The following is a 43,247-nucleotide window of genomic DNA, read 5'->3' as shown; positions in this document are numbered from 1 at the left end:
CGCCCGGTTACATTCCGAACCCGGAAGCTAAGCCTTTCAGCGCCGATGGTACTGCAGGGGGGACCCTGTGGGAGAGTAGGACGCCGCCGAACAATTTTTAGCCTCAACCCCTGGACCATGTCCGGGGGTTGAGGCATTTTTGCGTTCACGAGCGGCCGGTCGACCCCTGTGCATCCGGCTGTCGTGGCTGAGGGTAAGGTCAGGGGGCATCATTGGCACGTTCCCACAGGAGGCCCCCGGGTGGAGGTCCAGGAGACTCGCGTTCAGACGGACCGGGTCCTCACCATCCCCAACATCCTGAGCATGGCTCGCCTCGTGGGTGTGCCGCTCTTCCTGTGGCTGATTCTCCGCCCTGTCTTCGGCGGTCCCAACAGCGATGGCTGGGCTCTGCTCGTGCTGATGCTCAGTGGCGTCAGCGACTATCTCGACGGTAAGCTCGCGCGGCGCTGGAACCAGATCAGCAGCCTCGGCCGGCTGCTCGACCCGGCTGCTGACCGGCTCTACATCGTCTCCACCCTCATCGGGCTGACCTGGCGCGAGATCCTGCCGCTCTGGCTGACCGCCGCCCTTTTCGCCCGCGAGCTGATGTTGCTGGTCATGGTGGGAATCCTCCGCCGGCACGGGTATCCGCCGCCGCAGGTGAACTTCCTGGGTAAAGCTGCGACTTTCAACTTGATGTACGCGTTCCCCTTGCTGCTGCTCAGTGACGGAACGGGCTGGCTTTCGTCACTCGCCGAAGTTTTCGGGTGGGCCTTCGCCGGATGGGGTACAACTCTGTATTGGTGGGCAGGGATCCTCTACGTGGTCCAGGTCCGTCGACTCGTGAAGGCGGATACCGCGGCCGATTGAGCCCGTCAGTCCTGTGCCGTGCAGCGTCGCCGGCACGAACGAGGACGTCCGAGGCCCACTGAGCGGACACAGGTGAAGTCGGCAGGACCGTCGTCTCTTCAAGGAGGACGCTTCCGACATGAAGGCCGTCGTGATGGCCGGTGGCGAAGGAACTCGACTTCGCCCCATGACCTCGAGCATGCCCAAGCCTCTCCTGCCGGTGGCGAACCGGCCGATCATGGAGCATGTCCTTCGACTGCTCAAGAGGCACGGTCTCACCGAGACCGTCGTGACCGTACAGTTTCTCGCGTCGCTGGTCAGGAACTACTTCGGTGACGGCGAAGAGCTCGGAATGGAGCTCACGTATGCCAATGAGGAGAAACCACTCGGCACCGCCGGGAGTGTGAAGAACGCCGAGGAGGCGCTGAAGGACGACGCCTTCGTCGTCATCTCGGGGGACGCGCTCACCGACTTCGACCTCACCGATCTGATCGCCTTCCACAAGGAGAAGGGCGCCCTGGTCACCGTCTGTCTGACCCGTGTGCCGAATCCGCTGGAATTCGGCATCACGATCGTGGACGAGGAGGGCAAGGTCGAGCGGTTCCTGGAGAAGCCGACCTGGGGACAGGTCTTCTCGGACACGGTGAACACGGGCATCTACGTCATGGAGCCCGAGGTTTTCGACTACGTCCAGGCCGACGTCTCGGTGGACTGGTCGGGTGATGTCTTCCCCCAGCTCATGAAGGAGGGCAAGCCCATCTACGGCTATGTCGCCGAGGGCTACTGGGAGGACGTCGGCACCCACGAGAGCTACGTCAAGGCGCAGGCCGACGTGCTCGAAGGCAAGGTCCAGGTCGAGCTCGACGGATTCGAGATCTCACCCGGTGTGTGGGTCGCGGAAGGCGCCGAGGTGCACCCCGACGCCGTGTTGCGCGGGCCGCTGTACATCGGTGACTACGCCAAGGTCGAGGCCGGCGCGGAGGTGCGTGAGCACACCGTCATCGGGTCGAACGTCGTCGTCAAAAGTGGCGCGTTCCTGCACAAGGCCGTCATCCACGACAACGTCTACATCGGGCAGCAGAGCAATCTCCGCGGCTGTGTCATCGGGAAGAACACCGATGTCATGCGGGCGGCCCGGATCGAGGACGGGGCCGTCATCGGGGACGAGTGCCTGATCGGTGAGGAATCGATTGTTCAGGGCAACGTCCGGGTCTACCCGTTCAAGACCATCGAGGCCGGTGCCTTCGTCAACACCTCCGTCATCTGGGAGTCGCGCGGTCAGGCCCATCTCTTCGGGGCGCGCGGTGTCTCCGGGATCCTCAATGTGGAGATCACGCCCGAGCTGGCCGTGCGGCTCGCGGGCGCGTACGCAACGACGCTGAAGAAGGGTGCGACGGTCACCACCGCGCGTGACCACTCCAGGGGCGCGCGTGCCCTGAAACGGGCCGTGATCTCGGCGCTGCAGGCCAGTGCCATCGACGTACGCGACCTGGAGAACGTACCGCTGCCGGTCGCGCGCCAGCAGACCGCTCGGGGAAGCGCGGGCGGGATCATGCTGCGGACCTCGCCCGGTGTGCCGGACTCCGTGGACATCATGTTCTTCGACGAGCGGGGAGCGGATCTCTCGCAGGCCGGGCAGCGCAAGCTGGACCGGGTCTTCGCACGTCAGGAGTACCGGCGGGCCTTCCCGGGCGAGATCGGCGACCTTTCCTTCCCGGCGAGCGTCTTCGACTCGTACACGGGCTCCCTGCTGCGGAACGTCGACACCTCGGGGATCGCCGAGGCCGGGCTCAAGGTGGTCGTGGACGCGTCCAACGGCAGTGCGGGGCTCGTTCTGCCGAGCCTCCTCGGCCGGCTCCAGGTGGACTCGTTGGTGATCAACCCGGGACTCGACGAGTCGCGGCCGACGGAGTCGGCGGAGACCCGGCGGGCCGGGCTCGTACGGCTCGGGGAGATCGTCGCATCGGCGCGCGCCGCGTTCGGGGTGCGGTTCGACCCGGTGGGCGAGCGGCTCTCGCTCGTCGACGAGCGGGGCCGGATCATCGAGGACGACCGCTCGCTCCTGGTCATGCTCGACCTGGTGGCCGCCGAGCGGCGCTCCGGGCGGGTGGCGCTGCCGGTGACGACCACACGGATCGCCGAGCAGGTCGCCGCGTACCACGGCACGCAGGTGGAGTGGACGACGACCTCGCCGGACGATCTGACCAGGGTCGGTCGTGAGGAGTCGACGATCTTCGGCGGCGACGGCCGGGGCGGGTTCATCATTCCGGAGTTCAGCAGCGTCTTCGACGGTGCCGCCGCGTTCGTACGGCTCATCGGTCTGGTGGCGCGGACACAGCTCACGCTGAGCCAGATCGATGCCCGTATCCCACGGGCGCACGTCCTGAAGCGGGACGTCGCGACGCCGTGGGCCGTGAAGGGGCTCGTGATGCGACGGGTGGTGGAGGCGGCCGGCGAGCGGTCCGTGGACACCACCGACGGCGTGCGGGTCGTCGAGGCCGATGGGCGGTGGGTGATGGTGCTGCCCGACCCGGCCGAGGCCGTCACTCATCTGTGGGCCGAAGGTCCCGACGACACCTCCGCACAGGCCCTGCTCGACGAATGGTCGAACGTGGTCGACAGCGCAGGTCACTGAACCGGTGGGACGGTTGAGCCGGGTGGTGTCCTTCGGACGCCGCCCGGCTCATCGGTGGGGCCATTCGGCGGTAGCACCGCCGACGTGCGACGATGTGCGGCATGTCGCAGCAGCACCCCGTTCGGAGCACCGGAACACCACCACCGCGTCCGGACGCGTCCATGTCGCTGCTGAACAACGTGATGGACCACGCGCTCGACGACGGCTATGCCGAGGCCTCGGCCCGGCGCGCCGCCGAGGGCGGCGGACTTCCCCGTACGCTCCGGGCCAAGCTGGGCCTCGCGGCGGGTCTCGTCCTGGCCGCCGCAGTGGTGACCGTGGGCGCGGCGGAGGCGCGGATCTCCGCCCCTGTCGTCGCCAAGGAGCGGCAGGAGCTCATCGACCGGATCGAGGCGGACACCACCGCGGCCGACAGGCTGGAGGAGGACGTCGAGAAGATCCGGGTCGAGGTCGGGGAGCGGCAGCGCAAGGCGCTCGAACAGCACGGCGGTGACCAGGCCGAGCTGGTGGCGTTGCTCTCGGGCGCGACGCCCGTGCACGGTCCCGGTGTGAAGCTCGTGATCGACGACGCCAAGGGCGCCGAGACCGGCGGTGGAGGGCCTCGCGAGAGCGGCGGGTTCTCGGAGGACACCGGGCGGGTCCGCGACCGTGACATGCAGCGGGTCGTCAACGGACTGTGGGAGTCGGGTGCCGAGGCGGTCTCGATCAACGGCCAGCGGCTGACGTCGCTGTCCGCGATCCGGGCGGCGGGCGACGCCATACTGGTCGACAACAAGCCGCTGGTGCCGCCGTACACGGTGCTCGCGGTGGGGGACGGGCAGCGGTTGAGCACCGCGTTCCAGGACAGCGCCGACGGGCAGTATCTGCACGCGCTGCAGGAGAACTTCGGGATCCGCACCAGCATCTCGGCCGAGACCGATGTGCGTCTGCCGGCCGCGCCGAGCCTGATCGTACGTACAGCAGAGCCGAGGGGAGCCGGGGCGGCCAAGGCCACCGGGCAGGCCACGGCCGACACAGGGAAGGGCACATCTTGATCGCCGTACTGGGCCTGATCGTGGGAGTCGTGGTCGGACTGTTGGTCCGTCCCGAGGTTCCGGCGGTGGTCGAGCCCTATCTTCCGATCGCCGTGGTCGCCGCCCTGGACGCGGTCTTCGGCGGTCTGCGGGCCATGCTCGACGGGATCTTCGTCGACAAGGTCTTCGTGGTCTCCTTCCTGTCGAACGTCGTGGTGGCCGCGCTGATCGTCTTCCTCGGTGACAAGCTGGGCGTCGGCGCGCAGCTGTCGACGGGTGTGGTCGTCGTGCTCGGCATCCGTATCTTCTCCAACGCCGCCGCCATCCGGCGGCACGTCTTCCGGGCGTGACACCGATGAGCAACGATGTGACGCCGGCCGGTACCCCGGAGAACCCTGACGACGACCGGCCCACGCCCGAGGCCTCCTCGGCCGCCGCCGCTCCTGAGAAGGAGCTGACCGGGCGGCAGCGGCTTGCCGCCGGCCTGTGGCCGCCGCGCGTGAGCCGGGCCCAACTCATCGTCGCCCTGCTGCTGTTCGTCCTCGGTCTGGGTCTCGCCATCCAGGTCCGCTCCACCAGCGACAACAGCGCGCTGCGTGGGGCACGCCAGGAGGACCTGGTCCGCATCCTCGACGAGCTCGACGACCGCACGCAGCGCCTGGAGGACGAGAAGGCGCGCCTGGAGACGCAGCGCTCGGAGCTCGAGTCCAGCTCGGACCAGGCCGAGGAGGCGCGCAAGCAGACCCAGGAGAAGGAGCGCCAGCTCGGCATCCTGGCCGGAACTGTCGCTGCGGAGGGCCCGGGGATCACGCTCACCATCCGTGGGGCCGCGGCGGCCGTCGAGTCCGACATGCTGCTGGACGCGATCCAGGAGCTGCGCGCCGCCGGCGCCGAGGCGATCCAGATCAACGATGTACGGGTTGTCACGGACACCTACTTCTCGGGAACCGGCGACGACATAGAGATCGATGGAACGAAGGTGACCGCTCCGTACGTCTTCAAGGTCATCGGCAAGCCCGAGGATCTCGAGCCCGCGCTCAACATCCCCGGTGGAGTCGTGCAGACGCTGGAGAAGGAGCAGGCCACCGCGACCGTGGCCCGGTCCCAGAAGATCGTCGTGGATGCCTTGCGACCCGCGAAGCGGCCTGACTACGCTCAGTCGTCCTCCCAGTGAGGCGGGGGGCCATGGCAGCCGCGCGACATGGGGATGGCGTTGCGGGGGGTCGCCGCACCACAAGCGTGGTGCGTGGTGGAAACTGTCGGGTGGATACGGACGTTGTGAGGATGTCCGGGTCGGCAGGTGTGTTCATTCAGGGTTCGTCCTGCCCCACGGGCGGGTCTGTTTCGGTCAAGGGGAATCGCCCGTGAGTTTTTTTGCGAAGTTGTTCGGCAAGAGCGCACGCGAGGACGGCGGCAACGCCAAGCACCGCGCGCCGCGCCACGCCCAGAGCGAGGATGAGCAGGGTGGCGAGCGCCCGCTCTTCCGTGACGAGGTCGGCGGCCAGGGCGCGTCGTCTGTTGACCCTGCCGGTGCCGGGCGCATAGGTTTCGGAGAACCATCAACCTCAAGTACGGGTGGAGGGTTCACCCCCGACCCGTACGCGACCCAGACCTCTGCGGGTCAGCCGCGGCGGGAGGACGCGTCCATGCCGGTGTGTACGAGGTGCGGTCACCGCAATGCCGCGGACAGCCGTTTCTGCTCCCACTGCGGCACGCCGCTGCGGGGCGGGGCGAACGTGGAGCGCCCGTCCGAGACGACGTCGACGATCTCGATCTCCGGCCTCGAGGCGTACGACGCCGAGGTCACGGGTCAGACGCAGCTGCCGAACCTGTCGCCCGAGGCGCTGGCGGCCGTCGAGGCGCTGCCTGCCGGATCGGCGCTCCTCGTGGTGCGCCGGGGACCGAACTCGGGCAGCCGCTTCCTGCTGGACGGCGAGCTGACCACGGCCGGCCGTCACCCGCAGAGCGACATCTTCCTCGACGACGTCACCGTCTCGCGGCGCCACGTTGAGTTCCGCCGGGCGCAGGACGGCAGCTTCACCGTCGCCGATGTCGGCAGCCTCAACGGCACGTACGTCAACCGTGAGCCGATCGACTCGGTCGTTCTGTCCAACGGCGACGAGGTGCAGATCGGCAAGTACCGGCTGGTCTTCTACTCGAGCCAGCGAGGTATGTGACGCCTCGGGGAACTCTTCAGGGAAGGTCCATGCTGAGAACACCGACGGGCGGTGCCGGTCACGGCACCGCCACCGCGGGCGACCGGCTGGTCAGCATCGGGACGGTGCTGAACCAGCTGCGCGACGAGTTTCCCGAAGTGACCATCTCGAAGATCCGGTTCCTGGAGGCCGAGGGGCTTGTCGAGCCCCGGCGGACGGCCTCCGGGTATCGGAAGTTCAGCCCGCAGGACGTGGAGCGGCTCGCTCAGATCCTGCGGATGCAGCGTGACCACTATCTTCCGCTGAAGGTCATCCGGGAGCATCTCGACGCCCTCGCCCGGGGTGAGCAGGTCATGCTTCCCGCTCCCAGCCCCCAGCGGGATCTCCTGGACGGCGCGTGGGACGCGGACGGTGACCGTCCGACCGCCGCGCGTGTGGGGCGGGCCGAGCTGCTCGCGGCCGCCGAGGTCACGGAGGAGGAGCTCGTGGAGTGGGAGTCGTACGGACTCATCGCTCCGGGGCCCGACGGCGGGTACGACTCCGAGGCCGTCACCGTCGCCAGACTTGTCGCGGATCTGGGGAGATTCGGTCTGGAGCCGCGACATCTCCGGGCGGTCAAAGCGGCCGCCGATCGGGAGGCGGGGCTCGTCGAGCAGATGGTGGCGCCGCTGCGCCGGCACCGTAACCCGCAGACCAGGGCCCATGCGGAGGCCACTGCGAAGGAGCTCGCCGGGCTCTCCGTACGGCTGCACGCGGCACTGGTCCAGACCGCGCTCGGGCTCCGGCTGCAGTGATCTTGTGGGGGCCCGACTACCCAAACCGGTCGGGCACGTCCTAGGGTTGCTGTGTGAACGAGCTCGACGTTGTGGGTGTCCGGGTCGAAATGCCCTCGAACCAACCGATCGTGCTCCTGCGTGAAGTGGGAGGCGATCGGTACCTCCCCATCTGGATCGGACCGGGGGAGGCGACCGCGATCGCCTTCGCCCAGCAGGGCATGGCCCCTGCCAGGCCGCTGACGCACGACCTTTTCAAGGACGTCCTTGAAGCGGTGGGCCAGGAGCTCACCGAGGTCCGCATCACCGATCTCCGTGAAGGTGTCTTCTACGCGGAGCTGGTCTTCGCCAGCGGCGTCGAGGTGAGCGCCAGGCCGTCCGACGCGATAGCGCTGGCCCTGCGCACCGGGACGCCGATCTTCGGCAGTGACGGCGTGCTGGACGACGCCGGTATCGCGATTCCGGACGAGCAGGAGGACGAGGTGGAGAAGTTCCGCGAGTTCCTCGACCAGATCTCGCCGGAGGACTTCGGGTCCAGTAGTCAGTGAGCTGCCGGCCGGCTTGGTGCTGGTGCTGGTGAGGTGCCTGGTTAATTGCGGCCCGGCCTGGTGAGGGTGTTGCCGGCGGGCGCGCCAGGGCTGGGTTTCGGCCGTCTTGCGCGGGGCGGCATCAGCGCATTCGGATAGCCTTTCCCCGGAGAGGGACACGGGAAACCACTCTCAGGGTGATTATCACTCGGCGTGCCGAGTGTGGCGATCGTTGACGCACCCCGAGTGACTGCCTACCTTCGTGTGGGCAGGTCAAGGACGGAGGGTCGGCGTGATGAGCAGCGGCGACGGTACGGCAGGGGGCTCCCTCGGGCGCGCGCCCGGGGAAAGCGGTCCGTATCCGCTTCACGGCAGTGTGGGCGACTTCGGGACCGACGCGAGTGCGGGCATGGGTGTCGCAGGTACGCCGGGTTCCGCGGCGGGTGCCGCGACCGGTACGGACACGGTGGGGTACCGGGGGCCGACCGCGTGCGCGGCGGCGGGGATCACCTACCGCCAATTGGACTACTGGGCGCGTACGGGGCTCGTCGAGCCGAGTGTGCGGCCCGCGTACGGGTCGGGGACGCAGCGGCTCTACAGCTTCCGCGACGTCGTCGTTCTCAAGATCGTCAAGCGCTTCCTGGACACCGGAGTCGCGCTGCAGAACATCCGGGCCGCCGTCCAGCACCTGCGGGCCCGTGGCTTCCGCGATCTGGAGCGGATGACGCTGATGAGCGACGGCGCGACGGTGTACGAGTGCTCCTCGCCGGACGAGGTCGTGGACCTGCTTCAGGGAGGCCAGGGCGTCTTCGGCATCGCCGTGGGCGTGGTCTGGCGGGACGTGGAGGCGGCGCTGTCGCAGCTGCACGGGGAGCGGATCGACACCGGCGAGACGCTCATCGGGCACAACCCGGGCGACGAGCTCGCTCGGCGGCGGCGCGACCGGGCGGTTTGAGCGTTCATTCGTCTGCCGGTGGTGGGGCGGGGCTTGTGGCTGTTCCGGCCGGCGGGGTGCGGCGGGGCTTGTGTTGGCCTCTGTGGCGCGTCCGTACGTGAGTGCGGGTCGATTGTCAGTGGCGTAGGGCAGCATCGGAGATGTGAGAGCCGCGCCGACGATTCTGCATCTCGACATGGATGCCTTCTTCGCCGCCGCCGAGCAGGCGGCGAAGCCCAGTCTGCGCGGAAAACCGGTGGTCGTCGGGGGGCTCGGGCCGCGCGGGGTCGTGGCCACGGCGTCGTACGAGGCACGGCGTTTCGGCGTGCACTCCGCGATGCCGATGGGGCAGGCGCGGCGGCTCGCGCCCAACGCCGCCTATCTTGTGCCGCGCTTCGGCTTCTACCGGGCGATCAGCGAGCAGGTCATGGAGCTGCTCGGGCGCCTCTCGCCGCTCGTGGAGCCGCTGAGCCTGGACGAGGCCTTCGTGGACCTGGAGGCCGGGGGTGTGGCGGACGACAGCGGGACCGCACGGGAGGCCGGTGAGCGGCTGCGCAGGGACATTCTCGCCACCACGGGGCTGACGGGGTCGGTGGGGCTCGCGGGGTCCAAGATGCTCGCCAAGATCGCCTCCGAGGAGGCGAAGCCGGATGGCCTGGTGCTCATAGAGCCGGGGACCGAGCGGGAGCTGCTGGGGCCGAAGTCCGTGCGGATCCTGCCGGGGGTCGGGCCGGCCACCGGGGAGCATCTGCGGCGGGCCGGGATGACGACGGTGTCGGACCTCGCGGAAGCGGGCGAGGACGAGCTTGTACGGCTGCTGGGGCGGGCGCACGGTGCCTCCCTGTACCGGATGGCCCAGGGGTACGACGATCGGCCCGTGGTGGCCGAGAGGGACGCGAAGTCGGTGTCGGTCGAGGACACGTTCGACGTGGACCTGCACGACCGGGTGCGGATCCGGATCGAGGTGGAGCGGCTCGCCGAGCGGTGCGTGGGGCGGCTGCGGGCTTCGGGGCACTCGGGGCGGACGATCGTGCTGAAGGTGCGGCGCTTCGACTTCTCGACGCTGACGCGCTCGGAGACGTTGCGGGGGCCCACGGACGATCCGCTGGTGGTGCGGGAGGCGGCGGGGCGGCTGCTGGAGGGGGTGGACACGACGGGTGGGGTGCGGTTGCTGGGCGTGGGGGTGAGTGGGCTGGCGGACTACACGCAGGAGGACCTGTTCGCGCAGGCGGCGGAGGAGTCGCGGGGGGCGGGTGGGGAGGATGAGGATGAGGTGCCTGTGGGTGAGGGCGGCGTTGCGGAGGGGGAGGAGCCGGCGGCTGCGGCTGCGGCCGCTGCTGCTGCTGTCGCTGAGCGGAGATGGGCGCCTGGGCACGACGTACGGCACGTCGTGTACGGCGCCGGGTGGGTGCAGGGGAGCGGGGTGGGGCGGGTCACCGTGCGCTTCGAGCAGCCGGGGTCGGCGCCGGGGCGGGTGCGGACGTTTCTCGTCGACGATCCGGAGCTCGAGGCGGGGGAGGCGCTGCCGCTGGTGGGGGGCGGGGAGGGTACGGCGGCGGTCGCCTAGCCGGTCGTGCGCCCGGCCTCCGGCCGGGCTGGAGTCCCCACCCGCACCACCCGTGCGGGTGGGAGGGCAGAGGTGCGGGTCTGCCTGTGGGGGATGCACGCCGTTGGCGGCTGTGGCGGTGCGGGGGTGGGGGCGCTCGTTTCCGGCGCGGCCGATGGTGCGGGTGGGGCAGAGGGCCGGGGCCTGCGGGTGGGCGCCGGCGGCGGCCGTTGCGGCGTGCTGAGGGGCGTGTGCGGTCGCGCCGCCGCGGCAGACGGTGCCAGGGGGCAGGGGGCGGGCGTCGGGGGCGTCCCGGGCGGTGTGTGGCTGGGGCGGTGGTCTCCCGTGTGTCACATGGTGTGACTGGGAGAGCACAGGTGCGGGCCCTGCCCGGGGAAGCGTCGGTGACGGCTCGGGCGGTGTGCGGCTGGGGTGGGTGGTCTCCGGTGCGACTGGGAGGGCGCCGGTGTTGGCCCGGCGGCGGAAGCCGTTCCGGTGGGCGGATGGCTTCGAGCGGTCTCCGGTGCGGCCGGCGGCGCTAGGCGGCCTGCCTTGGGGTCGGTGTCGGCGGGTGCCGTGGGTGGGAGGGCAGGGGTGTGTGGCTGCGGGTGGGGTGGGTCAGGTGTCGTCCTGGCCTGCCAGGCGGCCGAAGTCGTGGTCCGGCGGCGGGGACGGGGGGAGGGACAGGCTGTAGTGGCGGTAGAGCTGGAGTTCTTGTTCCGGGGAGAGGTGGCGGCCCACGCCGAAGTCCGGGGCGTCCTTGATCAGGGCGCGTTCGTACGGGATGTGGAGGCCGTCCTCGACCAGTTCGCTCGGCTCAAGGGGGACGAACGCGTCCCGGCCGAAGAGGCCCGTGCGGACCGCCGCCCACTCGGGGACTCCCGTCGCGTCGTCCAGGTACACCTCGTCCACGGTGCCGATCTTGTGTCCGTTGCGGTCGAACGCCTTGCGGCCGATCAGGCTGCGCGGATCGATGTCGGTCTGCACGGTCCCTCCAACAGGTCGCAACTGCTCTACAAAGACTACGAAAGTGCACATCTGGGATGTCGGCCACTTGAGCGATGGGAGTCGGAACCGCGCTGGTAGGCTGGCTGTGGCTGTCGACCCCGTGCGGGAGAGTCCTCCGGAGAAACCTTTCGGAGGCGCCGAAGGAGCAAATCCTCCCCGGAATCTCTCAGGCACCCGTACCGCATGGACGAGGTCACTCTGGAAAGCAGAGCGGAGGTCCGACGGCGTCCGCTCTCACCGACGGTGAAAACCGGCGTGCCTTTGGCGTGCCGGTGAAACTCTCAGGTTGAGATGACAGAGGGGGAGGCCGTCCGGGCACCCGCGCCGTGGTGCCCCTCGCAGGTCGTGACGACCAGGAGGCCTCCGTACATGACCGCCCACCGCATTTCGCTCTCCGAACTCGAACAGGGCATCCCGTTCGAGCAGCGGCACATCGGGCCCGACGCCGAAGCCCGGGCCAAGATGCTCGCGCAGGTCGGCTACGGCTCCCTCGACGAGCTCACGGCCGCCGCCGTGCCGGACGTGATCAAGAACGCCGAGGCCCTCGGTCTGCCCGCGGCCCGTACCGAGGCCGAGGTCCTCGCCGAGCTGCGTGAGCTCGCCGACCGCAATCAGGTTCTCGCGCCGATGATCGGCCTGGGGTACTACGGGACCTTCACTCCGCCTGTGATCCTGCGGAACGTCATGGAGAACCCGGCCTGGTACACCGCCTACACGCCGTACCAGCCCGAGATCTCGCAGGGGCGCCTCGAGGCGCTGCTCAACTTCCAGACCATGGTCGCCGACCTCACCGGTCTGCCGACCTCCGGCGCCTCCCTCCTCGACGAGGGCACCGCGGCCGCCGAGGCCATGGCGCTCGCCCGCCGTGTCGGCAAGGTCAAGAACGGTGTCTTCCTCGTCGACGCCGACGTCCTGCCGCAGACCGTCGCCGTCATCGAGACCCGAGCCGAGCCGACCGGTGTCGAGGTCGTCGTCGCCGACCTCTCGGCCGGCATTCCGGCCGAGGTCGCCGAGCGCGGTGTCTTCGGTGTGCTGATCCAGTACCCCGGCGCCTCCGGTGCCGTGCGGGACATCAAGCCGCTGATCGACGCTGCCCACGAGCTGGGCGCGATCGTCACGGTCGCTGCGGATCTGCTTGCGCTCACCCTGCTCACCTCGCCCGGCTCCCTCGGGGCCGACATCGCTGTGGGGACCACGCAGCGGTTCGGTGTGCCCATGGGCTTCGGCGGACCGCACGCCGGCTACATGGCCGTCCAGGACAAGCACGCCCGCTCGCTGCCCGGCCGCCTCGTCGGTGTCTCCGTCGACGCCGACGGCAACCGGGCGTACCGCCTGGCCCTGCAGACCCGCGAGCAGCACATCCGCCGCGAGAAGGCCACCAGCAACATCTGCACCGCGCAGGTGCTGCTCGCCGTCATGGCCGGCATGTACGCCGTCTACCACGGGCCGGACGGGCTGAAGCAGATCGCCCAGCGTGTCCACCGGTACGCCTCGCTCCTTGCCGCCGGTCTCACCGCCGGTGGCGTCGAGGTCGTCCACGGCTCCTTCTTCGACACCGTCACCGTCCGCGTGCCCGGCAAGGCCGCCGAGGCCGTCGCCGCCGCCCGCGAGGCCGGCGTCAACCTGTACCTCGTCGACGCCGACCACGTGTCGGCCTCCTGCGACGAGACCACCGGGCGCGCGCAGATCGCCGCCGTCTGGGCCGCCTTCGGTGTCACCGACGCCGACATCGAGGCCTTGGACGTGGCCACCGAGGAGGCGCTGCCCGCCGGGCTGCTGCGCTCCGACGCGTACCTCACGCACCCGGTCTTCCACGCGCACCGTTCCGAGACGTCGATGCTGCGCTACCTGCGCAAGCTCGCCGACCGCGACTACGCGCTCGACCGCGGCATGATCCCGCTCGGCTCCTGCACCATGAAGCTGAACGCGACCACCGAGATGGAGCCGGTGACCTGGCCCGAGTTCGGTCAGATCCACCCCTTCGCCCCGGTCGAGCAGGCGCAGGGCTACCTCACGCTCATCACCGAGCTGGAGGAGCGCCTCGCCGAGGTCACCGGCTACGACAAGGTGTCGATCCAGCCCAACGCCGGTTCGCAGGGCGAGCTGGCCGGTCTGCTGGCGGTCCGCGCCTACCACCGTGCCAACGGTGACGAGCAGCGCACCGTCTGTCTGATCCCGTCCTCGGCGCACGGCACCAACGCCGCCTCCGCCGTGATGGCCGGCATGAAGGTCGTCGTCGTCAAGACCGCCGACGACGGCGAGGTCGACATCGCGGACCTGCGCGCCAAGATCGAGCAGTACCGCGACGAGCTGTCCGTGCTGATGATCACCTACCCGTCCACGCACGGTGTGTTCGAGGAGCACGTCGCCGACATCTGCGGCGAGGTCCACGACGCCGGCGGCCAGGTGTACGTCGACGGCGCCAACCTCAACGCGCTGGTCGGGCTCGCCAAGCCGGGCAAGTTCGGTGGCGATGTCTCGCATCTGAATCTGCACAAGACCTTCTGCATTCCGCACGGTGGTGGCGGTCCTGGTGTCGGGCCTGTCGGTGTGCGCGCGCACCTCGCCCCGTACCTGCCGAACCACCCGCTCCAGCCGACCGCCGGTCCGGAGACGGGCGTCGGCCCGATCTCGGCCGCCCCGTGGGGCTCGGCCGGCATCCTGCCGATCTCGTGGTCGTACGTGCGGCTGATGGGTGGCGAGGGCCTCAAGCGCGCCACGCAGGTGGCCGTGCTCGCGGCGAACTACATCGCCAAGCGCCTGGAGCCGCACTACCCGGTGCTCTACACCGGTCCGGCCGGGCTCGTCGCCCACGAGTGCATCGTCGACCTGCGCCCGCTGTCCAAGGCGACCGGCGTCAGCGTCGACGACATCGCCAAGCGCCTGATCGACTACGGCTTCCACGCGCCGACGATGTCGTTCCCGGTGGCCGGCACGCTGATGATCGAGCCGACCGAGTCCGAGGACCTCACCGAGCTCGACCGCTTCTGCGACACGATGATCGCCATCCGCGGCGAGATCGAGAAGGTCGCGTCGGGCGAGTGGCCGGCCGGGGACAACCCGCTGGCCAACGCCCCGCACACGGCCGCCGCGCTCGGCGGCGAGTGGAACCACCCGTACACCCGTGACGAGGCGGTCTTCCCGGCCGGTGTCTCGGCCGCGGACAAGTACTGGCCGCCGGTCCGCCGGATCGACGGCGCGTTCGGCGACCGCAACCTCGTCTGCTCCTGCCCGCCGCTGGACGAGTACGACAACTAGCGCGACGACGCGGACATGAGTCAGGGCCGGTTCGGAGAGTTGCTCTCCGGGCCGGCCCTTGCGTGTCCCTCGTACGGTGTCGTGCCCGACGTACCGCCCTGTCGCTTCAGGCGCTCAGGCGGCGGTCGTCACCCGGCCCGCCGTCAGCGGGCGGTGCGGGGCGATGATCTGGCCGTCCGGCAGCAGTTCACCGGTGTCCTCGAAGAGCAGGACCCCGTTGCACAGCAGGCTCCAGCCCTGCTCCGGGTGGTGCGCCGTCATGCGGGCCGCCTCCCGGTCTGCGGATTCGGCGGTGGGACAGGCGGGCTGGTGCTGGCACATGGATGGGTTCTTTCGCTGCGTCGTGGTGAGTGTGTGTGTCGTCCTGCGGCTCGGTTCGGTGCTCATGGCCGCCCCCCGTTGTCGGTTCGGTTGGTCCAGTCTTCCCCTACGGACGGCGATCCGCAGGTATTTCGCGGCAGCTCTTCCTACTGCATGAAGACGTATCACCCGCGCGGGCGGTTCAGCTCAACTGGGCGGTCCCTTCGGGTGGTTCGGGGTAGCCCTGGTGGGCTAGTCCGTACGGGGAGGGGTGTTCGAGGAGCCCGTTCGGCATCGGTCCGCGCTCCCGGGGCGCGCTCGGACGGCAGTGCGCCCCGCGGCCTGGGTGGCCGCGGGGCGTGACGGGCGCTCGCCGTGGAGTGGTTCAGGCGGGCGCCGGGGTGCCGAACAGCGGCGGGGGCGCCAGCCGCAGGGTGAGGACGGGCAGCAGGTCGGCGACCAGGTGCGGCCGGTGCGCCGCGATGCCGGGCGGTGCCGGGGCGAGCGGGATCAGCAGGTCGGCCGGGTCGGGCGAGGACGACGCGCCGTCGGACTCCGTGTCGCCGTGCAGCCAGAGCGTCAGCATGTACAACTCGGGTACGGACAGCAGCCTCGGCTGGTACGTCGTGGGCAGCGCCTCGGCCTGGAGCAGGGCGCGTTCGGTGGCGGTGAGGTAGGGGCCTTCGAAGAAGTGCGAGAAGGACCAGCCGTCGGGGGTGATCATGGTGTCGGCGGCGGCGACCGCCCGGTCGGTGCCCCGGATCAGGAAGCGCCAGCCGACCAGCCGCGTACGCGGGGCCTGTCCGGACGGGGTGACCTGGTCCCGTACGTCGACGACCTGGTCCCGTACGTCGAGGACGTGGACGGGCAGGGGAAGCTCGGGGCTCAGCGGCCCCTGGGCCGCCCGCAGGGCGGGAGTTCGCGCCTCGTTGACCGCGGTGGGGGAACCGAGGGCCGCGAGGACACTGCGCAGGGCCGGCGCGGGGGCCGGGGAGGGTCGGAGCATGATGGGTCGCCTCTCACTCAGGAGACACGGTGGCGCGTGGGCAGGTACGACGGCGCTGTGGGCTGCCGGGCCGAAGGGGCCATGAAGCCATGGCCGGGTGCCAACACTCTGCCTCGTTCGCGGAGTTTATACGAGACGTGTTCACACGGAGTTTCCGCTAGCGGTCGCCGATATTGCGGGCAAGGCCTCATCAGGCCTCGTTCCGAGGGCGATTCATCGTATGTGCGGCGGGCGCCGGTCGTCTGCCTGCGAGGACTTCACCGGAGCGGACGGCCGGATATCGACCCCACGCATTCGTTGAATATGGTCGCGGAATATGTCCATTGCCGGATGCCTGCGGGGCGTGCCGGGCGATTGCTCGTTCCAGCCTATCGTTCAACGAGGGCGGTTCGCAGGCGTTATGGATCAATCGGATGGGCATCATCGTCCGTGACGCGCGCGGCCGTCGCCGTGGCCGCCCGATCGGAAGGGACGCTTCCATGGGGGAGAAGGTCGTGGCGGACGGGTTCGACCTGTCCGATCGGCAGCGATACCGCAGGAAGCTCCAGCAGTGCCTGGCGGGGCTCGCGAGGCTCCTGGCGGAGAAGCGGTTCGACCGGCCGAGGAATCTGATGGGCCTGGAGATCGAACTCAATCTCGCTGGCGCCGACGGCATGCCCAGGATGGTGAATGGTGCCGTCCTTGAACGGATCGCGAGCCCGGATTTCCAGACGGAACTGGGAATGTTCAACCTTGAGGTGAACATCGCCCCCCACCGGCTCGGCGGCCGCGTTTTCGACCGACTCGCCGAGGAACTCAGGACCGGTCTGGGATATGCCGACCGCAAGGCCCGCGAACTCGACGCGGGCGTCCTCATGATCGGAATTCTGCCGACGCTGGCACAGGATGATCTCGTCTCCGAGAACCTGTCGGCCGTCGACCGGTACACCCTCCTCAACGACCAGATCGTCGCCGCCAGGGGAGAGGATTTCACCCTCGACATCCACGGCGTGGAGCAGCTGACCTGCACGGCCACGTCGATCGTGCCCGAGGCGGCCTGTACGTCCGTGCAGCTGCACCTCCAGGTCACGCCCGCCCGGTTCGCCGCGGTGTGGAACGCGGCGCAGGCCGTGGCGGCGGTCCAGATCGCCGTCGGCGCCAACTCGCCGTTCCTCTTCGGCCGCGAGCTGTGGCGCGAGTCCAGGCCGCCGCTCTTCACCCAGGCCACGGACACCCGGCCGCCCGAGCTCCAGGCGCAGGGGGTGCGGCCGCGGACCTGGTTCGGGGAGCGGTGGGTGGACTCCGCGTACGACCTCTTCGAGGAGAACCTCCGGTACTTCCCCGCCCTGCTGCCCATCTGCGACGAGGAGGACCCGCTCCGCGTCCTGGACCAGGGCGGTGTGCCGCGGCTGCAGGAGCTGGTCCTGCACAACGGGACCGTGTACCGCTGGAACCGGCCGGTCTACGGCTGGGTCGACGGAGTCCCGCACCTGCGGGTGGAGAACCGGGTACTGCCGGCCGGGCCGACCGTCACCGACGTCGTCGCCAACGCGGCCTTCTACTACGGCCTGGTGCGAGCCCTTGCCGAGGACACCCGGCCGGTCTGGAAGCGGCTGCCCTTCGAGGACGCCGCCGCGAACTTCGACACCGCGTGTCGCCACGGCATCGACGCGGAGCTGCGCTGGCCGCGTCCCGGGCGTTCGGGCGGGGTGGCCGCCGTACCGGCGGTACGGCTCGTCCTCGACGAACTGCTGCCGCTGGCGGCGGCCGGGCTCGACGCCTGGCACGTCGAGCCCGCGGACCGGGACTTCTACCTCGGGGTCATCGAGGAACGGTGCCGGGGGCGGGTCAACGGCGCGTCCTGGCAGGCCGACACCTTCCACAAGGCGCTGGAGTCCGGCCTCGACCGCGAGACGGCGCTCGCGGCCACGACCCGCCGGTACGCCGAGCTGATGCGGGGCGGCGAGCCGGTGCACCGCTGGCCGGTGGGGATCGGGTAGCCCTTCGGAATGGCGCGCGGCAGGGGCCGTCACGCATGATCTCCGTACCCGGAAAGCGATGGGGAAGTGGAGACAGGTGTGGTGTCGGATCAACGAGTGGTGCCTGATGCCCTGCCGCCCGGCGGCCTTCCGCGCGGGATCCTGCGGTCCGAGACCCTGATCGTCCTGGCGCTGTCGCTCGGCGCGAGCGCCCTGTCGTCCCTCATCAGCTTCGTCGGTTCGCTGACGAAGCCCGGCGGTCTGAAGGAACAGGCGGCGACGCTCAACAGCTCGTACGCGCCCGGGCGGCCGTGGCTCGATCTGGCCTGGCAGCTCTTCGGCATCGCCACGGCGCTCGTTCCGGTCGTGCTCGTCGCGCATCTGCTGCTGCGGGAGGGCGCGGGGATGCGGTCGATCGGCTTCGACCGGACCCGCCCCTGGCCCGACCTCGGGAGGGGCGCGCTGGTCGCGGCCGGGATCGGCAGCGCGGGGCTCGCGTTCTACCTCGCGGCGCGGGGCGCCGGCTTCAATCTGACCGTGGTGCCCGAGTCGCTGCCGGACGTGTGGTGGAAGTACCCGGTGCTGATCCTGTCGGCGGTGCAGAACTCCGTACTGGAGGAGGTCATCGTCGTCGGCTATCTGCTGCGCCGGCTCGGGCAGTTGGGGTGGTCGCCGATGGCCGCGCTCGTGGCGAGTTCGGTGCTGCGCGGCTCGTACCACCTGTACCAGGGCATCGGTGGCTTCGTCGGCAACGTCGTGATGGGCGTCGTCTTCGTCTACCTCTACCGCCGCTGGGGGCGGGTGGGTCCGCTGGTGGTGGCGCACGCGCTTCTCGACATCGTGGCCTTCGTCGGGTACGGGCTGCTGGCCGGGCGGGTGGACTGGCTGCCCACCGTGTAGCGAGCCAGGGAAGGGGGCGTACGGATCTTCCCGTACGCCCCCTTTCCGGCTTCCGGGGGCCGGGCCGTCAGGCGTGCAGCTCGCCTTCGATGACCGTGACCGCGTCGCCGGTCAGCAGGGTGCGGTCGCCGCGCAGGCGGGTGCGGACGATGCCGGTACGGGCGCCGCCCTGGAACCCCGTGAGGTCGTCGCGGCCGAAGCGGGCGGACCAGAACGGGGCGAGCGCGGTGTGGGCGCTGCCGGTGACCGGGTCCTCGTCGATGCCGAGGCGCGGGAAGAAGGCCCGGGAGACGAAGTCGTAGCCGCGCTCGGGCTGTTCGGCTGCGGCGGTGACGACGACACCGCGCTCCGAGAAGGCGGCCAGAGCGGCCAGGTCGGGCGTCAGGGCGCGTACGGCGGCCTCGTCGCGCAGCTCGACGACGAGGTCGCCGATGTGGGCCGCGGTGTCGTGGACCGAGACGATCTCGGCACCGAGGGCCTTCTCCAGATCGGCCGAGGCCTCGACGGGGGTCAGCGACGAGGTCGGGAAGTCCATGGTGATGGAGCCGTCCGGCGCCGCGGTCGCGCCGAGGACGCCGCAGCGGGCGGAGAACCGGACGGTCCCGGTCGCGGCGCCCGTGGTGTGCAGGACGTGCGCGGTGGCGAGGGTGGCGTGGCCGCACATGTCGACCTCGGCGGCCGGCGTGAACCAGCGCAGCGCCCAGTCGGCGTCGCCGCCGGGGGGAAGGGGATGGGCGAAGGCCGTCTCGGAGAGGTTGACCTCGGCGGCGACCTTCTGGAGCCAGTGGTCGTCGGGGAAGGAGTCGAGGAGGAGGACCCCTGCCGGATTGCCGGAGAAGGGGCGGTCGGTGAAGGCGTCGACGATTCGGATCCGCATGGACCGGACCGTACCGTGACGGGAAAGCGGCAGGCCAAGGCCAATCCGGGAGTACTGGCCCCGATCGGAGCCGGGTGGGTGGCGGGAGGTCGGTACGGCTCGCGCACGCCGGCCGGGCCCGGGGGTGCGGGCGCGGCGGGCGTGCGCGAGCGAGCCCCTTGGGCTTCTACCGTCAGGCGTTCCTGGCGGCCCTGTCGTCCGCCTCCCGGGCTGCCTGTTCCAGGCGGCCTCGGTACCCCTCCCACCACGCCGTGTCACCCGGCGGAATGCTGGTGTTCGCCTCGTTCATCCCCACGGCGCCGTCCAGGAGTTCGCGGATGATGTCGGCGTGCCCGGCGTGCCGGTGCGTATCGGCGATGACGCGTACGACGGCGTGGTGCAGCGTCACGTCGTCCCTGCCCTCCGGCCACCAGGGCACCGTGCCGACCGTCTCCAGGGCCAGCGCGTCGATCGTCGCGTCCGCGTGGGCCCAGGCCCGGCGGTAGAGGCCCACGATCTGCTCGCGTGACTCCTCGGCGGTGGCCCACATGTCCGCGTTGGGCTCGGCGCCGTCCCCGAGCCAGGGCAGTGACTCGGTGGACGGGCGCCCGAAGGTGTCCCCGAGGTAGCCCAGCTCCACGCTCGCCGCGTGTTTCACCATGCCCAGGAGGTTGGTGCCGGTCGGCGTCATCGGGCGGCGGATGTCGTACTCGGAGAGTCCGTCGAGCTTCCACAGCAGGGCGTCGCGGGCGGACTGGAGGTAGAAGTGGAGGTCGGCCTTGGGATCCGTAGCGGTCATGGGGCCTCAGTCTGCCGCTCGCGCCCGCCCCGGACTTGGCATTTTTCCTCCGCCTTCGTTCTGAACGGACCGCGCCCGGCCCCGGACCGAGCTGGGGCCGGGCGCGGCTCTCCCGGTCAGCCGATCGTGACGACCTGCTCGGCCTGCGGCCCCTTGGGCCCCTGGGTGACGCTGTACTCGACCTTGGCGCCCTCGGCCAGTTCCTTGAAGCCGGTGGTCTGGATCGCGGAGAAGTGGACGAACACGTCCGGGCCCCCGTCGTCCTGCTGGATGAACCCGAACCCCTTGTCCGCGTTGAACCACTTCACGGTGCCTGTCGCCATGCCGCTTCTCCTCGGAGGTAGCCGGAGGGGAGCATCCCTTCCAGGGCGTAGCCAACCAGATACCCAGCGTGCACACGAGTGATCGACTCACATTCGGCCCAGGCGTGGCGAGGCGGCGCGGAGCGCGGCTCGGCGAGCGGGTTGGCAAACGAACTGTTCCGATATATCGTTGAGGCATCGCGATCGTTCAATGATGTAACCCGATGGAAGGAGCGTTGCGATGCGTTCACATGGACACGAACACGGACATGGAGACTGCGGACCCGGCCCTCGTGGTTGGGGCGGCTTCCGCGGTGATGACGAGCGGCGGCGTGCCGCCTTCGGCCCGTTCGGGCCGGGGTTCGGCGGTGGGCCGTTCCGGGGAGGGCCGTTCCCCGGTGGGCGCGGTCATGGAGGTGGCCGGGGGCGGGCGCGGCGCGGTGACGTGCGTGCTTCGATCCTCGCGCTGCTGAAGGACCGGCCGATGCACGGCTACGAGATGATCCAGGAGATCGGCGAGCGCAGCGGCGGGGCGTGGAAGCCCAGCCCCGGCTCGGTCTACCCGACCCTGCAGCTCCTCGAGGACGAGGGCCTGATCACCAGCGAGAGCGAGGGCGGCAAGAAGCTGTTCACGCTCACCGAGACCGGCCGGACCGAGGCCGAGTCGGGGCCGGAGGCCCCCTGGGAGGAGGCCGGGCGCGGTGTCGACTGGGAAGCCGTCAACGAGATCCGGCAGGCCGGCTTCGGTCTGATGGAGGCGTTCGGCCAGGTCTGGAAGACCGGCAGCGCCGAGCAGCGGCAGAAGGCCGTCGATGTCATCAACGAATCCCGTAAGAAGCTGTATCTGATTCTGGCCGACGAGGACTGAGCCCTCGGATGTTCGGTTGCCGGCGTTGCGAAGGGCCCCTGCGGCGATTGCCGCGGGGGCCCTTCGCGCGTGTCCGGGGCCGTCGGCTCAGACCACCAGGCCGGTCAGTTTGCGGAGCGACTCGTTCAGGGCCGCGGTCGCCGAGTCCTTCAGCTTGCCCGCCATCAGGGACACGGCGGCACCCGTGAACTCGCCGTCGATCCGTACCGTCGTGGCGTCCCCGTCCGCCGCCAGCGAGTAGCGCGTGCCCACGACGACCCCCATCGGGCCCTTGCCCCGGATGGCCAGCACCCGCGCGGTCTCCAGCTCCTCCACCGTCCAGGTCACCTCGGCGGGGAAGCCCATCAGCTTCATGTTCTCCGCGAAGGTGGCGCCCGCCTCCAGCGTGGTCGGGCCGCCGTTCGGGAAGTTGGTGTGGGTGGCGTTCCACTCGCCGTACGAGGAGAAGTCCGTCAGCTGCGCCCAGACCTTCTCGGCCGGCGCCTCGATCCGTGCCTCAGCGCTGACTTCGGCCATACGACCACCCCTTCGCGGGTTCCGTCCGACTCTGGTGTCGCGGAACGTAGCCGGGCGGCCGCGAACATTCAATACTGATGAACCGTCAGTTCCTCGACATCGCCGATCCACCAGATCTGCGCCGCGTCGAACCAGTCGGAGGCGCGCGGACCGCCGCCCTCGTCATGGCAGTGGAACGCGGCCCAGAAGAGATCGGCCGGCAGTGCGTCCCGCGGCGCGTACACGCGGTAGACGTACTGCCGCCCGTCGAGTGCGAGCAGGGCGACCATCCAGAACATATCCAGGAGACGAAACGGGAGGGCCTAGTGGTTGCATTCGGGGCGCAAAGCAAGGCGGCGCGCGCCCCTCGGGTGTGATCGGGCGCAATCTCCTCCGTAAGGAGGAGGAACCGCTCGCCTGTGCCCAACTGTGGTGGGATGCGCACATGCTTCTCGCCGGGGATGCTCCGGCCGCCGAAGGCTGATGAGGTGGGAGGGTGCAAAGCCCTGTCCCACGCGTACCGCAGCAGCCCGTGTCCCACCGCCCCGAGATCCAACTCGGCCGACTCACCGCCGAACTCGCGACGGTCGTGGCGAGCGCGCGCCGCCGAGCCCTGCGCGACGGAGACCGGCAGATCGACACCGCCCATCTGCTCCACTCGCTCATCGAGTCCGACCCCGAGGTCGGCGCCGCCTTCGAGGGCGGTGCGCCGCAGCTCGCGCGGGTGCTCGGCTATCTGGTCCAGCGGTCGATCGGTTACGGCCTGCGCTGGCGGGGCTCCGTCGAGGACTCCGGCGCCCTGGACGTCGTACGGGACGCGGCGGCCGCCGCGGCCGGCTGGTCGCCGACGGCCGCCGCCGCGATGGACGGCGCCTGGGAGCGGGCCGCGCTGCGCGGGGACCAGCGCGCCAGGGGCCTCGACCTCCTGGCCGTCATCGCCGCGGATCCGGAGAGCCGAGCCGTCGAGGTGCTCGGCAGGGCCGGGGTCGATCCGCGCGTTCTCACCGACCGGATAGGGGAGCTGTCTCAACAGGTGTGACGGGGGTGACGCTCCTGACGCTGTCCTGTCATGATGGCCGGATGCACGCGTCTCAGGGGAGAAGCGCCGGCCTGGGACTCGCCCTGGCCTCGGCCTTCGCATTCGGTGGTTCAGGTGTGGCGGCGAAGCCGCTCATCGAAGCGGGACTCGACCCGCTCCATGTGGTGTGGCTCCGGGTCGCCGGTGCCGCCCTCGTCATGCTGCCGGTGGCCTGGCGCCACCGCGACCTCCTGCGGCGCAAGCCCGCCCTGCTCGCCGGTTTCGGCCTCCTCGCCGTCGCCGGTGTCCAGGCCTTCTACTTCGCCTCGATCTCCCGGATCCCGGTCGGTGTCGCGCTGCTCATCGAGTACCTCGCCCCCGCCCTCGTGCTCGGCTGGGTCCGCTTCGTCCAGCGGCGGCCGGTCACCCGCGCCGCCGCGCTCGGTGTCGTCCTCGCCGTCGGCGGCCTCGCGTGCGTCGTCCAGATCTGGTCCGGGCTCAGCTTCGACCTGCTCGGACTCCTCCTCGCGCTCGGCGCGGCCTGCTGCCAGGTCGGCTACTTCGTCCTGTCCGACCAGGGCGGCGACGAGGCCGATCCGGTCGACCCGCTGGGCGTCATCGCCTACGGACTGCTCTTCGGCGCCCTGGTCCTGACCGTCGTCGCCCGCCCGTGGGGGATGGAGTGGTCGGTGCTTGCCGGTACGGCCGACCTCGACGGTACGAGCGCGCCCGCCTGGCTGCTGCTCGGCTGGATCGTGCTCATCGCCACCGTCCTCGCCTACGTCACCGGCGTCGTCTCGGTCCGTCGGCTCTCGCCGCAGGTGGCCGGTGTCGTCGCCTGCCTGGAGGCCGTGATCGCGACGGTCCTGGCCTGGGTGCTGCTCGGTGAGCACCTGGAGGCGCCGCAGATCATCGGTGGCGCGGTGGTGCTCGTCGGCGCGTTCATCGCGCAGTCGTCGACGCCGAAGGCGGCCTCGGCCGAGCCGGTCGCCGGATCCGAGACGAACGGCGAGGCGGGTGCCGACGGGCGTGCTCCCGAAGCGGAGTTGTCGGGCCGTCGGACCGCCCCGTAAGGTGCCGATCATGCATTCGACCGTGCTTCCGCCTCCTGCCGCCTAGGCGCGGGCGGCACCCCCTGACGAAGACCGGGCTCGGGCAGTCCCCGAGCGGTTCGTCGCTGCCCGCGTGCGGAGTCGAGCGACCACACCACCCCGTCTTCACACGGAGAAGCACGTGTCGAATTCCTCCTTGTCCTCCTCCGCGCCCACGGCAGCCATGCCTGCCGTCGGGCGGAGTCTGCTCTATCTGATCGTCGCCGGGATCGCCTGGGGCACCGCGGGCGCCGCCGCCTCACTGATCTTCCGGGTCAGCGACATGGGTCCCCTGGCGCTCTCGTTCTGGCGCTGCGTCGGCGGCCTGGTGCTGCTGCTCGGGGCCCTCGCCCTGCGATCCCGCACCCGTAGCCGTACCCGGTCCTCGTCCCGGTCCCGCCGCCCTGCGGTCGTGGTGGCGGAGCCGCGTCGGCGGCGGCTGATCCGGATCTTCGGTACGGGGATCGGGCTGACCCTCTTCCAGAGCGCCTACTTCGCCGCCGTCGAAGCCACCGGGCTCGCGGTCGGCACCGTCGTCACCCTCGGCGCCGGGCCCGTCCTGATCGCGCTCGGCGCCCGGATCACCATGGGCGAGCGGCTCGGCCGCGGTGGTGCGGCGGCCGTGGCCGGCGCGCTCGCGGGTCTCGGCGTGCTCGTCCTCGGCGGCGAGGGCGGCGAGGTCAGGCCGCTCGGGGTGGCTCTCGCGGTGCTCTCGGCCGCCGGTTACGCGGCGATCACCCTGCTCACACGGTGGCTCGGCCGCGACGGGGGCGGTTCGGACGCGCTGTCGACGACCACGTGGGCCTTCGCGATCGGCGCGGTCGGGCTGCTCCCGATGGCCGCCGTCGAGGCCCCCGGGGGCCTGCTGCCGCAGACCGGGCAGCCGTGGGAGGTGCTCGGGCTTCTGGTCTACGTGGCGGCGGTGCCGACGGCGCTCGCCTACGCGCTGTACTTCGCGGGTGCGGCGGTGGTGAAGGCGGCGACGGTGTCGGTGATCATGCTGCTCGAGCCGGTCAGCGCGGCGGTGATCGCGGTGGCGGTGCTGGGGGAGGAGCTGGCCGCCGCGACCGTCGTGGGCACCTTCCTGCTGCTCGTGGCCGTGACCGGGCTCGCCTGGGCGGAGGCGCGGTCGGCAGCGGCGGTGCGGCGGCGGGCCGTCACGGCGTAGTCCGGCCCGGTGGGTGGGGGCGCGCGGCACCCTAGGAGCGCCGGCGGACCTGGTGGTTCGCTGCCTCGGCGTCGCCTCGGGCGGCGCGGGTCGTGAGGCCCGCCACGATCGCGTCCTGGACCGGTTCCGGCTTGTGGTTCGCGTACTTGAACTTGGCCCGGACGTCGGTCACGTCGAGGCGCAGCCCCCGGAGGCCCGGCAGGAGGCGGCCGAAGGGGGCCTCGCCCGGCGCGACCGGGGCCGTTCCGCCCTCCGGCTGGAAGTGGGCGACCTGGCGCTCCAGGAGTGCCGCCTTCTCCGCCGGGTCGTCGACCACGTGGGCCGTGCAGCGCAGTTGGACGGCGGCGTAGAAGGAGGTGGGGGTCCCGTGTTCGGACGGGGCACCCTCGGGGGCCGCCCAGGGGCCGGGGACGAAGGCGTAGTCGTCGACCACGCTCAGCAGGACCGTCGGGTTCTCCTCAAGCGCCCGCCACAGCGGGTTGGGGCGGGCCAGATGGGCCAGCACCTGCCCGTAGGGGCCGGGCACGGAGTCGTACCTGAAGTGCATCGGCTGTACCCACGGCGGCTCGCCTGGCAGGCCGTTGACGGCGAGCTGGCCGAAGTCGTGGCGGGACAGCCAGTCCCGCCACTCCTCGGAGTCCCGGGCGGCGTCCCAGGGGTGGATCAGCATGGTGGGTCCTCAGGCGGAGGTGAGGTAGGCGGGCAGGGGGATCGACGGGTCCAGGTCGTCCGCCGGGATCGGGGTCCCGTAGGTCTTGCGAACCGGGACCACACCGGCCCAGTGGGGGAGCGTGGCGTCCGCCGGGTCGTCGTTCGGGCCGCCCGTGCGGAGCTTGGCCGAGACCTCGTCGAGGTCCAGGCGCAGGACGGCCGTCGCGGCCAGTTCCTTGGCGGAGGCACGGCGGGAGTCGTCGGCGCGGCCGGGGACGACCTGGTCGACCAGGGCGTCGAGGGCGGTGCGCAGTTCCTCGGGGTCGGTGACCTGGTGGGCGGTGCCGTGGACCACGACCGAGCGGTAGTTCATCGAGTGGTGGAACGCCGACTTGGCCAGGACCAGGCCGTCGACGTGGGTCACCGTCAGGCAGACCGGCAGTCCGGGAGCCTCCTCGCCCGAGCCCGCCGTGCGCAGCGGGCGCGAGCCGGTGGAGCCGTGGATGTACAGGCGCTCGCCGATCCGGCCGTAGAGCGTCGGCAGCACGACGGGAGCGCCGTCGCGGACGAAGCCGAGGTGGCAGACGTACGCCTCGTCGAGTATCGAGTGCACCAGCGCGCGGTCGTACGAGGCGCGGCCGCGGCCGCGGGTCGGGACGGTCCGCTCGGTCGGCTCGTAGGACTCCGGCATGGCGGTCATGGCGTTCTCCATTGCACTAGTGCATAATGTTCTTTGTGCTAGGAGAGTATCGGATCGAAGGTCGTCGCGCATCGGAGATTGCCGCGAGCGTCGAGCGCGGGGTCGCCACGGGTGCCCTGGAGCCGGGCCGCGCCCTGCCTCCCATGCGGGAGTTGGCGGTCACGCTCGGGGTGAACCCGAACACGGTCGCCGCCGCGTACAGGACCCTGCGGGAGCGTGGGGTCATCGAGACGGACGGGCGGCGCGGCAGCCGGGTGAGGGCGCGGCCCGCGACGACGGCGCGCGGCTCGATCCGGGTCGATGCGCCGGAGGGCGTACGGGACGTCAGCAGGGGCAACCCCGACCCGGAGCTGCTTCCGCCGCTCGGTACGGCGCTCGCCGAGGCCGCGCGGCGCGAGGCGGAACGGCCCGGGCTCTACGGGGAGGCGCCCGTGGACGAGGAGTTCGCGCGGCTCGCGCGCGCCGCGCTGGACGCGGACGGGGTCCCCGACGGGCCGATCGCCGTCACCTCGGGAGCGCTCGACGCGATCGAGCGGGTCCTCGCGGTCCACCTCAGGCCCGGTGACGCGGTCGCCGTCGAGGATCCCGGGTGGGGGAGCCTCCTCGATCTCGTACCGGCACTCGGGCTGCGGCCTGTGCCCATCGCGGTCGACGACGAAGGGCCGCTGCCGGCGGCGGTGGCGGGGGCGCTGCGGGACGGGGCGCGTGCGGTGATCGTCACCGACCGCGCGCAGAACCCGACAGGCGCGGCCGTCGGCGCGGAGCGCGCCGCCGCGCTGCGCCGCGTCCTCGCGGACCACCCGGACGTGCTGCTCGTCGAGGACGACCACGGTCACGGCATCGTCGACCTGCCGCTGACCCCGCTGGCAGGAGTGGTCCGCCACTGGGCCTTCGTACGGTCCGTGGCCAAGGCGTACGGGCCGGATCTACGGGTCGCGTGTCTGACCGGCGACGCCGAGACCGTCGACCGTGTCCTCGGGCGTCAGCGGCTCGGCCCCGGCTGGGTCAGCAGGATCCTCCAGCGCGCGGTCGCGCATCTGTGGGCGACGGGGGCGGTGGACGCGTCGGCCGTCGCGGGAGCGTACGCGGAGCGGCGCGACGGGCTCGTACGGGCCCTGGAACGGCGCGGGGTCGAGGCGCACGGGCGGAGCGGGATGAACGTGTGGGTCCCGGTCTTCGACGAGACCGGTGCCGTGACCCGCCTCCTCGGCGCGGGGTGGGCGGTGGCCCCCGGCGCCCGCTTCCGCATGGACGCCGGGCCGGCCGTCCGGCTCACCGTCTCCGGACTGCGGGAGGCGGACATCGAGCCCCTGGCCGACGCGGTCGCGATCGCTTCGGGACCGGTGCCGGCCAGGAGTTACGGCTGAGGGGTAGGGGCGTCCGGGGCGTCCGGGGGCGTCCACGGGCGTCCAGGGGTGCCTAGGGGCGGCCTGCGGGCCGGCGGTCGGATGCGGGGGTCGGGGTCGGGGGCTGTGCGGGTGTGGGGGTCGGTCCCGGTGTCCGTGCTGGGGTCGGTTGCGCCGGGGTGGTCGCGTGGATGGTGGCCTTCGGGTGTCTCGCCGGGGCTCGGCGTTGGGTCAGGGCCGCGCCGGCGAGGACGATCGCGGCGCCGACCGGGGTGTTCCAGGCGAGCTGCTCGTCCAGGAGGGCGACGCCGGCCGCCGTGGCGATCACCGGGATGAAGTACGTGACCATCGACGCCGTCGTCGGGCCGACCTCGGCCACGACGCCGTACTGCAGCAGCATCGCGTACCCCGTGCCGAGCGCGCCCAGGGCGATCACGGCGAGCAGCGGCAGGACCTCGACCGACGACGGGAGGGAGGTGAACATCGGGGTCACGACGGCCAGTTGGAGCGTCGCAAGGCCCACCTGGGACCCGGCGAGCGAGAGGTTCGACGCGCCCGTGCCGGCCAGGGTGCGGCGGACGTAGATCCAGCCGACCGCGTAGCTGAAGGAGGCGAGCAGGGCCATCGCCGTGCCCGTGACGTCGAGCCCGGAGAAGCCCTGCCAGGCGCCGAGCACCGTCAGGACGCCGATGAAGCCGATCCCGAGCCCCGCCGCGCGGACCCGCGTCGGGCGGTCCTCGGAGAGCGCGACCAGCGAGAGGACCATGCCCCACAGGGGTGTCGTGGCGTTGCAGATCCCCGCGAGCGTCGAGGGGATGGTGAGCTCGGCGTACGAGAAGAGCGAGAACGGCAGCGCGTTGAGCAGGAACGCGGCCACTGTCAGATGGAGCCAGGTGCGGCGGCCGCGCGGCAGCCGCTCCCGCTTCACCACCATCGCGACGGCCAGCACCGCCGTACCGAACAGCAGCCGGCCGAAGGTCACCTGGAACGGTGCGAAGCCCTCTGTGCCGACCTTGATGAAGACGAAGCTGAAGCCCCAGATCAGGGCCAGCACGCCGAAGCGCACCCGCCAGTCGAGCAGGCGTGGGAGGTGCGGGAGGCGTCGGGGACGGGCGGCGGGAGAGGTCGCGGAGCTCATGCCCTCAGAGTGGCCGCTCCGATCTCGTAGAACAAGCGAGATTAAATGAAGCTCTCCCCTTAGTATTGCTTACATGTTGAACCTGGAGCGCTTGCGGACCCTGGACGCCGTCGCACGGCACGGATCGGTCAGCGGTGCGGCCGACGGCCTGCACGTCACCACCTCGGCCGTCTCGCAGCAGCTGTCCAAGCTGGAGCGGGAGATCGGTCAGCAGCTGCTGGCCAAGAACGGCCGGGGTGTCCGGCTCACCGACGCGGGTCTGCTGCTCGCCGAGCACGCGGCGCGCATCCTGTCGCAGGTCGAGCTCGCCCAGGCCGACATCGAGGCGCAGCGCGGACAGGTGGTCGGCGAGGTGCGGATCGCGGCGTTCCCGACGGCCGCGCGCGGGCTCCTGCCCGCCGCCCTCGCCGCGCTGCGCACCGCCCACCCTGATCTCCGCGTGAAGACCACCGAGTTGGAGCCTGAGCAGGGCATCCGCGAGGTGCTGCGGGGCGATGCCGACCTCGCGATCGTCCTCGACTGGAGCAACAAGCGGGCCCCTGTGCCGGGAGGCCTTGAGCGCGCCCACCTCCTGGACGACGCGGCGGACGTCGCCGTGCCCGCCGGCCATCCGCTGGCCGGTCGGGACGAGGTGGACCTGACCGACTTCGGCGACGAGGACTGGGTCTCCTGGCCCGAGGGCGAGTTCTGCCACGACTGGCTCATGTTCACGCTGCGTTCGCAGGGCATGGAGCCGCGCATCGCCCATCTCGCGGGGGAGCACCACACCCAGCTCGCGCTGATCGCCGCCGGACTCGGGGTGTGCGTCACCCCGCGCCTCGGTCGCGGCCCGACCCCGGAGGGGATCGCCTTCGTGCCGGTACGGCAGAAGGTGAAGCGGCACATCTACGCGACCTGGCGCAGCGACGCCGACCGGCGGCCGTCCATCCGCGCGGCGGTCGAGGCGCTGCAGGGCGTGGGGGGTCCGTTGAGCCTCTGAGCCTCTCGGGTGCGTCGGGTGCGTCGCGCGTGGTCGAGCCGTCGAGGCTCCGGCGTGCCGTCGAGTCCGTTCAGAGGGTCGCCAGTTTGCGGAAGTCCCACGACGCGACGGCGTCCGGGGTCAGCTTCAGCCAGGCGTGCCGGCCGTCGTGCGGCATCACGTCAAGGCCGAAGTTCTTCGCGGCGAACAGCCTTTCCGGTAGGTCGAGTTCGGGGCACGGCTCGCCGGTGCGCGGGGCCTCGCCGACGAAGAGGGCCGTGCCCGACAGCTCGGCGCCGCGCAGCTCTCCGTACTCCACGCCGTCGTCGACGACCACCGCGATCCGCGGATCGGCGCGCAGCTCCGCCCAACGGCGGCTCCTGGTGATCGAGTAGAGCCAGAGCGAGGTCCCGTCCCAGACGAACCAGAGAGCGCCGACATGGGGGCGGCCGTCCGCGGAGACGGTCGCGACCCGGCAGGTGCGCTGCTCGGTGAGGAAGCTGTCCAGCTCGTCCGGGGTCATCATGATCCGGCGTCCACGGCGCTGTGCGACGGTCATCGTCCGCCCCTTTCCACGATTCTGATGGAGTGTCAGAAATCATGGGCGCTCTTCCCTCCTGGGGCAAGGGTGGCTAGCCTCCCCGCCCGGAGTACGCCAGTAACGGTGCGGGGGGACAGGGGAGACCATGACCAGCACGACACAGTGGGCACAGCTCCAGGAGCAGCTCGAACCGGCCGGAACGGTGCTGCTCACCGTCGAATGTCAGCAGGGCGTCGTCGGCCGCAACAGCGCCCTGCCCGAACTGGCCACCGCCGCCCGCTCGTCGGGCGCGCTTGCGAACGTCGCCCGGCTGGTCGCGGCCGCGCACGAAGCCGATGTGCAGGTGCTGCACGCCGTCGCCGAGCGCAGGCCGGACGGGCGCGGCGCCAACTCCAACGCCCGGCTGTTCAGGGCCGCCGCCCGGCTGCCCGTGCAACAGCACAGCGGAAGTACGGCGGTTCGGATCGCCGAACCCATCGAGGTCGCCGACCAGGACCTGGTCGTACGGCGGTTGCACGGGCTCTCGCCCCTCGCCGGTACCGATGTCGACCCGCTGCTGCGCAACCTCGGCTGTCGCACGCTCGTCGTCACCGGCGTCTCGGCCAACGTGGCCATCCCGAACGCCGTCTTCGACGCGGTCAACCTCGGATACACCGTGGTCGTACCCGGGGACGCCATCGCGGGGGTGCCGGCCGACTACACCCCCGCGATGATCCGTCACACGCTCGCGCTCGTCTCCACCATCGCCACCACCGAGGAGGTGCTGCGCTGCTGGAAGAGCCCGCGACGCGTCACGCGAGCGTGATCGAGTCCCCGTTCACCTGGATCGGGGTCGGCGGCAGCGGAGCGGTGGCGGGGCCGCCCTTGACGCTGCCGTCCGACGCGTCGAACTTGCTCTGGTGGCACGGGCAGGTGATGACCCCGTCGGCGACACCGCTGACCGCGCAGCCCTGGTGGGTGCACTTGGAGGAGAAGGCCTTGAACTCGCCCGCCTTCGGCTGAGTGATCACCACTCCCTGACCGTCGATGACCTTGCCGCCGCCCACCGGGATGTCCGCCGTCTTCGCCAGGGCCGCCCCGGCCTCGTTCGGCTTGTCCGCCGCACCGCCGCCACCGCCCGCCTTGTCGTCCGTGCCGCCGCCGCAGGCGGCGAGCGCCGCCACCAGGCCCGCGCCACCCGCCGCCGAGACGACCGTCCGACGTGCCACTCCACTCATCGCACTCCCCTTGCGTTCCGACCCGATCCGACCTGATCCGATCCGACCAGCTTGTGGGAGTGAATACGAGCGGGAAGGCGGAAACGTTCAACGTGCCGACGAGACCGGGTGAGATTCCGGCGACCGCGACGACGGCCGCTGTTCCGGCGACCGCGACGACTCCGGCGGCTGCGGCGATTCCTGCGACCGCGACGGCTGTCGGCCCAGCGCCGCCAGGACCTCGCCCGCCAGCGCGACCGGGTCGCCGCTCGCACGGGTCACGTAGGAGGCGTGGCCGCGCGCCCAGGCGTCGTCCACGGCGAACCAGTCGACGGCGACCGGAGCCGTATCGTTGACCAGGGCGTGGTCGAGACTCGCGAAGTACACCCGCCAGCGCGGCCCGTACAGGTCCTGGAGGAGTCCGGACCACTCGCGGTTGGCGTAGTCGCGCAGCCCACCCTCGCTCGGCACGCGATCGCCCCAGGTCGTCAGGATCGAGCGGGCGTCGTACTCGAGCCGGTCGCGCTCGGCGGAGTCCGCCCCCCACGACCGGGCGGCGGTGAGCCAGGGCCCGAGCAGGAAGCGCTGATCGGAGCCGACCAGCCTGCCGAGCAGCTCCACGTCGGCGTTCCACTCGCTCACCAGCGCCCGGAAGGTGGCCAGATCCTTCGCCTCGTACGCCGTTCTGATGCGGGGGAGGAGGACGCGGCTGCGGTTGGTGAGCGCCTGGCGGGCCACGTCCACCAGGTCGTAGCGGTACGCGTCCGTGGTCCGCAGCTTCGGGGCCACCTGGAGCAGCTCCACGAGCGCGTTCTCCACGCGCGCCGCGTCGTAGCGCATCGCGGAGGGGCTCCACCGCGCGGCGCGGGTCGCCGTCAGGCTCGGGCGTGCGGTGAAGAGGCTGTCCTGCGGCTCGCTCCAGGTGCCGGAGGGCATGCTGTACGGGCCGAGGCGCAACTGCTCCCAGGCGGCGGTCGCGTGCGGGTCCTCACCGCCGTAGCGGCGGGAGGCGTAGCCCGCGAACCAGGCCTTCTGGTCGATCGGCTCGGCCCCCCATGCGAGCTCGGTGAACAGGTCGAACGCCGCAGGATTCCCCCCGGTCGCCTCCGGCAGGTACGCGATGCCGCGCAGCGCGCTGCCGGGCTTGGCCAGCCACGCGTGGAAGCGGCTCACCCACGCGCCGGAGTTGGCGCCCAGGCCGCTGTGACCGCCGAAGTTGGGGATCGTGCCGAAGGCGTAGGGCGTACCGCCCCACTCCACGTCCCGGTCCAGGTTGTCGTACCGGTCCGAGAGGCCGTCGACGACGAGGACCCGGCTCCGGTCCACCCCGCTGAGGAGGGCGGCCGAGGGGTTGCGCTGCCAGCCGAGCATGACCCAGGTGGCGCCTGGGTGCGCGCTGTCCAGGGCCTGTTGGACCGCGCCGGCCGCGCTCGGGACGTCGACCGGTCCCGAGGTGCCGCCCTCGTGCAGCAGGTCCATCTTGAACATGTCCGTGTCGCCGAACTGCTGTTGCTGCACGCGGTAGAAGGTGGCGGCCACCTGGTCGAAGACCGGTCCGGTCGGATCCAGCCAGTCGGGGCGCTCGAACCCCACCCAGTTGCCCTGGGGCACCGTGGCCGCGCCCGGGTTGCGCTCGGCGAAGCCGGGCGGCACCGTGCCGAAGTAGCCCGGCAGGACAGGGGTCATGCCCAACGCGCGCAGCCGGTCGGCGATCCGGCGGCCCAGATCGGCGCGGGCGTCGACCAGTTGCCGCGAGACCGGGCCCGCGAAGCCGGACAGGTTCTGCAGCAGCCACCAGCCCTGATGGGCGGGACCGGGGATCCACGCGCGCAACTCGGCGTCGGTGTAGCCGAAGTGCTGGAACGTCTCGTAGTACGTGTGCTCGGCGCCCGTCGGGACGAAGACCTCGTTCACGCCGTGCAGCGCGAGCAGGTCGATGTCGCGCTGGTACGAGGCGAAGTCCCGGTACGCGCCGGAGTAGCCCTCGTCGGTGTCGTTGAGGGCGTAGCGGTGCGGCACGCTCGCCGAGCGGGTGATCTCGCCTTCGACCGCCGGGAGGGTGGCGGGCAGGCGGCCGACGCTGTCGCCCGGCCAGCCGATGTCGACACCGGCGACGTGCTCCAGGTACCAGCCGACACCGGTGAGCAGCGTGGCCGGCGAGGTGCCCCGTACGACGATAGCCCCGGGCTCGCCGGAGACGGTGAAGTAGTCGCCGGAGGCCGGTCGGGGGACAGGGACGAGCGTGAACTGCGAGGCCCGGGAGGGCAGCAGGCGCTTCAGGCTCGCCCGGGCGGGGTCGGGATCGAACGCGCGGTGTGGGGAGGCGGGGAGAAGGACGGCGGTGACCGGCGCCTCGGCGGGGAGGGCGGTGACCGGTGTGGCGGGGTGGGCCGCCGTGGCCGGGAGCGCCAGTGCTGTCGTCGCTGCCAGCGCCACGGCGGTGACGGCCCGTCGGCATCGAAGGACCAGGTGACTACCCATCTGGCTCCCTGCTCGGAGTGGTTGACGCATGATCAGCCCACTGTCCGACGACCTGCCGTTCCGACCACGCAGGCGGAGCCGAGGAGCTGACGGGGCTCATCCGTGCGGGTGCAAGGTCGGGCGGGCGACGGGTCGGCGGGGCGGGCCGGAGCGGCGGGACGCGCCGCCGGATCGCGGTGACGCGACCCGCGTCGCAGGCTAGCGCCGGGTACTGCAGGGGGACAGGGTGCGTGGGTTCGGGACGAGAAGCATGGCCGAGATCTGTCTGCGACGGCCGTCCGTCAGGGACATCCCTGACGGACGGCCCTCACGGACGTTCCGACGGACATCCCTGAGGGACGTTCCCGACGGGGTCCCCGACTCCGCGACGGGCCACCCTTCCGGTGCCCCGAGGGGCGAGCCTCAGCTCACGGACTGCTTCACGAGCGCGGCGACCCGCTCCTCGACCTCGGGGGTCACCTCCGTCAGCGCGAAGCCGGCCGCCCACATCGGGCCCTCGTCCAGCCGGGCCTGGTCGCTGAAGCCGAGCGTCGCGTAGCGCGCCTTGAACTTCTCCGCGCTCTGGAAGAAGCAGACGACCTTGCCGTCCAGCGCGTAGGCGGGCATGCCGTACCAGAGCTTCGGCGCGAGCACGGGCGCGTTGGCCGTGATGACCGCGTGGATGCGCTCGGCCATGATCCGGTCCGAGTCCTGCATCTCGGCGATCTTCTCGAGGACGCTCTGCTCCGCCTCTGCGGCCTTGTCCGCCTGCGAGGCGCGTCGCGACGCCCTCTTCATCTCCTGGGCGTGGTCCTTCATCGCGGCCCGCTCCTCGGCCGAGAATCCTTCGTACGCCGTGTTCGTGGTGCCGGCCATGGTCGCTCCCGTGGGTCGTGGTTCTCGGTGGCCCGGTCTGTCGCGCCGGACCCGCTTGGTGTGGTCACAGCTTGTCCCGGGAGGGGTACGGGCCGCCTCCGTGCTCACCACTGAATCCACCCGGAATCCAGCACGGAGAGGCTGACGCCCTGGGGCGGGGGTTTCGGCACGGAGATTCCGGCAAACCGCACGATATGGTAAGAATCGGCTACACCATGATGACCGAGCAGGCCGGACCCAGGGAGCTCGTGTCCCATGTCGTCGCGGCGGAGCGCGCGGGCTTCGACTTCTCCGTCATCTCCGACCACTCCTTCCCCTGGCTCGACTCCCAGGGGCACGCGCCGTACGCGTGGAGCGTCCTGGGCGCGGCGGCGCAGGCGACCTCGCGCATCCCTCTGATGACGTTCGTGACGTGCCCGACGTTCCGCTACCACCCCGCGGTGATCGCGCAGAAGGCGGCCACGATGCAGCTGCTCTGCGAAGGCCGCTTCCGGCTCGGACTCGGTTCCGGCGAGAACCTCAACGAACACATCGTCGGGACCGGCTGGCCCGCCGCCCACGTCCGACTGGAGATGCTGGAGGAGGCCGTGGGCCTCATTCGCGAGCTGTTCGACGGCCGGTACGTCAGCCACCACGGCACGTATTTCGACGTGGAGAACGCCAAGATCTGGGATCTTCCCCCCACCCCGCCTCCGATCGGCATCGCCGTCTCGGGAGAGCGGTCCTGCGAGGTCGCCGGACGCCTCGCGGACGTGCTGGTCGCCGTCGACCCGGACGAGAGCCTGCTGAGGGCGTTCGTCGCGCACGGTGGCGGCGGAAAGCCGTCCGTCGGCCAACTCCCGGTCTGCTACGACCCCGACCGCGCCACGGCGGTGGATCGGGCGCACGCGCAGTTCCGCTGGTCGCTCGGCGGCTGGGAGGTCAACGCGGAGCTGCCCGGCCCGGCGGGCTTCGCCCGAGCCACCGCGCACACCCGTCCCGAGGACGTCGCCGAGGCCATCCCCTGCGGCGACGATGTGCAGGCCTTCGTCGAGGCCGTACGCGCCTACGTCGACGCCGGGTTCACCGAGGTCGCCCTCGTCCAGATCGGGGGCGATCGACAACAACCCTTCCTGGACTGGGCGGAGACGAAGCTGCTGCCCGGCTTGCGGGATCTGTGAGGGAGGCCGGGATGAGCCGGGCAGCGCTGTTCGACGTCGACGGCACTCTCGCCGACACCAATCACCTGCATGTGACGGCGTGGTGGGAGGCCCTGCGCCAGGCGGGGCACTCCGTCCCGATGCACGCCATCCACCGCGCTGTCGGCCTGCCCGGCGAGGATCTGCTCGGTCACGTCCTGGGTGAGGGCCGTGACCGTACGCAGGACGACCGCCTGAGCGCGGCACACGACACCCTCTACGCCACGTACTTCGACCGCCTGCCGGCCCTGGACTCGGCCTCCGAGCTGCTGCGGACCCTGGCGCGCGAGGGTTGGAGCGTCCTACTGGTGACCTCTGCCACGGACGACGAACTCAGGGCTCTGCGCAGGGCGATCGACGCAGACGACGCGATCATGGAGACGGCCACCTCGGACGACGTCGAGGACGGCAAACCCGCGCCCGAACCTGTGCGACGAGCCCTGGAGCTGGCGCGGGTGCCGCCTGAGCGTGCGGTGTTCGTCGGGGACACGGTGTGGGACATGAAGGCCGCCACGGCGGCCGGTGTCACGTGCGTGGGGGTGCTGTGCGGAGGCATCCCGCGCCAGGACCTGGAGGAGGCGGGCGCCGCCGCCGTCTACCAGGACCCGGCCGAACTCCTGGACCGACTCGACAAGAGCCCCTTCTCGTCGGTGGCGCCCTGATCCGGTGCCGCGACGCGCGCCGACCGGGAGGAGGGCGCCCTTCTCGTCGCCCTCTCCCGGCCGCGGCTCCTACATGTGGGCCTGGCGGTAGTACCGGGCGAACTGGTCCAGGTAGCCGGGCTCCCCGGCCTGCTGGGCCTCGTCGTACTCCGGGGCGTCCTTGATCTCGTCCTTCGTACGGTTGAGGTACACCGTCTCCTCGGCGATGTCGATCAGCTTGATCGTCCCGGCGGGCAACAGGACGTGCTTGCCGAAGATCCACACGCCGGTGTCCACGACGACGTAGGAGGAGCCGACGTCCTCCGAGTGTTTGTCGATCTTGCCGATATGGCCGTCCGTCGCCTCGACCTTGTAGCCGATGATGTCGGTGCCCTGCTGGTATCCCGCGTTCGGGTGGTAGCCCCAGATGTCGAATTCAGTCATGATCGCGCCTCTCCGATCTATCCGTATTGCGGAGAATCCTCCTGATTTATCTGTACCCAAAACGCACACGCCGGAGAGTCACCCCGCCGCCTGTCAGCTGGGATAGATGTCAGGGACGGGGGCGTCGGCGAGTTCGTCGGTCCGGTCGGTGTTGCCGTGCCATTCGCAGAGCAGGACGGTGGCGTCGTCGTCGAGGGTGCCTTGGTGGTGGTCGAGGACGGCGTGGACCAGTCGGCGCAGTGTCTCGGGGACGGGCAGTCCCGCGGACTGGTGCCGGATGATGAAATCGGTGAATCGGTCGACCCCGAATTCGCGGCCTTCGGCGTCGCGCGGCTCCGTGATGCCGTCCGTGTAGAAGAGGACCCTGTCACCGGGCTGGAGCTGGGTGCGGGCGACGACCAGCGGAAGCCCGAGATCTGTGCCCAGCGGGTGGTGCGCGGGATGGTCCGGGTGGAGGACGCGCCGGTTCGCGCGGATGAGGAGCGGCGGCGGATGGCCGCAGCTTACCCACCGCAGAGAACCGGTGGTCAGGTCGAGGGCGGCGAGGATTCCTGTCACGTAGCGGTCGTGGTGGAACTGGTCCAGGAGCAGGGCCTCGACGGCGTCGCACATCTCGGCGAAGTCGGCGCCCTGGCGCCGGAGGTTGCGGCAGACGGCGAGCGCCAGGGTCGCGGTCAGGCCGGCGGCCATGTCATGGCCCATGGCGTCGAAGACCGCCATGTGGACGGTGTCCCCGGCGAGCGCGTAGTCGTAGGCGTCTCCCGCCGTCTCGTAGGCGGGCTCCATCTGCGCCGCGATGGTGACCCGGTCGTTGACGAAGGTGCGGGCGGGCATGAGCGTCCACTGCATCTCGGCGCTGACGGCCATGCGCCGTGTGCGCGTCAGGCGGGCGTAGGAGTCGCTGGTCGGCCTCTTGGTCACCAGGATCAGGCCGAGGAGGGTGGCCAGGTCGTTCATGGCCTCCTGCTCGACCGTGTGCACGGGCATCGCGGGTGTCAGGCGTAGCACGCCGAGACGCTCGGTCCCGTTCAGTACGGGCAGCCAGTGGTCGACCGTGCCTGCCGTGTTCGTGGACAGGACCTGCGCGGTCCGGAAGACGCGGCCGGCGAGGGTGGAGTCGATGGGCAGCTCGCTGCCACCGCTGCCGGCGTCCTGTCCCACGCCCGTGACCTCTCGCAGGACCTCTTCCTGCAGGTCGGTCACGAAGAGTCGGGCGTTGTTCAGCCCTGCGCGGTCGGCGTGCAGGGTCAGGAGGCGGGGAAGCTGCTCGAAGGTGGCCTGATGCGAGGCGCGCAGCAGGGCCCGCAGCATCGGGGCGGAATCCATGACGGGCATAGGGCGGCTCCCGTCACCCATGGAGCCAGGGACGGTTTTGGTCCTCTGCCCGGGCAGACGAAATCGAGAAGGGTGGAAATGTAGTCATTTCCACCTTATGCCCCCTGTGTGTCCAATGACTCGCGCGCCACGAGACGTCGACCGCGCGCCGGACCGCGACGCCCCGCCGATCGCCGGTGACGACGTGGGGGGCAAGGTGTCGGCCACCCGGCCGTAGGACGGTCTCGGACAGGGCGCGGCTCGGTTCGGCACCCGTCAACTCTGCAAGTGGACAGCGTCTGTTCGAGTGGGTAACGATGGGGCTTTCTTCAAAGGCCAGTGCGACTGCTGTTACCGGGGGATGGGGACGGGACTCGACATGTCCGTCCCCAACTGGTCGCGCACACGCAGTTGTCCGAGGCCCTCGCATACGCGCCCGGGTGGCACCGCCGCTGCCCTGCCGCGTCCTTGAAAGGGAACCTTGGTGAGTCACCCGACGGATCCGTACGCGTCGAGCGAAGGGCAGCAGCCCCAACCCGCGCCCCAGCCCCCGCCACAGCAAGGGGGATACGGTCCGCCACCGCAGTACGTACCGCAGCCGCCCCAGGAGCACGGGCAGCCGCCTCAGGCGTTCCCGCCCCAGGCCCAGCCGCCGGCCCAGCCGCAGCCCGGATACGGGCCTCAGCCTGGATATGGCCCACAGCCCGGGTACGGACCCCAGCCCGGATACGGGCCTCAGCCGCAGCCTGGGTACGCACCGCAGCCGCAGCAGCAGCCTGGGTACGCACCTCAGGCCCAGCCGCAGCCCGGGTACGCACCGCAGCCGCAGCAGCCTGGGTACGCACCGCAGCAGCCGCAGCCTCAGCCTGGGTACGCACCCCAGGCCCAGCCGCAGCCCGAGTACGCACCCCAGGCCCAGGCCCAGCCCCAGCCCGGATACGGCCCCCAGCCCGGCTTCCCTCCCCAGCAGCCCCCGCCGTACGGGCAGCAGGCTCAAGGGTTCGCTCCCCAACCCGGGTTCGCGCCGGAGCAGGCCCCGATTCAGGCACCCGCAGCGCCTCCAGCCCTTGGATACGCGCCGGTGCCCGGCCATGACCCGCACGCCGACGTCCAGCGGGTCCGCCGCCGGGCCGACGCGACGGCCTTGACGACCCTCGTGCTGATGCTGCCGAACTTCTTCGGCAGCCTCCTCGTGGTGTGGCTGATCTCCTCGCTGATGCCCGCCGGGGTCGACGTCGCCTTCATCGTCGCGTGGGTGGCCTCCGGCGCACTCGTCTTCTTCCGCCCCACCGAGAGGCTGTTCGCGAAGGCGGTGCTCAAGTGGCGTGAACCGACCGGGGCGGAACTCGCCGTGCTGCGCCCGCTGTGGGACGAGGTGATGCACAGGGCGAACATCAAGAATCCGGCGGCGTACGAACTGTGGATCGAGGACCAGAAGAAGGACGTGATCAACGCCGCTGCCGCCGCCGGTCACATGGTGGGTGTGACCCGTTGGTCGCTGAAGAAGCTTCCGCCGGAGGCACTGACGGCCGTCCTGGCCCATGAACTCGGCCACCATCTCGGAGGGCACGCCTGGTCCGGTCTGCTCGGCCTGTGGTACTCCCTCCCGGGCAAGCTCGCGAAGTTCCTGGCTCAGATGGTGTTCCTCCTCGTCGCCGTCGTCACGCAGGTCCTTCCGCTCCTCGGCTGCCTGGTCGGTCTCGTCTTCGTGGCCGTGGTGATCGGCATCGCGGTCTCGTTCCCGCCGATTCTGATCGTGTTCGTGACGCCGTACCTGCTCGCCTGGGCCGGACGCGCGGCCGAACTGCGTGCCGACCGAACTGCCGCGGAACTCGGCTACGGCCCGATGTTGCACGCGGTGCTGAGCGGTTGGCAGGGCGACGATGTCGAGAGGCGGGAGGAGCCCCTCGCCGCGCGCCTCATGTCCTCGCACCCCCCGATGCATCGGCGCATCCGCGAACTGGAGAAGTTCGCCGAGGCAGTCCGCTGAGCACCGCGCCCGACCAGGAGCCCATGTCATGACCGTTCAACCCAACGAACCACACGTGGAAGCGGAGCCGCTGGTCCGGCTGTTCGACCCGGGACAGCGGATCGGCTGGGTCTACCGTGACGCGGAAGCCCACCGCCACGCGTTCACCCAGCCGCCGCCCACAGCCGCCGACGTGCCCGAGATGCTGCTGAACAGGGCGCGGGCCGCCCGGCTGAACACCGCGGACCGGAAGGGGAACGCGCTGAAGGTCGGCGGCGGTCTCGCCGCGTTCTTCCTGGTGGTCGCGATGTTCGCCGGTACGCCCGGCTTCGTCCTTGCAGCCGTCAGCGCCGTGGGCGCCGTCCTCGTCCACACGCTGTCCGGCGGCGCGGCGACGACGGCCGAAGAGAAGGTGGGGCAGGTCCGCAACGAGCTGGCGCAGCGGTACCAGTACGAGTCGGCGGCGTGGACCCACGCCAAGGCCCAGTTCGAGTACACCGAGGACCAGCGCATCCGGGGGCTCGATCTCTGGGGCGCCCTTCCGGTCGGGGTCGGAAACGCGCGTCTCGACGTGTTCGGCGGGACGCGGCGCAGCCGGGAAGGCTTCCTCACCGTCTTCGGCGCGTCGACGCTGCGCGAGCGCCCGCTGATCGTCCTGGACCTGACACAGGCCCAGATCTGCCGGGAGCTGTCGGTCCTCACCGCCCAGATGGGCGCCCCCGTCGACGTGCAGCTGCTGCCCAGCCAGCAGACACAGAGCAGCATCATCGACGGCCTTCGGCCGGACGAGCTGGTCGACGCGCTGGTCGAAGCCGTCTACGGGGACACGTCGGAGGCCACGCGGGCAGGCCGCAGCATGGACAGCCGGATCCTCAACCGGCTCTGTGAAGCCCTCGGTGAGAACGTCACGCCGGCCAGGATCGCCGCCGGCCTGCGGGCACTGCTCGGGGATCTCGACGACAGTGGCAGCCTGACCCGTGCCGAGCGCAACCGCATATCCGACGATCTGCTCACGGACAAGAGCAAGGACCAGATACGCGAAGGACTCATGCGACTGGAGTCGTTCGTCCAGCCGCTGGCGCAGCTGGGCACCGAGCGTGCGGGGCGGGGCCCCGGCTACCTCACGTGCTTCAGCCTCGACCGGACGACGGGCAGCGCCAGTATCGAACTCCTCACCGACCTCGCCATCCTCAGCGTGGCGCGTCGCCTCTCGACACTCGAAGAGCAGGCGCCGGCCGTCGTGGTGGCTCTCGGCGAGCATGAGGTGCAGAGGCGTCACCTGGAGCAGCTCGCCCGTGTCTGCGAGTGGCGCGGCGCGCAGCTGACCGTCATGCACGCTCATCTGCGGGAGACCGCGCGCGACATGATCGGTGGCGGTGCCGTGGCGTTCATGCGACTGGGCAACCACCAGGAAGCCGGTGTCGCCGCCGACTTCCTCGGTCGCGACTACCGCTTCGTCCTGCACTCCCTGACCGACACCCGCGGCGAGAGCGTCAGCGACTCGGTCTCCGTCACGAAGGGGACCTCCACCTCCACCGCGACATCCGTCGGCACTTCGCGGTCCTGGGGGACGAACTGGGGCACCAGTTCCTCCAGCACCTACTCCGGCGGCTTCGGTTTCCCGTCCAGTACCACCAGCGGCTCCAGCGACGGCGGCAGCTACACGGAGTCGGAGAACCGGAGTGTGACCACGACCCACGGCACCAACGAGTCGACGTCGCACACCGAAGGCACGACCGTCAGCACCAGCGACGGTACGACGACCCAGCGGGTGTACGAGTACGTGCTGGAACCGACGCAGCTGCAGGGGCTCGCGGAGTTCAGCCTCGTCTTCGTGGAGCGCGGCGCGGACGGATCCGTCAAGACCCATACCGCGGTGTGCAACCCGAACATCGTGAAGCTCGGGCGGTTCAGCAACCAGCCTCTGGCCGACCTGCCGTTGCCCCCGCGCGCCGAGGTACCGCCGCAGCAGCCCGCGGTTGTCGCGGATCAACCCGCGCCGGCCCTGCCGCCCCAGGTGCACGGATACCCCGTGCACGAACCGCAGCCTGCCGCGGGCGGCCATTCCTACGGCGCGTACGGCGCCCAACCGGCCGGGCAGCCGCAGCACCAGGCATGGCCCTGGCCCCAGGGGAACTCCCCGCAGCCGCCCGGTGCCTGGCCGCCCCAGGCACCGCCTGCACAGCCGTACCAGCAGCCGCAGCCGCAGCCGCACCAGCCGCCGCCGCAGCAGCAGTGGCCCGGCCAAGGGTGGCCGCCGCAGCAGTAGGCGCATCGTGGTGGGGGGGGGGGGGGGGGGGGGGGGCCCCCCCCCCCCCGCCCCCCCCGCGGGGGGGGGGGGGGGGGGCGGGCGGGGGGAGGGGGGGGGGGGGGGACCCCCACAGGGTGAGTGGGTG

41 protein-coding genes, 1 rRNA gene and 1 riboswitch are annotated in these 43,247 nt (G+C 70.9%); of the genes, 25 read left to right on the top strand and 17 right to left on the bottom strand.

The genetic code is table 11. The annotated features are described in order from the left end of the window. The 11 genes from rrf to ACGFYP_RS28525 all read left to right on the top strand — a co-directional run. Positions 1-92: ribosomal RNA gene (gene rrf / locus ACGFYP_RS28575) — 5S ribosomal RNA — on the top strand; the annotation flags it as partial. Positions 93-240: 148 nt separating this feature from the next. Next, the gene (locus ACGFYP_RS28570) at positions 241-849 is read left to right on the top strand and encodes a CDP-alcohol phosphatidyltransferase family protein (RefSeq protein WP_041128159.1); all 609 of its coding nucleotides are present in this window, start codon (positions 241-243) and stop codon (positions 847-849) included. Positions 850-967: 118 nt separating this feature from the next. Further along, complete coding sequence (locus ACGFYP_RS28565; protein ID WP_361969867.1) at positions 968-3,463, top strand: mannose-1-phosphate guanyltransferase; 2,496 nt, start codon at positions 968-970, stop codon at positions 3,461-3,463. A gap of 101 nt (positions 3,464-3,564) precedes the next feature. Then, the gene (locus tag ACGFYP_RS28560; RefSeq protein ID WP_361969864.1) at positions 3,565-4,497 is read left to right on the top strand and encodes a DUF881 domain-containing protein; all 933 of its coding nucleotides are present in this window, start codon (positions 3,565-3,567) and stop codon (positions 4,495-4,497) included. Beyond that, complete coding sequence (locus ACGFYP_RS28555) at positions 4,494-4,826, top strand: small basic family protein (RefSeq protein ID WP_015032176.1); 333 nt, start codon at positions 4,494-4,496, stop codon at positions 4,824-4,826. Before ACGFYP_RS28560 ends, ACGFYP_RS28555 begins: the two co-directional genes overlap by 4 nt. Positions 4,827-4,831: 5 nt before the next feature. Further along, positions 4,832-5,650 carry a DUF881 domain-containing protein gene (locus tag ACGFYP_RS28550; RefSeq protein ID WP_393499321.1) on the top strand — a complete coding sequence of 273 codons (819 nt, stop codon included), beginning with the start codon at positions 4,832-4,834 and terminating at the stop codon, positions 5,648-5,650. Between the two features lie 82 nt (positions 5,651-5,732). Next, positions 5,733-6,653 carry an FHA domain-containing protein gene (locus ACGFYP_RS28545; protein WP_393499360.1) on the top strand — a complete coding sequence of 307 codons (921 nt, stop codon included), beginning with the start codon at positions 5,733-5,735 and terminating at the stop codon, positions 6,651-6,653. Positions 6,654-6,682: 29 nt separating this feature from the next. After that, on the top strand, positions 6,683-7,426 hold the full coding sequence (locus ACGFYP_RS28540) for a MerR family transcriptional regulator (protein WP_393499318.1): 744 nt from the start codon (positions 6,683-6,685) through the stop codon (positions 7,424-7,426). A 53-nt stretch (positions 7,427-7,479) separates the two neighbouring features. Then, entirely contained in the window at positions 7,480-7,953 is a 474-nt protein-coding gene (locus ACGFYP_RS28535) for a bifunctional nuclease family protein (protein ID WP_158985224.1), read from the top strand. A 274-nt stretch (positions 7,954-8,227) separates the two neighbouring features. After that, positions 8,228-8,887 (top strand): MerR family transcriptional regulator, encoded by a 660-nt coding sequence (locus ACGFYP_RS28530; RefSeq protein WP_393499314.1) that lies wholly within the window; start codon positions 8,228-8,230, stop codon positions 8,885-8,887. Positions 8,888-9,029: 142 nt separating this feature from the next. Then, positions 9,030-10,433, top strand: coding sequence for a DNA polymerase IV (locus ACGFYP_RS28525; RefSeq protein ID WP_393499311.1), 1,404 nt, complete (start codon positions 9,030-9,032; stop codon positions 10,431-10,433). Between the two features lie 597 nt (positions 10,434-11,030). Here the strand turns inward: ACGFYP_RS28525 and ACGFYP_RS28520 are convergent. After that, complete coding sequence (locus ACGFYP_RS28520) at positions 11,031-11,399, bottom strand: PRC-barrel domain-containing protein (protein ID WP_393499308.1); 369 nt, start codon at positions 11,397-11,399, stop codon at positions 11,031-11,033. A 114-nt stretch (positions 11,400-11,513) separates the two neighbouring features. Next, positions 11,514-11,612, top strand: a riboswitch (glycine riboswitch). Between the two features lie 177 nt (positions 11,613-11,789). Here ACGFYP_RS28520 and gcvP point away from each other — a divergent pair. Beyond that, on the top strand, positions 11,790-14,678 hold the full coding sequence (gene gcvP / locus ACGFYP_RS28515) for an aminomethyl-transferring glycine dehydrogenase (protein WP_393499305.1): 2,889 nt from the start codon (positions 11,790-11,792) through the stop codon (positions 14,676-14,678). A gap of 114 nt (positions 14,679-14,792) precedes the next feature. On the opposite strand, the gene ACGFYP_RS28510 is transcribed toward gcvP, so the two are convergent. Together ACGFYP_RS28510 and ACGFYP_RS28505 are read right to left on the bottom strand one after the other, a co-directional pair. Continuing rightward, the gene (locus ACGFYP_RS28510) at positions 14,793-14,999 is read right to left on the bottom strand and encodes a DUF5999 family protein (protein WP_393499301.1); all 207 of its coding nucleotides are present in this window, start codon (positions 14,997-14,999) and stop codon (positions 14,793-14,795) included. A 364-nt stretch (positions 15,000-15,363) separates the two neighbouring features. Next, on the bottom strand, positions 15,364-15,987 hold the full coding sequence (locus ACGFYP_RS28505; protein WP_393499357.1) for a hypothetical protein: 624 nt from the start codon (positions 15,985-15,987) through the stop codon (positions 15,364-15,366). Positions 15,988-16,463: 476 nt separating this feature from the next. Between ACGFYP_RS28505 and ACGFYP_RS28500 the strand changes: the two genes are divergently transcribed. After that, positions 16,464-17,963 (top strand): glutamate-cysteine ligase family protein, encoded by a 1,500-nt coding sequence (locus tag ACGFYP_RS28500; RefSeq protein ID WP_393499298.1) that lies wholly within the window; start codon positions 16,464-16,466, stop codon positions 17,961-17,963. A gap of 99 nt (positions 17,964-18,062) precedes the next feature. Next, positions 18,063-18,842, top strand: a complete 780-nt coding sequence (locus ACGFYP_RS28495; protein WP_393499295.1) for a CPBP family intramembrane glutamic endopeptidase — start codon at positions 18,063-18,065, stop codon at positions 18,840-18,842. Positions 18,843-18,909: 67 nt separating this feature from the next. Here ACGFYP_RS28495 and ACGFYP_RS28490 read toward each other — a convergent pair whose 3' ends face one another. The 3 genes from ACGFYP_RS28490 to ACGFYP_RS28480 form a co-directional block, all read right to left on the bottom strand. Continuing rightward, on the bottom strand, positions 18,910-19,719 hold the full coding sequence (locus ACGFYP_RS28490) for a PhzF family phenazine biosynthesis protein (RefSeq protein WP_393499292.1): 810 nt from the start codon (positions 19,717-19,719) through the stop codon (positions 18,910-18,912). Positions 19,720-19,891: 172 nt separating this feature from the next. Further along, positions 19,892-20,497 carry a DinB family protein gene (locus ACGFYP_RS28485; RefSeq protein ID WP_393499289.1) on the bottom strand — a complete coding sequence of 202 codons (606 nt, stop codon included), beginning with the start codon at positions 20,495-20,497 and terminating at the stop codon, positions 19,892-19,894. A 116-nt stretch (positions 20,498-20,613) separates the two neighbouring features. Next, a complete protein-coding gene (locus ACGFYP_RS28480; RefSeq protein ID WP_393499286.1) occupies positions 20,614-20,820 on the bottom strand; it encodes a cold-shock protein in 207 nt (68 codons plus the stop codon). Between the two features lie 220 nt (positions 20,821-21,040). On the opposite strand from ACGFYP_RS28480, the gene ACGFYP_RS28475 reads away from it, so the two are divergent. Then, positions 21,041-21,667: a PadR family transcriptional regulator gene (locus ACGFYP_RS28475; RefSeq protein ID WP_393499283.1), complete on the top strand. Its 627-nt coding sequence runs from the start codon at positions 21,041-21,043 to the stop codon at positions 21,665-21,667. Positions 21,668-21,754: 87 nt separating this feature from the next. Here ACGFYP_RS28475 and ACGFYP_RS28470 read toward each other — a convergent pair whose 3' ends face one another. Beyond that, a complete protein-coding gene (locus tag ACGFYP_RS28470) occupies positions 21,755-22,183 on the bottom strand; it encodes an SRPBCC family protein (RefSeq protein WP_361957025.1) in 429 nt (142 codons plus the stop codon). Positions 22,184-22,251: 68 nt separating this feature from the next. Continuing rightward, complete coding sequence (locus ACGFYP_RS28465) at positions 22,252-22,461, bottom strand: hypothetical protein (RefSeq protein WP_361678020.1); 210 nt, start codon at positions 22,459-22,461, stop codon at positions 22,252-22,254. Between the two features lie 197 nt (positions 22,462-22,658). On the opposite strand from ACGFYP_RS28465, the gene ACGFYP_RS28460 reads away from it, so the two are divergent. From ACGFYP_RS28460 to ACGFYP_RS28450, 3 genes are all read left to right on the top strand, one after another. After that, positions 22,659-23,201 (top strand): Clp protease N-terminal domain-containing protein, encoded by a 543-nt coding sequence (locus tag ACGFYP_RS28460; RefSeq protein ID WP_393499278.1) that lies wholly within the window; start codon positions 22,659-22,661, stop codon positions 23,199-23,201. 41 nt (positions 23,202-23,242) lie between these two features. Then, positions 23,243-24,253, top strand: coding sequence for a DMT family transporter (locus tag ACGFYP_RS28455; protein ID WP_393499275.1), 1,011 nt, complete (start codon positions 23,243-23,245; stop codon positions 24,251-24,253). Positions 24,254-24,455: 202 nt separating this feature from the next. Continuing rightward, positions 24,456-25,439 carry a DMT family transporter gene (locus ACGFYP_RS28450; RefSeq protein WP_393499354.1) on the top strand — a complete coding sequence of 328 codons (984 nt, stop codon included), beginning with the start codon at positions 24,456-24,458 and terminating at the stop codon, positions 25,437-25,439. A gap of 31 nt (positions 25,440-25,470) precedes the next feature. On the opposite strand, the gene ACGFYP_RS28445 is transcribed toward ACGFYP_RS28450, so the two are convergent. Together ACGFYP_RS28445 and ACGFYP_RS28440 are read right to left on the bottom strand one after the other, a co-directional pair. Further along, a complete protein-coding gene (locus ACGFYP_RS28445; RefSeq protein WP_393499272.1) occupies positions 25,471-26,109 on the bottom strand; it encodes an FMN-binding negative transcriptional regulator in 639 nt (212 codons plus the stop codon). A 9-nt stretch (positions 26,110-26,118) separates the two neighbouring features. After that, positions 26,119-26,790 carry a pyridoxamine 5'-phosphate oxidase family protein gene (locus ACGFYP_RS28440; RefSeq protein ID WP_393499269.1) on the bottom strand — a complete coding sequence of 224 codons (672 nt, stop codon included), beginning with the start codon at positions 26,788-26,790 and terminating at the stop codon, positions 26,119-26,121. 35 nt (positions 26,791-26,825) lie between these two features. On the opposite strand from ACGFYP_RS28440, the gene ACGFYP_RS28435 reads away from it, so the two are divergent. Further along, positions 26,826-28,157: an aminotransferase class I/II-fold pyridoxal phosphate-dependent enzyme gene (locus ACGFYP_RS28435; RefSeq protein ID WP_393499266.1), complete on the top strand. Its 1,332-nt coding sequence runs from the start codon at positions 26,826-26,828 to the stop codon at positions 28,155-28,157. A 52-nt stretch (positions 28,158-28,209) separates the two neighbouring features. Here the strand turns inward: ACGFYP_RS28435 and ACGFYP_RS28430 are convergent, their stop codons facing one another. Next, positions 28,210-29,274, bottom strand: a complete 1,065-nt coding sequence (locus ACGFYP_RS28430; protein WP_393499263.1) for a DMT family transporter — start codon at positions 29,272-29,274, stop codon at positions 28,210-28,212. A gap of 73 nt (positions 29,275-29,347) precedes the next feature. On the opposite strand from ACGFYP_RS28430, the gene ACGFYP_RS28425 reads away from it, so the two are divergent. Continuing rightward, complete coding sequence (locus ACGFYP_RS28425) at positions 29,348-30,253, top strand: LysR family transcriptional regulator (protein WP_393499260.1); 906 nt, start codon at positions 29,348-29,350, stop codon at positions 30,251-30,253. Between the two features lie 70 nt (positions 30,254-30,323). On the opposite strand, the gene ACGFYP_RS28420 is transcribed toward ACGFYP_RS28425, so the two are convergent. Beyond that, positions 30,324-30,791: a pyridoxamine 5'-phosphate oxidase family protein gene (locus ACGFYP_RS28420; protein ID WP_393499257.1), complete on the bottom strand. Its 468-nt coding sequence runs from the start codon at positions 30,789-30,791 to the stop codon at positions 30,324-30,326. Positions 30,792-30,918: 127 nt separating this feature from the next. Here ACGFYP_RS28420 and ACGFYP_RS28415 point away from each other — a divergent pair, with 127 nt between their 5' ends. Continuing rightward, positions 30,919-31,578 (top strand): cysteine hydrolase, encoded by a 660-nt coding sequence (locus ACGFYP_RS28415; RefSeq protein ID WP_361957055.1) that lies wholly within the window; start codon positions 30,919-30,921, stop codon positions 31,576-31,578. Here the strand turns inward: ACGFYP_RS28415 and ACGFYP_RS28410 are convergent. The 3 genes from ACGFYP_RS28410 to ACGFYP_RS28400 all read right to left on the bottom strand — a co-directional run bounded on the left by ACGFYP_RS28410 (position 31,565) and on the right by ACGFYP_RS28400 (position 35,305). Continuing rightward, complete coding sequence (locus ACGFYP_RS28410) at positions 31,565-31,990, bottom strand: Rieske (2Fe-2S) protein (RefSeq protein ID WP_361957058.1); 426 nt, start codon at positions 31,988-31,990, stop codon at positions 31,565-31,567. The two genes, ACGFYP_RS28415 and ACGFYP_RS28410, sit on opposite strands and share 14 nt — an antisense overlap. An 87-nt stretch (positions 31,991-32,077) precedes the next feature. After that, positions 32,078-34,450, bottom strand: a complete 2,373-nt coding sequence (locus ACGFYP_RS28405; protein ID WP_393499252.1) for an alpha-N-acetylglucosaminidase — start codon at positions 34,448-34,450, stop codon at positions 32,078-32,080. Between the two features lie 402 nt (positions 34,451-34,852). Continuing rightward, on the bottom strand, positions 34,853-35,305 hold the full coding sequence (locus ACGFYP_RS28400; protein ID WP_361957064.1) for a DUF1801 domain-containing protein: 453 nt from the start codon (positions 35,303-35,305) through the stop codon (positions 34,853-34,855). A 194-nt stretch (positions 35,306-35,499) separates the two neighbouring features. Here ACGFYP_RS28400 and ACGFYP_RS28395 point away from each other — a divergent pair, with 194 nt between their 5' ends. Both ACGFYP_RS28395 and ACGFYP_RS28390 read left to right on the top strand, forming a co-directional pair. Further along, entirely contained in the window at positions 35,500-36,465 is a 966-nt protein-coding gene (locus ACGFYP_RS28395) for an LLM class F420-dependent oxidoreductase (protein WP_393499248.1), read from the top strand. An 11-nt stretch (positions 36,466-36,476) separates the two neighbouring features. Next, positions 36,477-37,145, top strand: coding sequence for an HAD family hydrolase (locus tag ACGFYP_RS28390; protein WP_393499245.1), 669 nt, complete (start codon positions 36,477-36,479; stop codon positions 37,143-37,145). A gap of 69 nt (positions 37,146-37,214) precedes the next feature. Here the strand turns inward: ACGFYP_RS28390 and ACGFYP_RS28385 are convergent, their stop codons facing one another. Both ACGFYP_RS28385 and ACGFYP_RS28380 read right to left on the bottom strand, forming a co-directional pair. Beyond that, positions 37,215-37,568: a PRC-barrel domain-containing protein gene (locus ACGFYP_RS28385; RefSeq protein ID WP_393499242.1), complete on the bottom strand. Its 354-nt coding sequence runs from the start codon at positions 37,566-37,568 to the stop codon at positions 37,215-37,217. A 93-nt stretch (positions 37,569-37,661) separates the two neighbouring features. After that, positions 37,662-38,903: a PP2C family protein-serine/threonine phosphatase gene (locus ACGFYP_RS28380; protein ID WP_393499239.1), complete on the bottom strand. Its 1,242-nt coding sequence runs from the start codon at positions 38,901-38,903 to the stop codon at positions 37,662-37,664. 1,060 nt (positions 38,904-39,963) lie between these two features. Between ACGFYP_RS28380 and ACGFYP_RS28375 the strand changes: the two genes are divergently transcribed. Then, positions 39,964-40,872 carry a M48 family metalloprotease gene (locus ACGFYP_RS28375; RefSeq protein WP_393499236.1) on the top strand — a complete coding sequence of 303 codons (909 nt, stop codon included), beginning with the start codon at positions 39,964-39,966 and terminating at the stop codon, positions 40,870-40,872. A 28-nt stretch (positions 40,873-40,900) separates the two neighbouring features. Then, positions 40,901-43,120: a hypothetical protein gene (locus ACGFYP_RS28370; RefSeq protein ID WP_393499233.1), complete on the top strand. Its 2,220-nt coding sequence runs from the start codon at positions 40,901-40,903 to the stop codon at positions 43,118-43,120. Positions 43,121-43,247: the final 127 nt, after the last annotated feature.

This window comes from Streptomyces sp. NPDC048370 (genome assembly GCF_043200825.1).
GTDB lineage: Bacteria > Actinomycetota > Actinomycetes > Streptomycetales > Streptomycetaceae > Streptomyces.
The sequence above is the reverse complement of the archived record's forward strand: the minus strand, read 5'-3'. Positions and strand labels throughout refer to the sequence as shown.

Excerpts from the sequence above, each read along its gene's own strand:
- ACGFYP_RS28425 (WP_393499260.1), top strand. The coding sequence starts at position 29,348 with ATGTTGAACCTGGAGCGCTTGCGGACCCTGGACGCCGTCGCACGGCAC.
- ACGFYP_RS28440 (WP_393499269.1), bottom strand. The coding sequence starts at position 26,790 with ATGACCGCCATGCCGGAGTCCTACGAGCCGACCGAGCGGACCGTCCCG.
- ACGFYP_RS28475 (WP_393499283.1), top strand. The coding sequence starts at position 21,041 with ATGCGTTCACATGGACACGAACACGGACATGGAGACTGCGGACCCGGC.
- ACGFYP_RS28470 (WP_361957025.1), bottom strand. The coding sequence starts at position 22,183 with ATGGCCGAAGTCAGCGCTGAGGCACGGATCGAGGCGCCGGCCGAGAAG.
- ACGFYP_RS28380 (WP_393499239.1), bottom strand. The coding sequence starts at position 38,903 with ATGCCCGTCATGGATTCCGCCCCGATGCTGCGGGCCCTGCTGCGCGCC.
- ACGFYP_RS28415 (WP_361957055.1), top strand. The coding sequence starts at position 30,919 with ATGACCAGCACGACACAGTGGGCACAGCTCCAGGAGCAGCTCGAACCG.
- ACGFYP_RS28465 (WP_361678020.1), bottom strand. The coding sequence starts at position 22,461 with ATGTTCTGGATGGTCGCCCTGCTCGCACTCGACGGGCGGCAGTACGTC.
- ACGFYP_RS28385 (WP_393499242.1), bottom strand. The coding sequence starts at position 37,568 with ATGACTGAATTCGACATCTGGGGCTACCACCCGAACGCGGGATACCAG.
- ACGFYP_RS28560 (WP_361969864.1), top strand. The coding sequence starts at position 3,565 with ATGTCGCAGCAGCACCCCGTTCGGAGCACCGGAACACCACCACCGCGT.
- ACGFYP_RS28400 (WP_361957064.1), bottom strand. The coding sequence starts at position 35,305 with ATGGCCGGCACCACGAACACGGCGTACGAAGGATTCTCGGCCGAGGAG.
- ACGFYP_RS28420 (WP_393499257.1), bottom strand. The coding sequence starts at position 30,791 with ATGACCGTCGCACAGCGCCGTGGACGCCGGATCATGATGACCCCGGAC.
- ACGFYP_RS28450 (WP_393499354.1), top strand. The coding sequence starts at position 24,456 with ATGCCTGCCGTCGGGCGGAGTCTGCTCTATCTGATCGTCGCCGGGATC.
- ACGFYP_RS28480 (WP_393499286.1), bottom strand. The coding sequence starts at position 20,820 with ATGGCGACAGGCACCGTGAAGTGGTTCAACGCGGACAAGGGGTTCGGG.
- ACGFYP_RS28390 (WP_393499245.1), top strand. The coding sequence starts at position 36,477 with ATGAGCCGGGCAGCGCTGTTCGACGTCGACGGCACTCTCGCCGACACC.
- ACGFYP_RS28500 (WP_393499298.1), top strand. The coding sequence starts at position 16,464 with ATGGGGGAGAAGGTCGTGGCGGACGGGTTCGACCTGTCCGATCGGCAG.
- ACGFYP_RS28410 (WP_361957058.1), bottom strand. The coding sequence starts at position 31,990 with ATGAGTGGAGTGGCACGTCGGACGGTCGTCTCGGCGGCGGGTGGCGCG.
- ACGFYP_RS28445 (WP_393499272.1), bottom strand. The coding sequence starts at position 26,109 with ATGCTGATCCACCCCTGGGACGCCGCCCGGGACTCCGAGGAGTGGCGG.
- ACGFYP_RS28395 (WP_393499248.1), top strand. The coding sequence starts at position 35,500 with ATGGTAAGAATCGGCTACACCATGATGACCGAGCAGGCCGGACCCAGG.
- gcvP (WP_393499305.1), top strand. The coding sequence starts at position 11,790 with ATGACCGCCCACCGCATTTCGCTCTCCGAACTCGAACAGGGCATCCCG.
- ACGFYP_RS28565 (WP_361969867.1), top strand. The coding sequence starts at position 968 with ATGAAGGCCGTCGTGATGGCCGGTGGCGAAGGAACTCGACTTCGCCCC.
- ACGFYP_RS28370 (WP_393499233.1), top strand. The coding sequence starts at position 40,901 with ATGACCGTTCAACCCAACGAACCACACGTGGAAGCGGAGCCGCTGGTC.
- ACGFYP_RS28540 (WP_393499318.1), top strand. The coding sequence starts at position 6,683 with ATGCTGAGAACACCGACGGGCGGTGCCGGTCACGGCACCGCCACCGCG.
- ACGFYP_RS28490 (WP_393499292.1), bottom strand. The coding sequence starts at position 19,719 with ATGCGGATCCGAATCGTCGACGCCTTCACCGACCGCCCCTTCTCCGGC.
- ACGFYP_RS28550 (WP_393499321.1), top strand. The coding sequence starts at position 4,832 with ATGAGCAACGATGTGACGCCGGCCGGTACCCCGGAGAACCCTGACGAC.
- ACGFYP_RS28455 (WP_393499275.1), top strand. The coding sequence starts at position 23,243 with ATGCACGCGTCTCAGGGGAGAAGCGCCGGCCTGGGACTCGCCCTGGCC.
- ACGFYP_RS28530 (WP_393499314.1), top strand. The coding sequence starts at position 8,228 with ATGAGCAGCGGCGACGGTACGGCAGGGGGCTCCCTCGGGCGCGCGCCC.
- ACGFYP_RS28430 (WP_393499263.1), bottom strand. The coding sequence starts at position 29,274 with ATGAGCTCCGCGACCTCTCCCGCCGCCCGTCCCCGACGCCTCCCGCAC.
- ACGFYP_RS28510 (WP_393499301.1), bottom strand. The coding sequence starts at position 14,999 with ATGTGCCAGCACCAGCCCGCCTGTCCCACCGCCGAATCCGCAGACCGG.
- ACGFYP_RS28485 (WP_393499289.1), bottom strand. The coding sequence starts at position 20,497 with ATGACCGCTACGGATCCCAAGGCCGACCTCCACTTCTACCTCCAGTCC.
- ACGFYP_RS28405 (WP_393499252.1), bottom strand. The coding sequence starts at position 34,450 with ATGGGTAGTCACCTGGTCCTTCGATGCCGACGGGCCGTCACCGCCGTG.